At 61.2% G+C, this 57,473-nt stretch carries 50 protein-coding genes, 1 pseudogene and 1 riboswitch (1 of these 52 only partly in view); of the genes and pseudogenes, 30 read left to right on the top strand and 21 right to left on the bottom strand.

What is annotated here, in order from left to right:
• Positions 1-611: 611 nt before the first annotated feature.
• Positions 612-1,076 (top strand): annotated as a pseudogene (locus tag FFM81_RS29375) (IS630 family transposase); the annotation flags it as partial.
• 258 nt (positions 1,077-1,334) lie between these two features.
• Here the strand turns inward: FFM81_RS29375 and FFM81_RS29370 are convergent.
• Positions 1,335-1,709 carry a hypothetical protein gene (locus FFM81_RS29370; protein ID WP_138385926.1) on the bottom strand — a complete coding sequence of 125 codons (375 nt, stop codon included), beginning with the start codon at positions 1,707-1,709 and terminating at the stop codon, positions 1,335-1,337.
• A 543-nt stretch (positions 1,710-2,252) separates the two neighbouring features.
• Between FFM81_RS29370 and FFM81_RS29365 the strand changes: the two genes are divergently transcribed.
• Positions 2,253-2,603: a hypothetical protein gene (locus FFM81_RS29365; protein ID WP_128398709.1), complete on the top strand. Its 351-nt coding sequence runs from the start codon at positions 2,253-2,255 to the stop codon at positions 2,601-2,603.
• 249 nt (positions 2,604-2,852) lie between these two features.
• Here the strand turns inward: FFM81_RS29365 and FFM81_RS29360 are convergent, their stop codons facing one another.
• The 6 genes from FFM81_RS29360 to FFM81_RS29335 form a co-directional block, all read right to left on the bottom strand.
• Complete coding sequence (locus FFM81_RS29360; protein WP_246401428.1) at positions 2,853-11,117, bottom strand: hemagglutinin repeat-containing protein; 8,265 nt, start codon at positions 11,115-11,117, stop codon at positions 2,853-2,855.
• A 176-nt stretch (positions 11,118-11,293) separates the two neighbouring features.
• Positions 11,294-11,980: a hypothetical protein gene (locus FFM81_RS29355; protein ID WP_138385925.1), complete on the bottom strand. Its 687-nt coding sequence runs from the start codon at positions 11,978-11,980 to the stop codon at positions 11,294-11,296.
• 93 nt (positions 11,981-12,073) lie between these two features.
• Positions 12,074-12,628: a hypothetical protein gene (locus FFM81_RS29350; protein WP_097536641.1), complete on the bottom strand. Its 555-nt coding sequence runs from the start codon at positions 12,626-12,628 to the stop codon at positions 12,074-12,076.
• 40 nt (positions 12,629-12,668) lie between these two features.
• Positions 12,669-13,136 (bottom strand): hypothetical protein, encoded by a 468-nt coding sequence (locus FFM81_RS29345; protein ID WP_138385924.1) that lies wholly within the window; start codon positions 13,134-13,136, stop codon positions 12,669-12,671.
• Positions 13,137-13,149: 13 nt separating this feature from the next.
• Entirely contained in the window at positions 13,150-14,871 is a 1,722-nt protein-coding gene (locus tag FFM81_RS29340; protein ID WP_138385923.1) for a ShlB/FhaC/HecB family hemolysin secretion/activation protein, read from the bottom strand.
• A 13-nt stretch (positions 14,872-14,884) separates the two neighbouring features.
• Positions 14,885-15,502, bottom strand: a complete 618-nt coding sequence (locus tag FFM81_RS29335; RefSeq protein ID WP_138385922.1) for an invasion associated locus B family protein — start codon at positions 15,500-15,502, stop codon at positions 14,885-14,887.
• 682 nt (positions 15,503-16,184) lie between these two features.
• Positions 16,185-16,281, top strand: a riboswitch (TPP riboswitch).
• Between the two features lie 50 nt (positions 16,282-16,331).
• Between FFM81_RS29335 and thiM the strand changes: the two genes are divergently transcribed.
• The 10 genes from thiM to FFM81_RS29285 all read left to right on the top strand — a co-directional run bounded on the left by thiM (position 16,332) and on the right by FFM81_RS29285 (position 25,617).
• Positions 16,332-17,135, top strand: coding sequence for a hydroxyethylthiazole kinase (gene thiM, locus FFM81_RS29330; RefSeq protein ID WP_138385921.1), 804 nt, complete (start codon positions 16,332-16,334; stop codon positions 17,133-17,135).
• Complete coding sequence (gene thiE, locus FFM81_RS29325; RefSeq protein ID WP_128398699.1) at positions 17,132-17,767, top strand: thiamine phosphate synthase; 636 nt, start codon at positions 17,132-17,134, stop codon at positions 17,765-17,767. The genes thiM and thiE overlap by 4 nt, the downstream gene beginning before the upstream one ends.
• Positions 17,764-18,597, top strand: coding sequence for a bifunctional hydroxymethylpyrimidine kinase/phosphomethylpyrimidine kinase (thiD, locus tag FFM81_RS29320; protein WP_128399679.1), 834 nt, complete (start codon positions 17,764-17,766; stop codon positions 18,595-18,597). Before thiE ends, thiD begins: the two co-directional genes overlap by 4 nt.
• 199 nt (positions 18,598-18,796) lie before the next feature.
• On the top strand, positions 18,797-19,279 hold the full coding sequence (locus tag FFM81_RS29315) for a GNAT family N-acetyltransferase (protein WP_003563936.1): 483 nt from the start codon (positions 18,797-18,799) through the stop codon (positions 19,277-19,279).
• Between the two features lie 16 nt (positions 19,280-19,295).
• Positions 19,296-20,318, top strand: coding sequence for a glycoside hydrolase family 3 N-terminal domain-containing protein (locus FFM81_RS29310; RefSeq protein WP_003563938.1), 1,023 nt, complete (start codon positions 19,296-19,298; stop codon positions 20,316-20,318).
• 43 nt (positions 20,319-20,361) lie between these two features.
• Positions 20,362-22,008, top strand: coding sequence for an ABC transporter substrate-binding protein (locus FFM81_RS29305; RefSeq protein WP_138385920.1), 1,647 nt, complete (start codon positions 20,362-20,364; stop codon positions 22,006-22,008).
• Positions 22,009-22,063: 55 nt separating this feature from the next.
• Positions 22,064-23,041: an ABC transporter permease gene (locus FFM81_RS29300; protein WP_138385919.1), complete on the top strand. Its 978-nt coding sequence runs from the start codon at positions 22,064-22,066 to the stop codon at positions 23,039-23,041.
• 1 nt (position 23,042) lies between these two features.
• On the top strand, positions 23,043-23,921 hold the full coding sequence (locus tag FFM81_RS29295) for an ABC transporter permease (RefSeq protein WP_128399681.1): 879 nt from the start codon (positions 23,043-23,045) through the stop codon (positions 23,919-23,921).
• Entirely contained in the window at positions 23,918-24,721 is an 804-nt protein-coding gene (locus FFM81_RS29290) for an ABC transporter ATP-binding protein (protein WP_138385918.1), read from the top strand. Before FFM81_RS29295 ends, FFM81_RS29290 begins: the two co-directional genes overlap by 4 nt.
• Positions 24,718-25,617 (top strand): ABC transporter ATP-binding protein, encoded by a 900-nt coding sequence (locus FFM81_RS29285; protein WP_138385917.1) that lies wholly within the window; start codon positions 24,718-24,720, stop codon positions 25,615-25,617. The genes FFM81_RS29290 and FFM81_RS29285 overlap by 4 nt, the downstream gene beginning before the upstream one ends.
• A 19-nt stretch (positions 25,618-25,636) precedes the next feature.
• Here the strand turns inward: FFM81_RS29285 and FFM81_RS29280 are convergent, their stop codons facing one another.
• Complete coding sequence (locus FFM81_RS29280; protein ID WP_138385974.1) at positions 25,637-26,074, bottom strand: VOC family protein; 438 nt, start codon at positions 26,072-26,074, stop codon at positions 25,637-25,639.
• A gap of 240 nt (positions 26,075-26,314) precedes the next feature.
• Here FFM81_RS29280 and FFM81_RS29275 point away from each other — a divergent pair, with 240 nt between their 5' ends.
• The gene (locus tag FFM81_RS29275) at positions 26,315-26,995 is read left to right on the top strand and encodes a spermidine synthase (protein ID WP_025418911.1); all 681 of its coding nucleotides are present in this window, start codon (positions 26,315-26,317) and stop codon (positions 26,993-26,995) included.
• A gap of 3 nt (positions 26,996-26,998) precedes the next feature.
• Here FFM81_RS29275 and FFM81_RS29270 read toward each other — a convergent pair whose 3' ends face one another.
• Both FFM81_RS29270 and FFM81_RS29265 read right to left on the bottom strand, forming a co-directional pair.
• On the bottom strand, positions 26,999-27,793 hold the full coding sequence (locus tag FFM81_RS29270) for an HpcH/HpaI aldolase family protein (RefSeq protein ID WP_138385916.1): 795 nt from the start codon (positions 27,791-27,793) through the stop codon (positions 26,999-27,001).
• Between the two features lie 45 nt (positions 27,794-27,838).
• Complete coding sequence (locus FFM81_RS29265) at positions 27,839-28,042, bottom strand: hypothetical protein (protein ID WP_003563952.1); 204 nt, start codon at positions 28,040-28,042, stop codon at positions 27,839-27,841.
• Positions 28,043-28,412: 370 nt separating this feature from the next.
• Here FFM81_RS29265 and FFM81_RS29260 point away from each other — a divergent pair, with 370 nt between their 5' ends.
• On the top strand, positions 28,413-29,345 hold the full coding sequence (locus tag FFM81_RS29260; RefSeq protein WP_003563953.1) for a hypothetical protein: 933 nt from the start codon (positions 28,413-28,415) through the stop codon (positions 29,343-29,345).
• Between the two features lie 123 nt (positions 29,346-29,468).
• Here the strand turns inward: FFM81_RS29260 and FFM81_RS29255 are convergent, their stop codons facing one another.
• Positions 29,469-30,374 carry a choline sulfate utilization transcriptional regulator gene (locus FFM81_RS29255; RefSeq protein WP_025418912.1) on the bottom strand — a complete coding sequence of 302 codons (906 nt, stop codon included), beginning with the start codon at positions 30,372-30,374 and terminating at the stop codon, positions 29,469-29,471.
• Between the two features lie 95 nt (positions 30,375-30,469).
• On the opposite strand from FFM81_RS29255, the gene betC reads away from it, so the two are divergent.
• On the top strand, positions 30,470-31,984 hold the full coding sequence (betC, locus tag FFM81_RS29250) for a choline-sulfatase (RefSeq protein WP_025418913.1): 1,515 nt from the start codon (positions 30,470-30,472) through the stop codon (positions 31,982-31,984).
• Positions 31,985-32,002: 18 nt separating this feature from the next.
• Here the strand turns inward: betC and FFM81_RS29245 are convergent, their stop codons facing one another.
• A complete protein-coding gene (locus tag FFM81_RS29245) occupies positions 32,003-32,863 on the bottom strand; it encodes a sugar phosphate isomerase/epimerase family protein (RefSeq protein ID WP_025418914.1) in 861 nt (286 codons plus the stop codon).
• Positions 32,864-32,928: 65 nt separating this feature from the next.
• A complete protein-coding gene (locus FFM81_RS29240; protein WP_138385915.1) occupies positions 32,929-34,299 on the bottom strand; it encodes an amidase in 1,371 nt (456 codons plus the stop codon).
• A 275-nt stretch (positions 34,300-34,574) separates the two neighbouring features.
• On the opposite strand from FFM81_RS29240, the gene FFM81_RS29235 reads away from it, so the two are divergent.
• Positions 34,575-34,853 carry a hypothetical protein gene (locus FFM81_RS29235; RefSeq protein ID WP_172643003.1) on the top strand — a complete coding sequence of 93 codons (279 nt, stop codon included), beginning with the start codon at positions 34,575-34,577 and terminating at the stop codon, positions 34,851-34,853.
• 102 nt (positions 34,854-34,955) lie between these two features.
• Positions 34,956-35,396, top strand: coding sequence for a DUF1810 domain-containing protein (locus tag FFM81_RS29230; protein WP_138385914.1), 441 nt, complete (start codon positions 34,956-34,958; stop codon positions 35,394-35,396).
• Here the strand turns inward: FFM81_RS29230 and FFM81_RS29225 are convergent.
• Together FFM81_RS29225 and FFM81_RS29220 are read right to left on the bottom strand one after the other, a co-directional pair.
• Positions 35,393-35,581 (bottom strand): hypothetical protein, encoded by a 189-nt coding sequence (locus FFM81_RS29225; protein WP_003563960.1) that lies wholly within the window; start codon positions 35,579-35,581, stop codon positions 35,393-35,395. The two genes, FFM81_RS29230 and FFM81_RS29225, sit on opposite strands and share 4 nt — an antisense overlap.
• Positions 35,582-35,651: 70 nt before the next feature.
• On the bottom strand, positions 35,652-36,275 hold the full coding sequence (locus tag FFM81_RS29220; protein ID WP_097536655.1) for a TetR/AcrR family transcriptional regulator: 624 nt from the start codon (positions 36,273-36,275) through the stop codon (positions 35,652-35,654).
• Positions 36,276-36,399: 124 nt separating this feature from the next.
• Here FFM81_RS29220 and FFM81_RS29215 point away from each other — a divergent pair, with 124 nt between their 5' ends.
• A complete protein-coding gene (locus FFM81_RS29215) occupies positions 36,400-36,615 on the top strand; it encodes a hypothetical protein (RefSeq protein WP_097536656.1) in 216 nt (71 codons plus the stop codon).
• Positions 36,616-36,671: 56 nt separating this feature from the next.
• Here FFM81_RS29215 and FFM81_RS29210 read toward each other — a convergent pair whose 3' ends face one another.
• Positions 36,672-37,202, bottom strand: coding sequence for a winged helix DNA-binding protein (locus FFM81_RS29210; protein WP_025418918.1), 531 nt, complete (start codon positions 37,200-37,202; stop codon positions 36,672-36,674).
• An 85-nt stretch (positions 37,203-37,287) separates the two neighbouring features.
• Between FFM81_RS29210 and FFM81_RS29205 the strand changes: the two genes are divergently transcribed.
• Complete coding sequence (locus FFM81_RS29205) at positions 37,288-40,899, top strand: hydantoinase B/oxoprolinase family protein (protein ID WP_138385913.1); 3,612 nt, start codon at positions 37,288-37,290, stop codon at positions 40,897-40,899.
• 93 nt (positions 40,900-40,992) lie between these two features.
• Here the strand turns inward: FFM81_RS29205 and FFM81_RS29200 are convergent, their stop codons facing one another.
• Positions 40,993-41,850 (bottom strand): SDR family oxidoreductase, encoded by an 858-nt coding sequence (locus FFM81_RS29200; RefSeq protein ID WP_138385912.1) that lies wholly within the window; start codon positions 41,848-41,850, stop codon positions 40,993-40,995.
• 114 nt (positions 41,851-41,964) lie between these two features.
• Between FFM81_RS29200 and FFM81_RS29195 the strand changes: the two genes are divergently transcribed.
• The 3 genes from FFM81_RS29195 (at position 41,965) to FFM81_RS29185 (ending at position 43,633) form a co-directional block, all read left to right on the top strand.
• The gene (locus FFM81_RS29195) at positions 41,965-42,213 is read left to right on the top strand and encodes a type II toxin-antitoxin system Phd/YefM family antitoxin (RefSeq protein WP_138385911.1); all 249 of its coding nucleotides are present in this window, start codon (positions 41,965-41,967) and stop codon (positions 42,211-42,213) included.
• Entirely contained in the window at positions 42,213-42,635 is a 423-nt protein-coding gene (locus FFM81_RS29190; RefSeq protein ID WP_138385910.1) for a type II toxin-antitoxin system VapC family toxin, read from the top strand. Before FFM81_RS29195 ends, FFM81_RS29190 begins: the two co-directional genes overlap by 1 nt.
• A gap of 149 nt (positions 42,636-42,784) precedes the next feature.
• Positions 42,785-43,633, top strand: coding sequence for an IclR family transcriptional regulator (locus tag FFM81_RS29185; protein ID WP_037091210.1), 849 nt, complete (start codon positions 42,785-42,787; stop codon positions 43,631-43,633).
• 30 nt (positions 43,634-43,663) lie between these two features.
• Here FFM81_RS29185 and FFM81_RS29180 read toward each other — a convergent pair whose 3' ends face one another.
• On the bottom strand, positions 43,664-44,872 hold the full coding sequence (locus tag FFM81_RS29180) for an amidohydrolase/deacetylase family metallohydrolase (RefSeq protein WP_097536701.1): 1,209 nt from the start codon (positions 44,870-44,872) through the stop codon (positions 43,664-43,666).
• 258 nt (positions 44,873-45,130) lie between these two features.
• Positions 45,131-46,000, bottom strand: a complete 870-nt coding sequence (locus FFM81_RS29175) for a sigma-70 family RNA polymerase sigma factor (RefSeq protein WP_138385909.1) — start codon at positions 45,998-46,000, stop codon at positions 45,131-45,133.
• A 108-nt stretch (positions 46,001-46,108) separates the two neighbouring features.
• Here FFM81_RS29175 and FFM81_RS29170 point away from each other — a divergent pair, with 108 nt between their 5' ends.
• The gene (locus tag FFM81_RS29170; protein ID WP_138385908.1) at positions 46,109-46,567 is read left to right on the top strand and encodes a carboxymuconolactone decarboxylase family protein; all 459 of its coding nucleotides are present in this window, start codon (positions 46,109-46,111) and stop codon (positions 46,565-46,567) included.
• Between the two features lie 66 nt (positions 46,568-46,633).
• Here the strand turns inward: FFM81_RS29170 and rhaI are convergent, their stop codons facing one another.
• Positions 46,634-47,926, bottom strand: coding sequence for an L-rhamnose catabolism isomerase (rhaI, locus tag FFM81_RS29165; RefSeq protein WP_138385907.1), 1,293 nt, complete (start codon positions 47,924-47,926; stop codon positions 46,634-46,636).
• A gap of 206 nt (positions 47,927-48,132) precedes the next feature.
• Positions 48,133-50,229, bottom strand: a complete 2,097-nt coding sequence (locus FFM81_RS29160; protein WP_128399693.1) for a bifunctional rhamnulose-1-phosphate aldolase/short-chain dehydrogenase — start codon at positions 50,227-50,229, stop codon at positions 48,133-48,135.
• A 198-nt stretch (positions 50,230-50,427) separates the two neighbouring features.
• On the opposite strand from FFM81_RS29160, the gene FFM81_RS29155 reads away from it, so the two are divergent.
• The 7 genes from FFM81_RS29155 to FFM81_RS29125 all read left to right on the top strand — a co-directional run.
• Positions 50,428-51,240 carry a DeoR/GlpR family DNA-binding transcription regulator gene (locus FFM81_RS29155; RefSeq protein WP_003563982.1) on the top strand — a complete coding sequence of 271 codons (813 nt, stop codon included), beginning with the start codon at positions 50,428-50,430 and terminating at the stop codon, positions 51,238-51,240.
• Between the two features lie 48 nt (positions 51,241-51,288).
• Entirely contained in the window at positions 51,289-52,284 is a 996-nt protein-coding gene (gene rhaS, locus FFM81_RS29150) for a rhamnose ABC transporter substrate-binding protein (protein WP_138385906.1), read from the top strand.
• Positions 52,285-52,357: 73 nt separating this feature from the next.
• Positions 52,358-53,893 carry a sugar ABC transporter ATP-binding protein gene (locus FFM81_RS29145; RefSeq protein ID WP_138385905.1) on the top strand — a complete coding sequence of 512 codons (1,536 nt, stop codon included), beginning with the start codon at positions 52,358-52,360 and terminating at the stop codon, positions 53,891-53,893.
• 10 nt (positions 53,894-53,903) lie between these two features.
• The gene (locus FFM81_RS29140; protein ID WP_138385904.1) at positions 53,904-54,893 is read left to right on the top strand and encodes an ABC transporter permease; all 990 of its coding nucleotides are present in this window, start codon (positions 53,904-53,906) and stop codon (positions 54,891-54,893) included.
• Positions 54,890-55,900, top strand: a complete 1,011-nt coding sequence (locus FFM81_RS29135; RefSeq protein WP_003563988.1) for an ABC transporter permease — start codon at positions 54,890-54,892, stop codon at positions 55,898-55,900. Before FFM81_RS29140 ends, FFM81_RS29135 begins: the two co-directional genes overlap by 4 nt.
• The gene (gene rhaM, locus FFM81_RS29130; protein ID WP_003563991.1) at positions 55,897-56,217 is read left to right on the top strand and encodes an L-rhamnose mutarotase; all 321 of its coding nucleotides are present in this window, start codon (positions 55,897-55,899) and stop codon (positions 56,215-56,217) included. The genes FFM81_RS29135 and rhaM overlap by 4 nt, the downstream gene beginning before the upstream one ends.
• A protein-coding gene (locus tag FFM81_RS29125) for an FGGY-family carbohydrate kinase (protein ID WP_138385903.1) crosses the window boundary here: on the top strand, positions 56,214-57,473 show its 5' portion. 114 nt of this gene lie beyond the right edge of the window; only the first 1,260 of its 1,374 coding nucleotides appear in the window; its start codon is at positions 56,214-56,216; its stop codon lies off the right edge, out of view. Before rhaM ends, FFM81_RS29125 begins: the two co-directional genes overlap by 4 nt.

Raw genomic sequence — 57,473 nt, 5'->3', positions numbered from 1 at the left:
TCCCGCTACATTAGCTCCCCGGGCGACTTAGCCTCCACCTTTATTGGCCAGCGCCTTCAATGGGCCCGTAACGATACCTATTGAACGGCGCTACCCGGAGCAAAAAGAACTGGGTATGCCGCTTGGGGCCATGATTAAATTATCTATCCTCGTCGGTTTTTTGCACCGTAGGGCAACCAATATCCGCGGAGTAGACGCGGAAGATAAGCTTCACCGATTGGCACGCCTGAGCACACTCATTGTGCTCCGCCCGAGATATTTATTCGTCAGGTAGCCGCTCGCCGAATCACTGATCAATGTAATTAGTCGCTTCTCGATTTCTATCCCTCCACACCTCAAGAGTGTGGGTAACGAAGCGCCGGCCGAGAAAAAGAAGTTCCTGGGACTGCCAATCAGCTAATCTGCATCGACCACGGTCATTCTTCAACGCCGAAAGGGGCGACTTCGGCGCACACAGGCATGAGCCTTTACAGGTCGGGGTCGTCCTTGCAATCTCCAGTCATCACACAATTGGAGCCGATTGATGTTTTGTGTGGCAACCGGCTGAGGATTTCACATGTCCACATGTGTTGAGCGAAATCGGAATCCACGTCCGCGCTATCAATCATGAGCTGCGCGGACGTGCAATTCGAGGCGAGCGCTGCCGCGCTGGCGCGACACACGGACACTGGAAAACAACGACATTCACCGGCGCTCTGCGTCTGACCGGTATGACCGCGCCGTTTGTCTACGACGGAGCAATGAACGGCAGCGTCTTCCTGGCCTATATCGAGCAAGTGTTGCTGCCGACGCTTCAGCCTGGGGATATCGTCGTCATGGACAATTTGCCCGCACACAAAGCAGCCGGGGTGCGCGATGCCATCGAGCGCGTTGGTGCAAGGCTTATGTTCCTGCTGCCCTAGAGCCCCGACTTCAACCCCATTGAGAACGCATGCTCAAAGTTGAAGGCCATGTTGCGGGCTCGGGCAGAACGAAAGATCGATGCTCTGTGGGACGCAGTTGGCGTGCTGATGCCGCGCTTCACGCAGACAGAATGCGCAAACTACTTCAAGGCTGCAGGATATGACCCGGATTAAACACGATCTGCTCTAGATGCGTCAGCCCCTTCGCAGATAACTCGTCTTCTCCAAAATCTATTTCCGGAAATGACTTTTATAGCAGCTGTACATGAGGCTCCCCATTGAGCGCCGAGTAGAGAGGAAATTGCCTGGCTCTCCCGATCGAAGCGAACCATGAAAACTCATATGCCAATGTTGATAACTGGCTTTCTTTGCAACCTAAATGACCTGGCATTTTTCCAGGTAGTCACTTTGTGCTCGTCGCATCGGACATAATTATTCTCCCAAAAATCGCCTCCTCAAGAACTGTTGGTAAGATTCGGGAGCAGCAGCGATAATAGGCAGCACCTCATTGCCCATTGCGAACATCCTGTCGAGGAGAGCCTCAACAAAATAATACATAAAATCTTCATGCTGCATAATAAATTCTTTGTTCTCTTTCAAAAATATCAATACTTCCTGCGAAGATTTATTCATTGGTATCTCCCTCGCAATATATTCGCATGCTACAATATAATATCCTTCGGAAATCACCATTTGAATTCCACCCAATTCTTCTAGACAGGAATCCAACTCATTATTCGAAAGAAAACCAAGTGATATCAATTTCTCCGCAAGACTAGTGAAGAATTCAGCGTCCGAGAGCATCATCGAGATCCCTTACGAGTTCTTTAGCAAAGTCGACATCTCGCTTCGTGTACGGATACGATCCCGGCGGTTGATTGTCTGCGTTGCGAATGAAGTTCATCAGCACTCTTCTGGTCTGGATAGCTTTTGGCGTGTGTCCTCTAGGCGACAATGACACGCCCGTTGCCTTTTCATAGCGGACGGCGTCTGCCAAACCGCCGTTGCCGACTCTGGCTCCAGGCTTCAAACCGCAGGAATGTGCAAACTACTTCGCAGCTGCCGGATACGACCCCGATTAAAATGGACGTGCTCTAGCCTTCTTTTAGACATCGGTGGTCGGTGTGAACCGTTCACAACAGAAATGGACTCATGACAACGAGGAGCGCTTCGCTACAATTAAGCGATCGAGTTGATGCAATGATATCCCGGGGCACCCTGCAAGTTTCCACGCATGAAAGTATTCAGGATAGGGTGATATTACCCTTCCATCGACCGTCACCGGATCCTTCCTGCTCCCATACTCGATCAAGAACTGAAGGTGTTGAAGCGCCATTCCACGAAGTCTCTGTGAATATCTATCAAGGCGCTCGAAGGCAGCAAGGTCAGCGAATTCGCTTTCGCCAATCAGCATTTTTACGATATCAGCCGCGAAACCTTCGTCAACAAGCCATCGCGTTGCCCGACGAGACCATTACCCTGATGGAAGGCTCCTTGGCTGACGCAGACGGGCCGGTCGGTTTCAACGCAATGAAAGCCGATGCGGGCCGGGCGACTTTGGACAATATCCTGGAGGTCACCGAGCGTCTGGCGTTCATCCGGAAAAATTCTACCCCAAGGTTAAATAGATTTTTTAACGAAGATGCTTTTCCGCTTCCAAGAATATTTCCCGAAATATCTCCTGATACGCCAGAACGTTAGGGGTATCCTTCTCATGAAGAAACACGGTTTTTACATGCATATTTCCGTTAATTGGATGAATAGGTTCTTCTGCCTTTAAAGCTTCTCTTGCGCTATCAAGCCAGCGCCCATTTGGGACCGATTCACCACTTGCGATGAACCTAAATTCTGGATCCACAGGAATACGAGAGAACTCCAGAGCTGCAAAGTGATGTGTCGGCCCTGTAATGCGAGAACATTTGATAACATTGCCATCTATTCTGATAATCATTACTTCCACCAATCTGGCGCAGGGAAATTCACCGATGCGGCATCATGCGCTTCGCAATATCCGCAGTCTCGTTTTATCTCGATCCACCGTTCAGCTATTTCATGCCGTAAAAGCTGAATATCATCATCAGTAAATGTGCCGACCTGCAAGCGATGCCAAGATTCTGCGATTTTAATGTCACTATCAAATCTAGCCCTTTCAGCAGGAATCCCTAAATCTACATATCTGTCTAAGGTATGCTCGTCCAAGAATAGATGATCCTTAACCTTCTGGATATTCTCGGCTTTAAGTCCTGTATTGCGTGCAATGTCGCCCACATCAGTGGCATTTTCCCGAATGGCTTCATATGCTTCATCAGCAGATCCCGAGAAGCCTCCCGCACCTGTCTGTCCTCCATTTGTCGGTTGACCCGACTGAGTGAGTTCTTCCACTGCGCCCTTACCAAAGAAGCCAAATCTCGTGAGGAGCGCAACAGCCTGCAAAGCGGAGATTGGATTACCGTCAACCGCCTCCTTCACAGTGGCTGGGAGACTGTTCACGAAGAAGGGATCCGCCAATATATACGCTAGATCACCAGTCATCTCCTGTATCTGGGCATCTGTAAGACTATCGTAGTTTTCCGGCGCCCTGAGTTTCCACAACTGAGCGATGGAACCATCGGCAACCAATTTCTCAGCTGCTGCCTCTTTATCTTCTAGAGATACCCAATATGAGATTCCTCCAGAATAACTTGATACAGCAGCGAGAACATTTAGCGCTACACCGTAACATCCAGCGCCAGAATAATTGTTAGCTCTACAAGAAATAAACTCCGCTTGCTGCCGTTTATCTTTTTCTTCAAGTCGCGTTTTCTCACCACAGGCTTTCGAGTCCGCACCCTTTGAGGCAGCACACACTGCTTTTGCCGCATTCAGCGCATCATTGTCTGCATGATTCAGATAGTTGTATTGATAGTTTGCAGTACCATATCCAGCACCATCAGCGCCGCCCACAACTCCGCCCACGCCAGCAGCAAGGGTTGCACCAATCAGCTTAGCGAGCGCATCGCCTTCGGGTGTTCCTTCGTATTTTGTGCCTTTAAGCATGCCCTTGACGAGCTCGGCGATAGCCGGCGCCATCAAGGTCGTCGCGGCACCGCCCAGAGCGGCTTTAATCGCGCCTTCCCAGCCATTGACGCCACCAAGAATACCGCCTCCGATGGCGTGCAGCAGCGCACGGCCTGCACCGCCTTCCTTCCAGTAGTCCATCCCTGCCTGGTCTTGGTTCAGAGTAGCTTGCTTGTAGAGTTCGCTGGCAATATCACCGGCAAGCCCCGCCATAGTTTTCTGCGCTTCCTGCAGATCGGCCTGCGTCTTGTATTGGTCGCGCAGGATGTTCTGCAGATCTGGTAGGCCGGGTAGCGACGTGTTGGTGTTTTCCGTGTCGCGTCGGATCGTGCCGATGGCCTGCGTCTGGTGCTCGGGATCGGTAATCGTGATGTCGATGTTGCCGCCGATGGCCGAATAGGCCTTACCGGTTTCGCTCTCCCCGTCTTTGACCTTTGCGAGACTCAGGCCGCCGGAGCCGATCGAGGCGCCGTAGGTGTCGGCCTTCCAACGCGAATGGGTATCGACGTCGGAAACTTCGAGTGTACCGGTTTCGAAGTGGTTGTCGCCGGCCGGAGCCTCGCTGGTGAGCAAGCCGCCCACGAGCGTCGTCTTCTTGTCGACAGTCAGATCGAGGCCGCCGGTGCCGGCATGGATGCCGGATTGCTCGGAGACCAGGGCGGCATCGCCCGTCGCCTTCTGCGTCGAGCCGGAGGCACTGAAGCCGTCCGTGCCTATCGAGCCGGAGAGGTTGAGCTGGCGGGCCTCTGCGGTGGCCGTGTCAACCAGGCTCTCGACCGTCAGGTTACGGACAGCAGCGGTCACCGAATTTCCGGTGACGGTGGCGCCCCTCAAAGTGAGGTCGTTGGTCAAAATGGTGACGTCGCCGGTGCCGTTGACACGGGTGTTGTAGTTCGTCAGCCCCGTCGTGCCGTCATTACCCTTGCCGTAGGAACCGCTGACGCTGACCCCGGGCACGCATTTCGACTTCGTGCCGCACTCCCACTTGACGCCTACGCCAACACTATACGACGAGTTCTTGCTTGACGTATCCGACGAGCCGGTCGCCGCATTGAGGTTGATGTCGCCATTCTTCGCCGACAGGAGGATGTCTCCGGTTAGTGGATCGTCGGAGATGGTCGGCAGGCCGAACTTATCGTAGCCCGCGGCAATCTGAGCGCCGTCGCTGGTGATCGAGCCATTCTCAGCCTCCAGCGCGATCGAGCGGCCGGCGCGGATGTCGGTAACGACGGGCGTCGAGGATGACGAGGACGAGCTGTTTTCCTGATGGTTGACGCCGGCCGACAGCGACACCGAGAAGCTGAGGCCTTCCGCTGTGGGAGAGGTGTCCGTTAGTTGCTTATAGGCTTCCTTCAGGCCCTTGTAGCCCTGATAGAAGCCGAGACCGGCAATGGCGGTGTTGGTCACGGCGTTGACGCGGGTATCGCCGGCAAGGCGCTCAGCCGAGTTCATGATGCTGCTGGCTGCTTGGCTGACCTGGCTGGAGACGCTGAGCGTCACGCCGGCGAAGGTCTTCTCATGCATCTCCTCATAGTTGGTCTTATCCGCGGCCGACAGAAGATTGATGTCATTTTTCGCAAACAGATTGACGTCCCGTTCGGCCGCGACCTGCGTGGCCTGCAGGTTGACGTTGTTGCCCGCCGAAATGTTGAGGTCGCGCCCCGCCGAGAGCGTCGACGCCGCATTGGTGTCTGACTGCTGCGCCGAGCTGTCCTTGCTTGTTTGCGCGCCGATGCCGACGGAGAAGCCACCATTGCCGGCGGAGAAGGACAGGCCGAAGCCGGACTTCTTCTCCTGCTCGGACTGCGAGAAGCTTTCCGCGCCGGGCGTCACGTTGACGTCGCGTGCCGCCGACAGGTTGATGTCGCGCTCGGCGTCGACGGACGAGCCCAGGATGTTCAAGTCGGTCGCCTTCGCAGTTAGCGTGACGTCCTCGCCAGCGGAAAGCGCCGAGCCGACATTCAGCTTCGAGGCCTGGGCGCCCTTGTTCTGCTGGCTCCCGTAGATCGAAATGAAACCGCCACCGCCGCCGACACCGAAGCCGGATTTTTTGCGCTGCTCCTCGAGCTCGTGCGTCTCCTGCGCCCCGATGACCGAGACGCTATCGGCCGTAACGGAAATCGATTTGTCGGCAGTGGCCTTCGAACCCGATATCACCGCCGCGCCGTCAGCACTCAGATTAATGTTGCCGGATGCGCCGAGTTCGGAGGCGACGGTGGTCTCGTCGTAGCTCTTGTAGCTGGATGAGCCCTTGGACAGGAAGCCGCTGCGCGAGCCCTTGTCGTCCTTGGCGCTGGTGTCTTTGCCGGAGGCGATGACGAGGTCGCCGCCGGTGGTGATGTTCAGGTCTGCCGCGGCGCCGCCCTCCTTGCCGGCCTCGATCTTCGAGGCGGAGATGACCGTGTCCTTGCCGGACGTGATATCGACGCCTGCGCCGCCGCTGATCGATGAACCGACGGCTGTCGTCGTCTCCAGATGGGTGGTGGTCTTCTCGCTCGTACCGAGGAAACCGCCCTTGCTGCTGAGCCTGGTGTCGAGGGTCGCGGTGTCGGTGGCTTCGGCGATCGTCACGTCGCCGTCGGCCTTGAGAACGAGCTTGCCGTCGGCTGCAAGCTTGCTGCCGACGATGTTGAGGTCGTGATCGCCGCTGCCGCTGCCTGCCGTCACCGAGAGATCGCCGCCGGCCGATATTTCCGAGCCGACATGGGTGATCGACGAGGCGGACTTCTTGCCGAAGGTGGATGCGGAATGCTCCTGCGCGGCCGTGACGTTGATATCGTCGCCGGCGCTGAGCGCGACATTGCCGCCGGCCTTGACGGAGGAGCCGGAGAGCAGGATGTCGTCGCCTGCCTTGACGGTCGCATTCGTGCCGGCGGAAAGCTGCGATTGCTGCTGGTCGGTGGAGAGGGTCCTGGTGTAGCCGGACTGGTTGTTGCGGGCGACATCGGTCGACACCACTGCCACCGAGCCGTTGTCGGCGGTCACATCGAGCGTCGTGCCCGCCTTGGCGGAGCTGCCGATGACGTTGACGTTATCGGTGGCCTTGATCGTCAGGGCCTTGCCGCTGGCAACCTGGCTGCCGGTGGCATTTACAGCGTGACCGCCTGCGGTCATCGCGGGCTGGCCGTCGTTTTCGACCTTGGCGGCATCCAGCGTTACATTTTTGCCGGAGAGCGTGGCGTCACCCGTGGCATTGACCTTGACGCCCTTGAGCGCGAGATCGCCGCTGCCGCCGGCAAGCTGCAGAGCGCCACCTGCCGTCACGCCTGCATTGGTATTGACGACGTTCTGGCCGCCGATCGTCAGCGTCTGGGCCGCCAGCGTAATGCCGTTGGTGGCATTGAGCGCCGTATCGCCGCGCGACAGGAACGTACCGCTGCCCTGGATGGAGCTGCCGGAGACTTTAAGGCCGCCGGCGGATGCGATCAGGCCGGAATTGTCGACATTACCGACATTCATATCGACCGAGCCGCCCGCCATGGCGGCGCCGGCGCCGGTCAGCTTCTGCCGGTCGGCGGCGGCGACATAAACGACGGGCGCGAGCACCTGCACGCCGTTGACGGTCTGCCACTGGTAGAGGACGATCGACTCGGTCAGCGCCGCCGCCTGCTCAGGCGTGAGGCCCTGGCCGACGGCCAGGCCATGATTATTCGCATAGGTGGCGCCCTTGTCGAGCAGCGTCTTCATCTGCTCGATGGCGTCTTTGCCGGCAAGGAAGGTGCTTCTGCCGAGCCCTTCGCCGACGAGCTGCCGCAACTGCGTGTCGATCAGTTGGTTTTCGAAATAGGCATCTCCGAGGAACGGCACCGTCGTCTCCGGCTGATAGCCGATTTTGTCCATGAAATAGCCGGAGCCATAGAAGGTGCCGACATCGAGGTAGGCTGCGCGGGTTTCGAACAGGAAGGTCTGGTGGGCTATCTTGCCGCCGAAGCCGCCGGAATTCGGTTTGGCGGGAGGCAGGAGGGCGCCGCCGCCGAGCCCCGAATTGACGTTGAACAGCGCGCCGCCGGCGGTCAGGCCGGTGAGTGCCGAAAGCGGATCGCCGGGATTGCTAGCGGCGGCGACGCTGGCGCCGCCGGCCATCGAGCCGGCCGCCGACGTATTGTTGACGCTGCTGTAGTCGACGGAAAGCGCGCCGCCGGCCTTGATATTGGCCGATACGCCGCCGATCGCCTGGACGGAACTGACGATGGTCGAGCCGTTGGCGATGTTTTTCGAGGGATTGGCGGTGCCGTTGGCATTATAGGCGGTGCAGGCGCCCTGGGCGTTGCAGGTCGTCGTCGTCGTGCGAAACAGGGTGACGCCGGTATTATCAAGCGTCGAGCCTTTCAGCGTCGCGCTGCCGCCGGCCTCGATCGAGCTGTAGGCATTGGTGAGATTCGTGGCGTCGATCGTAAGGTTGCGGCTCGCCCGGATCGTCGCTTCCGGGCTGAGCGTGCCGACCAACCGGTCTTCGTAGACCGACTGGCTGAGATGGGACGACCAATCCCAGCTGTAGGTGGTGCTTTCATCAGAGCCGCTGAAATTCACCTCGTCGACGATGAAATAGCGCGACGGATTGTTGGGATCGACAACGGGATTGCCGTTCGCATCCCTCGGTACGCGGGCCCTGATCCAGTCGATGATCGGCGTGACCTTCTCCGGCCCGTCGGCCGAGATCCAGGTCCATGCACGATAGGTCGTGCCGTCGGCAAGCGTCGCCTTCGACCAGAGCAGCGGCTGATAATCCTGCCACAACCCCGGATCGACGCCAGCATAGAGCTGGAACATGTTCTGATCCGCGGTCTCGAGATAGCCGAAAGGCAGGCCGGCGGCGACGGGGTTGAGCGTGAAGCCGCTGACGACGCCCGAGGAAACCAGCGTCCCGGTCGTCCATTGCGGAGTGGCGGCCCGCTGGTTGGTCAGATTGCTGGTCAGGATGGACATGTCGTTTCCGGCCTGGATCAGACCGGAAACATTGGTGACTTCAGCATTTCTCTGTAACGCCGTCACCCCGGCAATCGTAAGATCCTTGCCTGATATGATGGCGCCCTGGTCGTTCGTAAGGACCCCGCCGATGAACAGACGGGCATCATTGCGGGCATAGGCAAGGCCGGTGGCGTTGTTGGTCAGATCGCCGGAAATGTTGACGGTGAGATCGTGGCCGGCGGCCAATTGCCCGGCATTGGTCAGCGACGGCAGGGTCAGCGTCAGGTCGTGATCGGCGAGCAGCGCCGTGCTGGCCGAGGTGGAGAGGCTAGAGGCGTTGATGGCGATGTCGCCCGAACCGCCGGCATTGGTGACGGCATTGATCCTGGCACCGCTGAGATCGGCGGTGCCGGAGAGATTGAGGGCGAGGCCGCCGAGAGTGATGCTGCTGTTGGCGAGGTTGGCGCTGGCGGCATTGAGCGTCAGCGTACCGCCGGCGGCGAGGTTGCTCGCCCTGCCATTGGAGAGGTCGATATTGGTGGCGGTGAGCGTCAGGTTGCCGGCAGTGCTGGTGGGATTGCCGTAGCTGATCTGGCCGGAGGCGGAGAGATCGGCGTCGCCGAGGCTCCGCAGCTTGCTATAGGCGAGATTCTGGCTGGCATCGGCCGAAAGATCCCCGCTGCTCACCAGCGCATTGGAAACGGTGATCGAACCATTCGTGGCGGTAAGGCTCATATCGCCCGCCGGCTGCAGCACCAGTGCGGCATTGGCGGATTGGGCGGTGGCGGTGAGATCGACGCCGGAGGCGATCGTGGCGGCTGCAATCGAACGGCCTGAAGCCGTGACGTTGCCCTCAGCCAGGACATCACCCGATATGGCAACGTCGGCGCCGGCCGACAGCGTGAGATTGTTGCCGCTGACAAGCGAGGCGGCGGCGATCGCGCCTGAAGTCGCAGTAACGGAAAGAGAGCCTGTGCTCTTCACCGAACCTGCAATCTGGATACCGCCCAAGGTGGCGGACAGGATGAGCGCATTGCCCGCCACGACGCTGCCGGCGGCGATACCGGCAGACGACGTTATCTGGACGTTGGCGGCGCTGTTCACCTCGCCTGCGACACTCAAGAGGCCGCTGCTGCCGGACAACAGGATGTCATCATCGGCGGCGACCGTATCGAGGGTGATGCCCTGGTCCGCCTGAACGGTGACCTTTGCCTTCGACGTGACCTTGGCAGCCGTCACCTTCGCCTTCGAGGAGATCGAAACGCCCTGCTGGCCGGAGACATTGCCGAGCGAGATCTTGCCGTCGGCAGACAGGAACAGCTCGCCGGCATTGGCGGCCATGTCGCCGCGCATGCGCACGCCGGCGCCCTTTTCGGTGACGACGATCTTGATGCGGTCGGCCTGCATGGCGCCGAGCGCCGAACCGTCGATCGCATATTCCGGCGTGCCTGATGTGGCGGCAAGCGCCGTGGCGTTGCCGGTGGCATAGTCGAACTGATTGCGGCCGGCCGTGACGCGAAGATCCTTGCCGTAGACCGGGCCGTTGACGGTGACTGAACGCGAAACGATATCGAAGAGATCCACAGCGCCAGGGCCGGCGGCGAAGTTGCCGCCATTCGGTCCGATGGTGACATCGCCGCCGTTGACCGTGAATCCTTTCAGCGCGCCGTCCGCGCCGATATCGGGGACGCCTGTCGTCAGCGTCGCATGCGGCGTGTTGATGAAGCCGCAACCGTCACAGGTGATTCCGTTCGGATTCGCGATGACGACGTCGGCGCGCCCGCCGAACACCTCGATCGCGCCGTTCAATGCCGAGCGATTGCCGCTGGTCACTTCGTTGAGGATGACCGATGCCGGCCCCGATGTATTGAGATTGGCATTGCCGGGCGTGACGCCGCCAAGATTGGAGGTGCCGATCTCGCCCTTGAAGTTGTTGAGGATGAGGCCCGGCGTGCCGACGTTGAAGTTGTCGTATTTGTTATGCGACAGGCCCTGGCTGTTCGGCGTGACGATGTCGATGAGCGGCACGCCGTTCGGCGCCGTGCCGACGCCTGGCTGATTGGCCGCCGGCGCCGTGGTGCTTGCCGAGACTGACTGGGCATTGGCAAGCATCGGCTGAAACACGAGCAAACTGCTCAGCAGGAGTGCGAGCGATTGGCGGGCAAAATGCGTGAACCTGCGAACGGATCTTCCATCGGCCCCGGCGACGTCACGTTTTGTTGTCGTCGACTTGCCCAGTCTCTTGCTCATCGTATGTTTTCCGCCGCCCGCAGCCGCGCAGCGGATAAAATCACGCTGCAGTTGTACTTTTTCAAAATGACCGACACCATAACCCTTGGTCACGGTCAACTTCCGCCTGTGCTTGAGGTAAATGCAATCCGAACAAAATGGACGCGATTTGCCGCGTCCATTCATGTCCGGCTTGCCTATTCCCCGAACCTCTTGAACGTGATGGAGGAATAGGCTCCCGGAAGGACCTCCCTCATGACCTCGCGTTCGGCCGCGCTTGCTTCCTGACCGACCACGATGGGGTGGGTCCTCGTGCCGTGAACACGGAAGTAGCCGGCGTCGACGATCTGACCCTCGCCAATGGTGATCGTGCTCGCACCTTCCAGTGCGCTGATATAGCTGAACAGGCCGCCATGGTCGCCGCCCGCCTCGAGCGTCGTGGTCCCGTTCGGCGAAGACATCTGGCAGGAAGCATAGGTCACGACATAAGTACCGGGCGCGATCGGAGCGAAGACGCGTTCGTACTCTTTCGCATTGCCGACAGGGTTGAGGAGATTGCCTTTTATGTCCGCCGGCTTGCTTTGCTCGGGCAGAAGCCATTTGAAACCGCTGTAGACATCCTCAGGAGCAGCCACCTTGTCAGGTTCGCCGTCGACGAGCTTGCGAAGACGAATCTGGCCGTCGCATCGGATGGGACCGAACAAGCCGGGATAAAGAAAGCGTACGAGGATCAGCGCGCCTTTCTGTTTCCTTTTGTTGAGGATCTCGGTGGATTTTGCCACTCTTTCGCTAGCGACCATCCCGGGATCCGTTGTCCCGCCGCACGACGCCAGCAGCACGGCTATGATGCTCAATCCCGCAGCCGCAAAAGCTCTTTTGGTCATACGACATTTCTCCGTTTCGATTGGGACAGAGGGTTCAAACCGTGGCGCGGCCCCGCGCCATCCCTTCGACAATATGACTGCTCATCGCAGGCCTTATTTCTGGGTGAGCCAGGTTTTGACGTTGCGGGTGAAGGACTTGGACAGGCGCTGTGCCATGATGTCGGGCGCCCCCGAGGTCGTTGCCGCATTGATGGCGACAGCAACGATCACGCCGTAGCCACTCCCGCGCATGGAGAGGTCTTCGCCATGGATATTTTGCGCTTCGGCGATCAATTGCCCTGTCTTGGCGTCCTCCAGCCGGACGGTCCCATCGATCATGCTGTCATGGCCGCCGATGATCCGGGCCTGTTTGGTGGTGACATCGAAGACGTGCAGCGTGACGACCAACCTGCCGCGCGTGGGGCCGCCAGGCACGCCGATCAGTTCCTTCGCCATCGTGGCCTGAAGTGTGCGAACCGCCTCCTGGACCTGCTGGTCCGGCTTGTCGCCGAAACCGAATGTCTTGACGTCGGGGGCCAGCTCGATCCGAATCTCGCGCACCGATGTCCGCTGAAGGGCGGCGATCAGCCGGGGGTCTATCCTCGTGGTGACGCAGGAGGCCAACGTCGCCGCCAGCAGGAGAAGGGTTAGAAAACGCATGATACGCATAACAACTCCAGGATTCTCTAGTTCGATTGGTCTGCAGGGTTCAGTTCCGGCTGTCCGACGAGGAGGCAGGCTTCGGCTTGCTGTCGAGATGTTTGTAGAGCTCGGTCAGCTGCGACTTCGGCGCCCGGCATCCCTTCGATTTGGCGATGCTGGTCAGGACATTGTTCCTGTTGCGCAATGCATCGATCTCGACCTTCTCGGGCGATTTCGGGTCCATGAAAAACAGCGCCGGCAGGAACAGCAGCACACCGGTCGCCCCAAGGACGATGTTCTTGCCTTGCGCATCGGTCCGCTCCTTCACCGTCGACGAGATCTGCCGCTCGTTGGCCTCGAATTCACGGGTGATGCCGGCGCAATCGAAGGCGCTGTCGGACGGGTTGGTCGAAGCGACCGGACGTGCCTCTCGGCCGGCACAGCCGGCAAGAGCCAGAGAAAAGGCAAGGATCAGCGCCGTCGATCTTGGAAGGATTTTGGCGGGCTTGTTTGTCGAAATGCTGCGGGTGGTCATTGTCCTGCTTTCGTTACCAATGAGCGGATGCGCTGAAATAAAAGAGCCCGCCCTCGACATCGTCGAGGCTGCTTGCAACAATGTCGGAATAGCCGAGGTCGGCGCTGATATTGCCGCCGACGGTCCTGATGCCGGCCGTCCAGCTGGCGAGATCGCCGCCTGTCATGTCGAAGCGTTTTTGCGCATAGACATGGCCGTAGTCGAAGCCGAGATAGGGGCGCAGCTCACCGAATGCCTTCGCAGCCGCGCCGCCATTTTGGTTGGACCCCGTTCTCCAGACGATCTCGTTGTGGCTGAACGCGCCGTTATTGCCGAACAGCACGCTTTCGCGGGTGCCGCGGACATTGCCGTAACCGCCGAGCGAGATCTGTTCGGCGCCAAGGAGATTGTCGGGAGAATATTGACCTGTGATGAGCGAGGTCAGTTCAAACTGCCGGCCGCCGGCCTGGAACGGCTGCGTCACACTGATCGTGGCGTTGAATTTCGAAAATCGCGGATCGGCATTACCGGCGCCGGGATCCCCCGGGTCCACCGCATCGAACAGGCCGAGCCCCTTGTCATAGCTGGCGTCGAACATCCAGATGCCGCCGAACATGCGGCGGGAATGGGAAATGCCGATATCGCCGACCGTATAGCGGCGGCTGCCGACCTCGATCAGATTGCCGAGCAGGAAATTGTTGGTCTGTTTGTAGGTCAGGCCGCTGCGGACGGTGGTGATCGAATCCTTGTCGCGGAAGACGACGCGATCGATGCCGAGACCCGCCTGCCCCGAATTGCCCGAGGTTTCGAGCGTGCTGAAGTTTCCTTCGACGGCACTTTCATACTGGTACCAGGAGCCGTTCAGCGAAACGGTGGAGTAACCGTAGGGCACGCTGACGCTGCCGGAATAGCTGTTGCCAAAACCTTTTCCGTCGTCGCTCCACGGATAGTCCGGGCCGCTATGCTCGTAGGAGAAGTTCCACTGATCGTTGATATCGAGCAGATCGTCGAAGCCGAGCGATGCCGAACTCCGGGAAAAGCCGGTGCTTTCCTGCCCCATATTGTTGTTGCCGAAGGAAACGTGCCAGGGCCGCCCCTGACGGTTTTCGATGTTGAGGATGGAGGTTCCGTCCTTCGGACCGGGCAGCATGGCCGACTTGGCATCGTTGAACTGCAGCCGGTTCATCTGGTCGAGCCCCTGCTCGATATCGCGGATATTGACCACCCGGCCGATCAGACCTGGAAAGGCTGTCGCCAGCGAAGCGTTGCCGGCAACTTTCTGGCCATTGAGATAGATGTCGGAGAGCGTGCCTTCGACGACGAGAAGGCGGAGGATCCTGGTCTTGCGGATATCCTGCTGCGGCACATAGGCCCGCGAGGTGACGTAGCCGTGATCGATATAGAGATGGGTGACCTCTCTGAGGACCGCATTGATCTCGGCAAGACCGATGCAGCGGTTGCCGTAGGGCGCCGTCACCTTGCCGATTTCCTGCGCCGAGAGAAGGTGCGTCCCATCGATCTCGACCCGGGTGATGTCGAAACAGGCGCCGTTCCCGCCGCCGGCGGGCACAGCGCCGTGCTCCGTCTCCGCGCCGCCGCCCGGGGTGGCGCGGCGAAGCGCATCCAGCCGCTGCGTCTGCGACTGCTCGTCCTGACGGCGGTTGAAATCATCGGCCGGCGTTTGTGCGTAGGCGGGGGCGATCGCCACTGCGAGGGTAGCGCCAGCAACCAGAAGGCATCGAATTTCTGTGGTCATGGGTGAAATTCGGCTACTTCGCGGCGATGGACTGGAGTTCGTCGAGGGCCGGTTTCAGCCCTTTCAGCGAGAAACGGATATTGACGTCCTGGCCGTTCATCAGCCGCACCAGCCCTTCGGCACTCGCGCCCTTTTTCAGCGCCGCGGCCGTCTTGGTATCCAGCGCCAACTGCGCCCAGCATCCGGTCTGGTTGCAGTTTCGGTAATCGAGCCTGGCGACGGGCTTGCCGTCCGCCTTGATCGACAGGCCCGAGGGCAGGAAGACGTTGAGCGGCAGAAGGGCAGTCAGCACCAGCGGCGGCTTGCCCTTGTCGGCCTTGCCTTGGGAGCCGGCCGGCAATGCTGAAATCGCCAGCGTCAGGATATTGACCGGCTTGCCGTCCTTGGCGACTTGCGCGACCTGTGCGACCTCGCAGGCCTCGGTGCCTTCAGCACCGGTGCAGCGATAATACCAGTCGTCGAATTTCTGTGATCTTATTGTCGGCGCCGATTGGGCCGGCGCCTGCACCTGTTCTTGATCCGCTGGAACGGCAGACTGCGCAAAAGACGGATTGGCACAAACAATATATATCAAAGCCGGGGCGATCGTCCGGAGGCCCCGCTTCATGCCGCTTTTCGAAAAGTATCTCATTTAAAATGCAACTTCAGGAAGATTTTATTCACGTGGCCAGTCATATCGCTACAATCCGCACCTCGGTCAACCTTAACGTGTCAGCACGGTAAAGTTTGCGTTAGGTATTTACTTCGCGTTCTGGGAGATTCCGTCCAGTCTGCCCGAGACCCCACTCTCGACGACATCGCCCGCCGATTCCAAAATTAGAATGAAACCGAGTGGCGAGGCATAGGAGACGACACGCAACTTACGCGAAGCTGGCCATCAGCTCGTTCTCATTGAAAATCAGGCGCATAGGCGGACGGGATGAATAATTCCGCGCTATCGGAAATCCATAGGATTTTGCGGAAGATGAGCCGCACTCATTTTGAAGAAGAGACGTTCCCAGGCGCTGGGATCATTTCCAATACTGCGCGCAAATACAGAGATGTATTTTAGAAATTCATTGCACCACCGGTTGCTATTGTTGTTCTTTCGTAAAAAGAGAGCACAACCGAATGGCGAAACGGTAATGCCGGCGTTGCTCGGAATGGAATCCGCCGATAACATTCGGGAAAATCATGTTAGCCGCGAATCGGCGATGCTGATCCTTCCTCTCTCGTGAAAGGCCGAGTTGCAGGGAACGATTTCACGCGCGGCGCAGCCGCAGGACTGTCATTTTCGAGATGACATCCGCCCCGTTCTCTGCGAAAAAGAACGTGATGAGAGACAGGGGCGTTCGTCGGAAGACGGGCTGAGAAGCACCCTTCGAACCTGAACCGGATAATGCCGGCGGAGGGAGTCGCTCGGGGTCGCGGTTTTGCCCGCACGAATTGCCCCGTGCCCGCCCCCGCCTGAAAGGGGCCACATGCAGACCAGGACCACGCCAGGAGCCATGCTGAAGGCGATGCGCGACAAGCCGCCGCTCGTTCAGTGCATCACCAATTACGTCGCGATGAATGTCGCCGCCAATGTTCTCCTGGCCGCCGGCGCCTCGCCGGCGATGGTGCATGCGGCCGAGGAAGCCGGCGAATTCGCCGGTATCGCCAATGCGCTGACCATCAATATCGGCACGCTGTCGACGCAATGGATCGACGGCATGCGGGCGGCGGCGAAGGCGGCGACCTCCGCCGGCAAACCCTGGGTGCTCGATCCGGTCGCCCATTATGCCACGGCGTTCCGCCGCGATGCGGTCGCCAGTCTGCTGGCACTCAAGCCGTCGATCATCCGCGGCAATGCTTCGGAGATCATCGCCCTTGCCGGCGGCGAGAGCCGCGGCCAGGGCGTCGACAGCCGCGACCCGGTCGAGCAGGCCGAAGGTTCGGCGCGATGGCTGGCTGAGCGGCAGCAGGCAGTGGTTGCCGTGACCGGCGCTGTCGATTTCGTCACCGACGGTCAGCAGGCAGTGCGCATAACGGGCGGCTCGGCCCTGATGCCGCAGGTCACTGCGCTCGGCTGCTCGCTCACCTGCCTGGTCGGCGCCTTTGCTGCGACCGCACCGGACGATCTGTTCGGCGCGACGGTCGCAGCGCTTGCAACCTTCGCCATCGCCGGCGAGGAGGCAGCGCTCGGTGCCGCCGGGCCCGGCTCCTTCGCCTGGCGCTTCCTCGATGCGCTCAACGCGCTCGACGCCGAAACACTCGACGCCAGAGCAAGGATATCGGCCGCATGAAGCATTTCGATCTTTCGCTCTATCTCGTCCTCGATCCCGAACTCTGTGCCGGGATCGGCATGGTCGAGACCGCCCGCCTTGCCGTTGCCGGCGGCGCGACGATGGTGCAGTTGCGCGACAAACGGGCCGGTACCACCGCGATGGTTGAGACCGGCCGCGCCTTGAAACAGGCGCTCGATGGCACCGGCGCCCTGCTGATCGTCAACGACGATGTCGAGGCGGCAATCGCCATCGGTGCCGACGGGTTGCATATCGGCCAGGAGGATATGGATGCGTTGACGGCGCGGGGGATGATCGGCCCCGAGATGATCCTTGGCCTGTCGGTCGAGACCGAAGCGCTTGCCGCTGCCGTCGATCCCAGCCTGGTCGATTATACCGGCGTCGGACCGGTCTTTGCGACGCCGACCAAGGCCGACCACAAGCAGCCGATCGGTTTTGACGGTCTGGCGAGGCTGGTGACTGCCTCGCCGGTGCCGTCGGTGGCGATCGGCGGCCTCAAGGCGGAGCATGTGGCCGAAGTCTTTGCCGCCGGCGCCAAGGGGCTTGCCGTGGTCTCAGCGATCGCAGGCACGCCGGACCCAGAAGCGGCGACACGCCGCATCGCCGCAGAAGTCCGAAAGGCCCGCGCATGATCCGCAACGTCCTCTCCATCGCCGGCTCCGACCCCTCGGGCGGCGCCGGCATCCAGGCCGATCTCAAGGCCTTTTCCGCCCGCGGCGTCTACGGCATGGCGGTGCTGACGGCGCTGACGGCGCAGAACACCCAGGGTGTCAGCGGGGTGCATCTGGTGCCGCCGCAATTCGTCGCCGACCAGATCAATGCCGTCTTTGCCGATGTACGCGTCGATGCCGTCAAGATCGGCATGATCGCCAATGCCGGCATCGCCGAGGCCGTCGCCGCAGCCCTTTCCGCCTCTCTGGCTGCAGCACCGGCCGACCGGCGCGCCATCCCTGTCGTCATCGACCCGGTGATGATTGCCAAGGGCGGCGCCGCCCTGCTCGCGCCCGAAGCGGTCGACGTGCTGACCCGCCGGCTGCTGCCGCTTGCCACCCTTCTCACCCCGAACCTGCCTGAGGCCGCCGCCCTGCTGCATCAGCCGGTCGCAACCGACCGCGCCGAGATGGCGGCGCAGGCCGAGCAACTGCGTGCGCTCGGCCCCGCCGCGGTGCTGGTCAAGGGCGGCCATCTCGACAGCGACGAGAGTCCCGACGTGCTGGCCACCGCCGGCGGTCTGCACTGGTTCGAAGCTTTGCGCGTGCCGACCAAGAACACCCATGGCACCGGCTGCACTCTGTCGAGCGCGCTGGCCGCCGAACTCGCCAAGGGCGCCCCGGTGCAGGAGGCCGTCGCCATCGCCAAGGATTACCTCGCCGCCGCGGTCGCCGCCGCCGGAACCCTCACCGTCGGCTCCGGCCATGGCCCGGTGCAGCATTTTCATGCGCTTTGGAAAGACAGCGAGTGAGCCGACCTTCTTAACAGCTTCACAAATATCATGACTGCGCTCAAGAACGGCCCGGCCTCCCCGGGCCGTTTTGCGTTCCCCTATCGGCCCAGCAGCCCCATTCAAAAAATCCCTGTTGACAAGCCCGGCGAGATAGCCAAGTCTATCTCATTAAAAGGGTATACATTCCGCAATAACGGAATAAAAGGAGGGATGACAGGTGCCAGACCTGCTTGTGAGCCTATATTCCACGGAACTCGCCGACCTGAAACAGAAAGCCGCTGATGCCGGCATCTCTGTCCGCCCAGCCCTCCCCCCGGAACTGCATCTCGTCACCGGCTGGGTGCGCGAACGCTTCAGCCAGAATTGGGCAAGCGAGGTCACCGTCGCCTTCTCCCGTCAGCCCGTTGCCTGCCTGATATCAGTCGAAGGCGGCAGGCTGCTTGGTTTTGCCTGCTACGACACCACCGCACGGGGTTTCTTCGGCCCAACCGGCGTCGATCCCGAAATGCGCGGCAGGGGTATCGGGCTCGCGCTGTTTTCCGCCTGCCTGCAGACGATGAAGGCGCTCGGCCATGCCTATGCATTCATCGGTGATGCCGGCCCGGTCGATTTTTACGCCAAGACCGCAGGCGCAATCACCATCCCTGCCCCCGACAGGGGCATCTACGAAGGCATGCTGCGAAGCACGCCGATCATCTGATCCCGGAGTTACAGAATTGTCCTCGACCCCACTCGCCCTTTTCGTCGGCCTGCCGAACCCTGCCATTTCGGATGATGAATTCGCCCTGTTCCGCGAGACCAATCCGCTCGGCCTCTTCGTCGGCCGCCGCAATCAGCGCGAGCCGGAGCAGACGAAGCGGCTGATCGAACGTTTCCGCGAGGCCGTCGGCCGCGACGACGCGCCCGTCTTCACCGACCAGGAGGGCGGCCGCGTCCAGCATCTCGACGCCGGCCCCTGGCCGCTCTTCCGCAGCTTCGGCCAGTTTGCCGAACTTGCCCGCCGCGATTTCGATCTCGGCAAAAAGGCACTGCGCCTTTCCTCCCAGGCCATGGGCGCGATGATGACGGAACTCGGCCTTTCCAGTGGCTGCTCGCCCGTTCTCGACCTCGTCTTCGAGACGACGAGCGCGGTCATCGGCGCCCGCTCTTTCGGCCCTGATCCCGATTTCATCGCTGCCCTCGGCCGCGAGGTGGTCGACGGCCTGCTCGAGACCGGCAACATGCCCGTGATGAAACACATTCCCGGCCATGGCCGCGCGACACTCGACTCCCATAAGGAGCGGCCGGTCGTCGATGCCAGCCGCGAGACGCTCACCGCCACCGATTTCAAGCCCTTTGTCGCGCTGAAGGACACGCCCTGGGCGATGGTCGCCCACGTCGTCTACTCGGCCTATGACGCGGAACTGCCGGCGTCGATCTCGCCTGTCATGTACAACGTGATCCGCAACGACATGGGTTATGAGGGCGTGCTGATCTCCGACTGCATCTTCATGGAATCGCTGCAGGGCACGCTGCCGGAACGCGTCAGACAGGTGCTCGACGCCGGCTTCGATATCGCCCTCCACAGCCACGGCGACATCCCCGAAAGCGAAGCCGCCGCCAAGGCCGCCCGGCCGCTGACAGAAGCCGCGCTGAAGCGCATCGCCGCCGGTAAAGCCCGCCTCGGTAATCTCAAGATCGACATCCACACCGCCCACGCCGAGGTCGAAAGCATGTTTGCAAGCGCGCCGGTCTCCTGACCGGCAGATTATTTTTCACCGCATAAGAAAAGGGGAATAGAACATGAAAAAATATCTTCTTGCCGCCGCAGCCCTGACGCTGTTTTCGGGATCTGCCCTGGCGCAGACGGTCCTGACCGCGAATATCGAACCGGCGACCACCTGGGTCCGCAACTTCAACCCGTTCAACCAGACCTCGGCGCGCCAGTCGACGCTCGACTTCATCTACGAGCCGCTTGTTATTTTCAACCGCTTCGACAGCAACAAGCCGGTCTATCGCCTGGCGGAAAGCTTCAAGCTCTCCGACGACCTGAAGAGCATCGATTTCAAGCTGCGGCCGAACCTGAAATGGTCCGACGGCAAGCCGCTGACGGCAGCCGACGTCAAGTTCACCTATGATTACCTGAAGAAGTTCCCGGCGCTCGACTTCGTCAGCATCTGGAGCTTCATCACCGACGTCAAGGCCGTCGACGGCCAGACGGTGCGCTTCACGCTCGCCAATCCGAGCTCGCTCGCCGCCGAGCAGATCTCGCAACTGCCGATCGTACCGGAACATGCCTGGAAGGACGTCGCCGATCCCGTCACTTTCGCCAACGAGAACCCGGTCGGCAGCGGACCGCTGACGGAGGTGCCGCGCTTCACCGGCCAGACCTACGATCAGTGCCGCAACCCGAACTACTGGGATAATGAGCACCTGAAGGTCGACTGCATGCGCTTTCCGCAGCTTGCCGACAACAACCAGATGCTGACGGCAACGGCCGACGGCACGCTCGACTGGGGCGTCTCCTTCATTCCCGATATCGACAATGTCTATGTCTCCAAGGACCCGGCGCATTTCCACTATTGGTATTCGCCAAGCAGCATGGTCGCCTTCCTGTTCAACCTGGAAACAGCGAACGAGAACAACAAGAAGGCCTTCAACGACCTGAAGTTCCGCCGCGCCGTCTCAATGGCGCTCGACCGCAAGACGATGATCGACGTCGCCGGCTACGGCTATCCAACGCTGAACGAAGACCCCGGCCTGATGGGCGAGCTTTACAAGAGCTGGGCCGACCCATCTGTTAAGGCCGACTTCGGCAAGTTCGCAACCTACGACGCCGATGCCGCCAAGACTCTGCTCGACGAGGCCGGCTATAAGGACAAGGATGGCGACGGGTTCCGCGATAATCCCGACGGCAGCAAGATCTCCTTCTCGATCATCGTTCCGAGCGCCTGGACCGACTGGATCGATACCGTCAATCTTGCCGTCGAAGGCATGCAGGCGGTTGGCATCGACGCCAAGATCGAAACGCCTGAAGAAGCCGTCTGGACCGGCAACCTCATCAACGGCACCTTCGATGCGGCGATCAACAGCCTGCCGGCCTCGGCCTCGCCCTATTACCCCTATAAGCGCGCCTTCAGCGCTTCGGACAAGGGCAAGACCCGCTTCACCGCGCAGCGCTGGTTCAATCCTGATGTCGAGAAGCTTGTCACCGAGTTCACCCAGACCGCGGATCTTGCCAAGCAGAAGGATGCGATGAACAAGGCACAGCGCATCGTCGCCGAAAACATGCCGATGATGCCGGTGTTCAACAATCCGAATTGGTATCAGTACAACACCAAGCGCTTCACCGGCTGGTCGACCAAGGAAAACCCCTTCGTCAATCCGTCGATCTCGCGGACCAATCCGGCACGCCTCTTGAACCTGCTGGCTCTCGAGCCGGTCAAGTAAAGCATTTTGATACCGGGGGCGGTGCCAGCGCCGCTCCCGTTACGACGGAGTCCCCATGGCTTTCCTGCTTCGCCGCCTGGTCTTCTACATGGCAGCCTTCATCGCGGCAGCGACGATCAATTTCTTCCTGCCCCGCCTGATGCCGGGCGATCCGGTGCAGATCATGTTCTCGAGCGCCGGCACCGAATTGCCGCCGGAAAGCCTGCAGGCGCTGAAGCTCACTTTCGGTTTCGTCGATGGCCCGCTCTGGCAGCAATACTTCACCTATCTCGGCAGTATCTTCACCGGCGATCTTGGCCGCTCGATCAAGTATTTCCCGCTGCCGGTCGCCTCGGTTCTCGGCCATGCCCTCGTCTGGACCGTCGCCCTGATGGGAACCGCGACGATCGTCAGCTTCACGCTCGGCACCTTCCTCGGCATCGTCGCCGCCTGGCGGCGCGGCAGCCGGTTCGACGTCGTCGTCTCGGTCGGCGCGATCTTCGCAACCTCGGTGCCGGCTGTCGTCACCTCGCTGATCGTGCTCTTCATCTTCGGCTTCACGCTCGGCTGGTTCCCGAACGGTTATGCCGCCGATCCCTCGCTCGATCCGGCCTTCAGCCTGCAATATCTCGGCAGCGTCGCCTATCACGGCATCCTGCCGATGGTGACGCTCTGCACCGTGTTGATCGGCGGCTTCACCGTCACCATGCGCAACAACATGATCAACCTGCTCGGCGAGGACTATATCGTCATGGCCCGCGCCAAGGGCCTTTCCGACCGGCATGTGATGCTCCGGTATGCGGCGCGCAACGCCCTGCTGCCGACCGTCTCCAGCCTTGCCATCGCCATCGGCACCATCCTCGGCGGCTCGCTGGTGACCGAGGTCGTCTATAACTATCCCGGCCTCGGCAATATTCTCTACCAGGCGATCCTCGCCCGCGACTATCCCGTCATCCAGGGCCAACTGCTGATCATGACCGCCACCATGCTGATCGCCAATTTCATTGTCGACGTCAGTTATATCTTGCTCGACCCGCGGCTGAAGGGAGCATGAGATGAAGACCCTGCTTCGAAACCGCAAGGCGCTCACCGGCCTCGCCATCATCGCCGTCATCGTCATCGTCGCGATCGCAGCCCCGCTGCTGACGCAATATGATCCCGCCGCCCGCACCGGGCGGCCGCACCAGCCGCCGTCGCTCGATCACATCCTCGGCACCACGCGCATCGGCCAGGACGTCTTTGCCCGGCTGATCTACGGCGCGCGAACCTCGCTCGCCGTCGGCTTCGGCGCCGGCCTGCTGATTACGCTGGTCGGCACCGCGCTCGGCATCATCGCCGGCTACCGCGGCGGCAAGACCGACGAGATCATCAGCTTCTTCACCAATATGGTGCTGGTCGTTCCCAACCTGCCGCTGCTGCTCGTGCTCGCCGCCTTCATCGGCCAGGCAAGCCCCGTCGTCATTGCCCTCATCCTCGGCGCCACTTCCTGGGCCTGGGGCGCCCGCGTCACCCGCGCCGAGACGCTCTCGGTCAAGCACAAGGATTTCGTCAAATCAGCCGAGATGATGGGCGAGCCGCAATGGCGGATCATGACCTTCGAGATCTTCCCCAACGTGATTTCGATCGTCGGCATCAATTTCATCGGCAGTGTCATCTTCGCAATCATCACCGAGGCGACGCTTGAGTTTCTCGGCCTCGGCGATCCCCGGGCAATCTCCTGGGGCACCATGCTCTACAATGCGCAGAAGGCCTCGGCGCTTTCGGTCGGAGCCTGGTGGGATATCCTCACCCCCTGCTTCGCGCTCGCCTTCCTCGGCATCGGCATGTCGCTGTTGAATTTCGCCGTCGACGAGATCGCCAATCCGCGGCTGCGCACCGGCAATCATCTGAAGCGCTGGTCGCTGCTGGTCCGCTCCGGGGAGGGCCGCCTGTGACGCAGCCGTTGCTGTCGGTGAGGAACCTCACCATCGATTATATCGGCGAGGAGAAGGACTTCCGCGCCGTCGACGACGTCAGCTTCGATGTCGCGCCGGGCGAAATCTTCGGTCTTGCCGGCGAATCCGGCTGCGGCAAGAGCACCATCGCCTTCGCCATCAGCCGCCTGCACAAGCCGCCGGCGCTGATCCGCAAGGAGAGCCGCATCCTGCTCGACGGCCGTGATGTGCTCGGCCTCGACCGGCAGGCGCTTAGTGCCTTCCGCTGGCGCGAGGTCGCCATGGTCTTCCAGAGCGCCATGAACTCGCTGAACCCGGTGGCGCGCATCGAGACGCAGTTCCATGACATGTTGCGCACGCACAAGGGCATGACGAAAGTTGAGGCGCGCGAGCGTACGGCTGAGATGTTGCGGCTCGTCGATATTTCGCCGGACCGCATGCGCGACTATCCGCACCAGTTTTCCGGCGGCATGCGCCAGCGCATCGTCATCGCCATCTGCATGGCGCTCGATCCAAAACTCGTCGTCATGGACGAGCCGACGACAGCGCTCGATGTCGTCGTCCAGCGCGAGATCCTGCAACGCATCAACGAATTGCGCCGCAGCTTCGGCTTTTCCGTGCTGTTCATCACCCATGATCTCGGGCTGATGGTGCAGTTCTGCGATCGCATTGGCATCATGCTCGCAGGCAAACTCGTCGAGCAGAACAGTGCCGAGGCGATCTACAAGACGCCTCGGCACGACTACACGAAAAAGCTCTGGGCCTCCTTCCCCTCGCTTCATGGAGGCGTGCTGTTATGAGCAATGCCATCCTCGCCCTCGACAGGGTGACGAAAACCTTCGGCCATGGCCCATCCGCCGTCCATGCCGCCCGCGCCATCTCCTTCTCGCTGCAGGCCGGCCGGGCGCTGGCCCTCGTCGGCGAATCCGGCAGCGGCAAGACCACCTGCGCTCGCATGGCAATGCGCGAGTATCAGCCGACATCGGGGCAGATCCTCTATAAGGGGCGACCGGTCGAAGTAGCGAAATCGGCCGAGATCGCCCGCTACCGCCGATCGGTGCAGATGATCTTCCAGGATCCCTTCGCCTCGCTGAACCCTGCCCACACCATCGCCCACCACCTGCGGCGGCCGCTGCAACTGCATCGCCCGGAGATCAAGGGCGCCGCGATCGATGCGACGGTCCGCGAACTGCTGCAGCGCGTCAGGCTCGATCCCGATCTCGTCGCGCCGAAATATCCGCACGAGCTCTCCGGCGGCCAGCGCCAGCGCGTCAACATCGCCCGCGCCTTGGCCGTCAAGCCGGAGGTGATCGTGGCGGACGAGCCGACCTCGATGCTCGACGTCTCGGTGCGCCTCGGCGTGCTCAACCTGTTGAACGAGATGAAGCAGGAGATGAATCTCGGCCTGCTCTACATCACCCATGATATCGCCACCGCCCGTTATGTCGCCGAGGACATCGCCGTGATGTATGCGGGCCAGATCGTCGAGTGGGGCAGCGTCGCGGGGGTGATCGACAATCCGCAGCATCCCTATACCAGGCTGCTGCTCTCGGCCGTGCCCGATCCCGAAGTCCGTTTCGAAGATCCGAAGGCACGCCTCAGACCCGACGAGGTGGAAGATATCCGCCGCCGTTCGGCCGCGCCGCAGGACGAGATCGTCGAAGTGGAGCCGGATCACTTCATGCGGATGATCTGACAACTCGTTTGATTGCGCCTCAGCTGAGTTCTTGAGCGAGACCGAGGAGAAGCCCGTCGGGCCCGCGGATGTAGCAGAGCCGATATGTATCTCCATATTGGACGACTTCGCCTACGAGTTGCGCGCCACGCGCACGAAGCCTTCCAAGCGTATCGTCGATGTCGTCAACGGTGAACATGACGCGGAGATATCCCAGCGCGTTGACGGGAGCGTTGCGGTGATCTGCGACGACATCTGGCATGAGGAAGCGGGAGAGTTCGAGCCGGCTGTGGCCATCAGGCGTGCGCATCATGGCAATCTCGACACGCTGATCGCCCAGTCCGGTGATACGTCCGGCCCATCCTCCCTCGATCATGGCCCGTCCTTCGAGTTCGAGGCCGAGTTCGCCAAAGAAATCAATTGCGGCTGCAAGGTCTTCGACGACGATGCCTACATTGTCCATCCGCTTGAGCGCCATATTTCCAATCTCCAAAGTGTCGTTGCAATCACGAGGTGGCGCCTCGTTTAACAAAGGACGTTTGAGGAGCACGAACACCGACAGCCGTCCCAACCGAATTCGCTGCTAACCACATCAAGAGCTTGAAGATGGAACCGCCTCAAACCAGCGTCCCGTTTTCAAACGCTGGCGCCTGCTTACTGGCCCCGCTCATCACCCTATGCTAGGGGACGGTTCCTTTCCATGCGAGGCGAAACCGTCATGCTGCCCTGGATCCAGCTCGATTGCGCGACCATTCCCGGTGAAAACGGTGAACTCAGGCTGAAGCAGCGCGGCAACGAGTTCTCGATCATGCTGGGCGCCAACGAGTTGATGAACAGCCGCCTCAGCGGTTCGGAGGAGGCGTTGGCAACGCTTTCCTGGGAACGGATCAAAGCGCATCCGAAGCCCCGAATCTTGATCGGCGGGCTCGGCATGGGCTTTACGCTGCGCGCCGCTCTCGCCGTCCTTCCTGAAGATGCCGGGATCACCGTCGCCGAACTGGTGCCGGCCGTCGTCGCCTGGGCGCGCGGGCCGATGGCCGAGGTCTTCAAAGGCTGTCTAGACGATCGGCGCGTCACCATCCATCAGGGCGATGTCGGCGAGGCAATCCGCGCCGGCAAGGGCGCCTATGACACGATCCTGCTCGATGTCGACAACGGCCCGGATGGGCTGACCCGCAAATCCAACGATGGGCTCTACGATTTTAACGGCCTCCGCGCCGCTCGCGACGCGCTTCGCCCCGGCGGTGTGCTCGCCGTCTGGTCATCCGGTCCCGACCCCGATTTCACCCGCCGCCTCAAGGACAGCGGCTTCTCCGTCGAAGCCGTCAACACCCGCGCCAACGGCAAACGTGGCGGCGCCCGCCACGTCATCTGGCTGGCCGTCAAACCGGCTCGCTGAGATTTAACTGCCCGAAGCGATCCTGCGGGCGGCATTGATGGCGCGGCGGGCGCCGGAGCGCAATTGCGTCGTCTCCGCACCGGCAATGACCAAGTCGAAACCGAACTTCAAGAGTTCGCCGGCCCGCTCGCCATCGGCGGCATAGGCGCAGGCAAATTTGCCGTGGGCCCGGCAGCGCGCAACCGCATGCTGCATGGCGCTGTCGATCTCGGCGGCGTTCGGCGCCACCTGATCGCCATTCGACAATGCGATCGAAAGGTCGGACGGACCGATGAAGATGCCGTCGATGCCGGCAACGCCGAGGATAGCATCGATCGCCTCAAGTGCCGCCCGGGTCTCGACCATGGCGATGGCGACGGTCAGCGCGTTGGCGTTTTTCAGATAGTCGTCAGCGGACAGGCCGGTGTGGTTCAGCGCCAGCGACGGTCCCCAGCTGCGCTCGCCGAACGGCGGATATTTCGTGGTCCTGACGAAGGCTTGCGCGTCTTCGGCCGAATTGATCATTGGCGCGATGATGCCGGAGGCGCCGGCGTCGAGCAATCGCGAGGCGGAAGCGAAATCGCCGACCGGTATGCGCGCCAAGGCTGGTTTGCCGGCGAGGCGCACCTGGCCGACGGCGTTTGCTGCCGCCGGCATGTCCCACAGGCCGTGCTGCATATCCAGCACGACGGCGTCGAAAGCCTCCTGCGCCAGATGGTTGGCGAGCGTGGCGTCCGGAATACCCACCCAGGCGGAGATCATGCCGCCCTGGTGGTTCCTGATCCGTGCCGCGAAACCGTCGATTTCAGCTGCGCTCATGCCATTCTCCTCAGTTCATTGGCTCGATCAGAAGGGTTCACGGCCTCATCCTTTCCGGTGTAGCCGCGAAAGGACGATCATGACCACGACTCCCAGTCCCGCCAGGATGGCTCCCCAAAGGATCCAGATCGTTTGCCTGATCATGAAGCTGGACGACGGATAGGGAAAATAGCCACTTCCCTGGCCGATCCAGATCAGTCCGAAGATGATCATAAGCACTCCGAGAACATATCCGATCGTTCGCCACATGCTTCAGCCGCCTTCCCTATCGATTCGATCCCACAATGGCGACCGGCTTCGTTCATGACAAGGCTTCTCCTGGGCGCAAACGAAGGAATCACAACCCGCTGAAATCACTCAATTCTTTTTGAGGCAGCCTCTCATGCGCTTCAGCAACCCGGCCATGGTCATAGTGACTATTGCTGTACGTCCAATGAATGACTTTAGATTCGTGAAAATATCAATCACTATAGGACGGGTACAATCCCAACTAACGAGCCCAAGGCCGAACCATATTGCTTTGCCTTTCTTTGGTCTCTGATGATGTTGCACGCAAATTCTGCTGGGTAGAGCAGGCCGGACATTGCCGTTCTGGAGTTTCGATGAAAAAGGTGGCGCCATGACCCATATTGCACTTCGCTCCCTAGCCAAGGGACTGGGTTCCTTCGTCCTTCCGCAACTGCGAAATACGCACGTAGAAGGGGGCACTGCTTCTGCGCGCCACTGTTATGACCTTTTCTTCCGCCACTACGGTCACCTAGCGCCTTGGCTGAACGGCAAAAGGCCTGAAGTATTGGTCGAGGTCGGCCCCGGAAGTTCGCTTGGCGTTGGGCTTGCCGCACTGCTTGCGGGCGTCGACACGTACATCGGGCTGGATTTGCAAGACCACCGGAGCATCGAGCACGATCTTGAAGTCCTGAACGGTTTGATTGAACTCTTCGGCGAGCGGGCCGCATTTTGGGATAACACCGTATCGGGCGACATTTTTTTTCCGCCGTCACCGACAAACTTCGCCTGGGATCGGATAGATGGGATCGTGCAACAGCGCCTCAGTGCGGCGGCAATCGACGCGCTGAAGGCGGACCTCGTGAATGGCAGCGAACGATTAAAGTTCGTCGCACCATGGACCGATTTCAACGTACTGCAGGCGGGTGTGGCTGACTGGCTGATGACGCATTCAGTCATGGAGCACGTGGACAACCTCGTTGATACCTATATCGCTATTGCCCGGTGGCTGAAGCCAGGAGGGTTTGCGACGCACCTGATCGACTTTCAATCTCATGGTCTGTCAAGCGACTGGAATGGGCACTGGGTTTTGGGCGCCCCCACGTGGACGATGATGCGTGGACGACGACCCTACCTGATAAATCGGAAGTGGCGCAGCCATCACATCAATCTGATGCAGGAGAGCGGCTTCGAAATCCTTGCGGAACTCCAGTACATCCGTACGGACGGACTAGGACGGAAGGAATTTCGAGCGCCGTTCACGTCAATGCCAAATGGTGACGAAAAAGTTGCGATGAGTTTCTTTGTGACGAGAAAAATCGGCTAAGGATCGGACTCGAAAAGACTTCAACTATATCCATAACTTGCGAGGCGTCTGACTTGCGGATGTGGCGATGGTTATTCGGGATAACCGCCGTCAGAGCCTTTCCGTCACGCGGCGCGGCTCGAGCTAGCCGACCTTCCCCGCCTCGTTCATCAGCCAGGCGCTGAGCTCCTCGCTGTGGGCGCTTGCCGATCGCGGCGGTACCAGCCAGTAACCGCGGTCAGGCGCTTCCAGCGACGGGCCGGCTTCAACAAGCATATGCGCGAAAAGCAGCGTATCAACGAGCCCCATCCAGCCGATTGCCACGCCCTGCTCGCTGAGTGCGGCCTGAACCACCAGCGAATATGTATTGAAGCTGATGTCACCGCGGCCGGCATTGATGTCGCGGATAACCGAAAATTCCGTCAGATAGCTGCGCCAGTCGAACCAGGGCGATGGCATCGGCGTGTCGAGATGGATCAGAACCGCCTTGGCAAGCTGCGCCGGATCGTCGAATGGGCCGTTGCGATCGAGAAATCCCCGCGTGCAAACGGGCACGACCTTTTCCGGCAGCAGCAGCGTACCGATTGCGCCGAATTCCGCCCGCGTGCCAAAAACGACCGCGACATCCGCCTGGTCGCGAAAACCGGCGGCAAACCTCTGCGTCGCGACGATCTGTATATCCGTGTCCGGATGAAGAAGACGAAAGCCGTGCATGCGCGGGATCAGCCACAGCGCTGAAAAGGCATAGTCGGTTCTCAGCCGAACGACCGGCCTTTGCGCTTCGGCACGGAAACTGCGGGCGAGCGCATCAATGTCGCCGACCGCCTTGGCGGTGACCTCGAGAAGCCGCTCGCCTTCGGCAGTCAGCGTCACGCCGCGGTGCTGGCGGTGCAACAGGCTGACGCCGAATTGCTCTTCCAGCCGGCGGATCTGGTAGCTGACGGCCGGCTGGGTCAGCCCAAGCAGCGCGGCGGCCGCCGAAAAACTCCCGAGCCGCGCGACCTCGACGAAGATCCGCATCCATCCAAGCTCAGGCGGGTAGTCTGCCATAAAAATTCCTTTTGGCACCCATCGAAAAAAGCCAGCTTTACAGCAGCAATAATAGGGGCTTCAATAAAATCTTCAAATAGCATAGGAATAACCACATGGCGCGCCCCAATATTCTCATCCTGATGGTGGATCAGTTGAACGGGACCTTGTTTCCCGATGGGCCTGCCGATTTCCTGCATGCGCCGCATCTGAAAGCATTAGCGGAGCGTTCAGTGCGTTTCGCCAACACCTATACGGCAAGCCCGCTTTGCGCACCGGCGCGGGCGTCCTTCATGTCCGGACAATTGCCGAGCCGGACGCGTGTCTACGACAATGCCGCGGAATTCGCCTCTGATATTCCGACCTATGCCCATCATCTGCGCGCCGCCGGTTACCAGACGGCACTTTCCGGCAAGATGCATTTCGTCGGCCCCGACCAGTTGCACGGTTTCGAGGAACGGCTGACGACGGACATCTATCCGGCCGATTTCGGCTGGACGCCCGACTATACCAAGCCCGGCGAGCGCATCGACTGGTGGTATCACAATCTCGGTTCGGTGACCGGCGCTGGCGTCGCCGAGATCACCAACCAGATGGAATATGACGACGAGGTCGCCTACAACGCCACCCGCAAGCTGTTCGATCTATCACGCGGCCATGACGACCGCCCCTGGTGCCTGACCGTCAGCTTCACCCATCCGCACGACCCCTATGTCGCGCGTCGCAAATTCTGGGATCTCTACGAGGATTGCCCGGCCCTCGATCCGGCGGTTGCGCCGATTGCCTTCGAGCAGCAGGACCCGCATTCGCAGCGCCTGATGAAGGCTTGCGACCACGAGGCTTTCGACATCAGCCCCGAAGAAATCCGGCGGGCAAGGCGGGGCTACTTTGCCAATATCTCCTATGTCGACGACAAGATCGGCGACATTCTCGGCGTGCTGGAACGGACCCGCATGGCCGACAACACCATCATCCTCTTCGTGTCCGATCACGGCGACATGCTCGGCGATCGTGGCCTCTGGTTCAAGATGAACTTCTTCGAGGGATCGGCGCGCGTTCCGCTGATGATTGCGGCACCCGGCTGGAAGCCGAGGCGCATCGATCAGCCCGTCTCCACGCTCGACGTGACGCCGACGCTGGCTGCCCTTGCCGGGATCGACATCGCCTCGTTGAAACCATGGACCGAAGGTGAGGATCTTTCAGCACTTGCCGCAGGCACGGGCAGCCGCGGCCCGGTGCCGATGGAATATGCCGCCGAAGGTTCGGAAGCCCCACTCGTCTGCATCCGGGACGGGCGCTACAAGCTCTCGCTCAGCGAGAAAGATCCGCCGATGCTGTTCGACCTCGAAGCCGATCCACAGGAACTCGACAATCTGGCGGAAAAGCCGGCACATGCCGATACGCTGGCACGGCTTGTCGAACAGGCACGCCGTCGCTGGAACCTTGCCGATTTCGACGCAGCCGTGCGCGAAAGCCAGGCGCGCCGCTGGGTGGTCTACGCGGCGCTGCGCAACGGCGCATATTATCCTTGGGACCATCAGCCGCTGCAGAAGGCCTCGGAACGCTACATGCGCAACCACATGGATCTGAACGTGCTGGAGGAAAGCCAGAGATTCCCGCGCCAGGAATGAGCGGCAGGGGCTCGCGGTTTAAGCCGTCCGGCGCGCCGGCGCCTCGCGCAGGAAATCCTCGATGAAGGCCTTTTGCAGCAGGATGCCGTCCCATTCGTCGGAGAAAAAGGGCGAATCGTAGATCAGTGTGAAGGGACCGGCGTAACCGGCCCTTTCGCACATCTCCAGGCACTTGCGGTAATCGTCGGCATCGAGACCGGCAACGCCGTAATCGGCTTTGGCATGGCAGATTTCCGCCCGACGCATGATATCGGCAAGACCCTCGTATTTCGCCGGTGCGGCCCAGTTGCCGAGATCGCCGTTAAGGCCGACCTTGCCGTCCAGTCGATCCAACAGCCAATTCATCTCGACGGGTGACGGCAAAAGGTCGAACCAGTTCTCGACGACGACGCGCACGCCGCTGCCTTCGGCTCTTTCGGCGAGCCAGCCGAGGTGACCGGCGGAGCGGCTCAGATTTTCCTCGGTCGGTTTCTCCTTGCCGGCGATGACGCGCATCTTCTGTGCTCCGAGAGCCGCGGCGATATCAATCCACTCCGCCATCCATCTGACGTCGCGTCCGGCCGTTTCCGGATGGCTGGGATCGCCGTCTTCGACGAGCAGCGTCTGGAACAGCACGTCCGAAGCCGTCATCGCATCGTGCAGTTCGGAGAGGTAGGCAGCGTCAAGGCTCGGCAGATGGAAGGAACAGACCTCCAGCCGATGGATGCCGCGGGCTGCGAGCGCCGCCGGCATGTCGATCAATTCAGCAGCGCCCGGACCATAAGGTTCTTTCGGCGCGGCACTTTTATCAGGATCGGGGCTGTAGCCATAGACGGGGCCGAGCAGCCGATGCAGCGACCATGTCGAAACCGCGAAGCGTCCGTTCTGCAATATCTGCACGTGCCTTCCTCCAGGATCAAGTCGTGCCATCAATGGCAACAAAAGCCCGGTGGTTCAATCGCCAATCAGGCGAAATCGCCGCGAATGACCGGCTCGGCGGCAAGGGCGATCCCGAGCAGCGCCTCGTCGCGATTGGCTGTCGCCGATAGAAGCAGGCCGACCGGCATCCCCGCGTCACCCGTGCCGCAAGGAATGGAAACGCCGCACGAGTCGAGGAAATTGCCGAGCGCGGTGTTGCGCAGCGTCTTGTTGTTCGTCGCGAAAAATAGCTCGTCGTCCTCTTCCAGCGGTGCGATCGGCGGAGCGACATGAGCGACCGAGGGAAAGGCGATCAGCCGGTCGCCGACGAGACGCTCGACATCGGCGATCAGCCGGCCGCGCGCTTCGAGGATCGCCAGATAATCGGCCAAGGTGGTCTTGGCACCGAGACGGGTGCGCATCACGACGCGGTGGTCCATACGGTCGGCGTCCGGTCCTGCCAAACGTTGGTGGTGAAGCGCGAAAGCCTCCGCCGTCACCAGCGGACCATATCGCGTCATCAGATCGAAAATCTCGTTGAAGGCTGGAATGACGGCGCGGGAAACACGGGCGCCGGCCTGTTGAAGACGTTCCAAGGCTGCCTCGAACGCGGCGACGACACCGGGTTCGGCCCCGTCGAAGACGATATTTTCAGGCACCAGCAGTTCCAGCCCCTGCAGCGGACGCTCGACGATATCAGGCGCCGTCCGGCCGCGCATCGCGGCATCGATCCAGACCGCATCCCTGACGTTGCGGCAGAGCGGCCCCAGCGAATCCAGGCTCTTTGCCAGCGGATAGACACCGTCCATCGCATGACGGCCGCGGGTTGCCTTGTAGCCGACAATGCCGTTGAAGGCGGCGGGAATGCGCACCGAGCCACCGGTATCCGTGCCCATTGCGACGGGCACCAGCCCGGCTGCTACGGCGACACCGGCGCCCGATGACGAACCGCCGGGGATACGCGGGAGATCGCTGCCACGCGGATTGACCGGCGTGCCGTAATGCGGATTGATGCCGAGGCCGGAAAAGGCGAATTCGCTCATATTGGTCCGGCCGACGGCGATCATGCCCGCCTGCCGGAGAAGGTTGACGACGGCCGCATCGCGCTTGGCCGGCGCATCTGCGGCCAACACGACGGAACCAGCCGTCGTTACCAAACCTTCGATGTCGAAAAGATCCTTCCAGGCGATCGGAATCCCGTCCAGCAATCCGAGCGAGCGCCCTTCCCACAAACGCTTCGAAGAGGCGCGCGCCTCCTCCAGCGCCCGGCTTTTGGTGAGCACGGTGAAGACGGCCTTGTCGGCATAATTGCCGATCGTTTCGAAGACCGCCTCAGCCACGTCGACCGGATCGGCTGCGCCACTCTGAATGAGGACGGAAAGCTGGGCGACCGACATGGCGCCAAAGGATTTGCTCATGAGACGATCCAGACGAAAGTTGATCCCCTGGACTACCCCGGATCATTCCGGCGAGCCAGAGCTTCACGATATTTTGCATTTATTAGGACGATTTTTTGAACACTGAGTTTGCATATCGCCCCTTCAATTGCCGCGATTTAAGACACACATGCTGCACGCATGCGGGAGTCGGTTCGCCATGAGGGTTGAGAGTTTATTCTTGAGAGACCGACATCGCATGTGTTGCAGGAGTAATTAAAATGACAGATTGTGAAACTTTGACCCACCGCCAGGATATGGTGACCCTCCATGTGAAAGAGGACGAAACGGCCGGTTTGGGCGAGCGCGACTATGTGGAACATGTCAGCGCCCAGAAGCTGTCGGGCTTCGAACGTGTTGTCGTGGTCGCAGCGCTGGCTCTCTTGAGCTTTGTCGGTTTTGCCGCATATTCTTCCAGCGAGACGGACCCGGTGACGACATCGGCCATTGCCGCTCCATCAGGCGACAACACGCCGCACCATCAGCCTTACGGGCATTGCCGTGAGAGCAGCCCTTACGCTGAAAGGGTTTGCTGAGGGCGAGCGCGGCTCGCCCGGGGAGAACCCCGGGAAAAACGATCTCGCCGGGCATGGAGCCCTTGGCCCAGGCTGCATCGACAGCAAGAAAGGGAAAGGACCATGGCCGGTGGTGATATCAACTACAATCTCGACCGCTTTATCGACGCTCAGAACGGCGTCTACGAACGGGCGCTCGCCGAGCTGAAAGCCGGGCGCAAGACCTCACACTGGATGTGGTTCATCTTTCCGCAAATCGCCGGTCTCGGCAAATCGCCGATGGCCGAAAAATATGCGATCCGCTCGGCCGAAGAAGCCGCCGCCTATCTCGCCGATCCCATCCTCTCCAGCCGACTTTTACGCTGCGCCCAGACGATTCTGTCGCTCGACGGCCGATCCGCGCACCAGATCCTCGGCTCGCCCGATGACCTGAAGCTACGCTCGTCGATGACCTTGTTCGCGGCAATCAGCGACCACGGCTCACCCTTCCACCGGGTGATCGAACATTTCTATGACGGGAAGTTCGACGAACGGACGATGGAAATCCTCAGTGCTGGGGATTAGCGGCCCGGTCTGCTTTCCAGCGCGTCGATTTCGTCGGAAATTTCGCTCAGCCGCTGACGCAGATCGCTGTCGGTGCCGTCATCGACCTCTTCCTCGCCGAAACAATAGCGCGCATCATGAAGCTCCAGCTTCGCTTCGAGCTCGGCGCGTTTGGCATACAGGCGCTTGAGATAGACGTGGTTCATATGCCGGTCTCCACTTGTCCTCCGGTGATGGAAAAACGGTATGGAAGCGGTAAGGTTCCCGAAAGACCGGTCAGGCGAAAGATGCGATCGCCGCGTTGCATGCCTTGGCGAAATGACCGCAGCAGCTAGCAGCGCCCATGGTCTGGCGGCTGACGCGCGCACCTTCGAGCAGCAACGTCAGCGTATCGGCCAGCAGCTCGGCTTCGCGCGCGCCGGCCGCCGAACAGAGCGCGGCCAGGCGATCACGCTGTTCGGCCTTGTGCCGCTCGATCATTTCATGCGCGGGATGGCCCTCACCCTTCAGCTCGATGGCGGCATTGGCGAGATCGCAACCGGCGGGCTCGCCGTTCAGACATTGCGCCCGCATTTCCACCCAGGCGTAGAGCTGGGCGCGCGGATTGCCGGGATAGGCCACCTCCAGATCACGCCAGATGGCACCGGCCTTTTCGGAGGCGCGGCGCAGCGTCTCGCAGACGAGCTCGTCCTTCGAGCCGAAATGCCGGTAGAGCGTCATCTTGTTGGTCAGGGCCGCGTCGGCGATGGCATCGACGCCGATGCCGCGGATGCCGCGCTCGCGAAAAAGCTCCGACGCGGTCGAGACGATCCGTTCCCTGGGCGGGATGCGATCCTCTGAAACGGCTGCGGAGATTTCATTCGAAGTTTCTGATTTTTTTGCGGACGTCGTCCTTGACATCGATGTGACCGATCGGTAACAAATGCATTGTTACTTACCGGTAACACCACGAAACGCGAAAGTCAATGAGAACACGGCAGCGCAAAGTGGAACACGGGCGACCGCCCACGAAAGGAGGACAGCCATGAGAAAGACCAGCGACGACCTGACCATATCCGAAGCCCTTCGCGACCCCCTGATCGCCATGGTGTTGCGCGCCGATGGCGTGAAGCTTGAAGACTTCAAGCAACTCCTGGAGACGGCTGCCGGCAAACGCGAGCCACGCCCGACCTCGGTCGGTAACATGATCGGAGCGCTCGCAAGCCGCGCCAACCTGCCCGCCATGCCCTGCTTCGGCTGAACAGACCGCCTGAACATTTCGGGGGATCTCTCCCTGCCCCCGGTCAAGGGCTGCCGTCATAAAGAGGCGGCGGCCCTTGCCGCTTGATCGTAATGGCCGGAGAGCGCCCGCAGCATCGCGGCCAGCGCCGATGTCGCGGCAGGATCGAACCCGAGCCCCTTGACCGATTCCACCAGCAGCGCTTCGCGCACCGCCCGATATTTCAGGCAGATTTCCAAGCCCTTTTCGGTGGCGGCAATCAGTTTCTCCTTGCCCGCCCGTGTGCTCGTCACCAGGCCGCGCTTTTCCAGCTTCTTGATCGCGTAGATCACCAGATGCGCGTCCTCGACGCCGAGCACGCTGCAGAGATCGCCGAGCCGCTTCGGCCGCTGCCGGTGCGCCACCGAATGCAGCACCAGCACGTCGATCGCCGCACATCCGGGCTCGCCTGCCGCCGTCATGCAGCGTACCATCCAGCGATCGAAGGCATTGCCGGCGAGGATGAGGCCGAATTCCAACTCGGAAAGTGCAGGAAGTGCGCCATCGGCCAGATGGGCCGAAGAGACGATCGGCCCGATCTCTGGTTGTTTTCCGCGCCCATCTGCCATGCCCAGCCTCCACCATTCTAGAGACAAACGTTGACATTTTATCGATAAATCGTCAATAAATTTTCAGCTTAACAGGAGGTCGAACATGGGCGGTCAGTGGGATTTCTGGGTCGATCGCGGCGGGACCTTCACCGATATCGTCGCACGCCGTCCTGATGGTTCGCTCATCGCGCACAAGCTGCTTTCTGAAAATCCGGAGGCCTATCGCGACCCGGCCGTCCAGGGCATCCGTGAACTGCTTGGGCTCGAGCCGGGCAAGCCGATTCCTCCCGACCTCATCGGTGCGGTGAAGATGGGAACGACGGTCGCCACCAATGCGCTTCTCGAACGCAAGGGTGATCCGACTCTGCTGGTGACGACGAAGGGGTTCTGCGATGCGCTGGAGATTGGCTACCAGGCCCGCGCCGATATTTTCGCCAAGAAGATCGTCAAACCGGAACTGCTCTATGCCGACGTCATCGAGGCCGACGAGCGCGTGCTGGCAGACGGAACGGTGGAACGTGTGCTCGACGAGCATGGCCTGCGCCAAGCGCTGGAAGCTGCCTATGCCAGGGGCTTGCGCGCCGTCGCCATCGTCTTCATGCATGCCTATCGCTATCCCGAGCACGAACAGCGGGCCGCCGCCATCGCGCGCGCGCTCGGCTTCACGCAGATTTCGCCGTCGCACGCCGTTTCTCCGCTGATCAAGCTCGTCGGCCGCGGCGACACCGCCGTCGTCGATGCCTATCTGTCTCCGGTTCTCCGGCGCTATGTCGACCAGGTCGCCACCGAACTCGGTGCGGTCGAGGGAAAAGGCCCGAAGCTGATGTTCATGCAGTCCTCCGGCGGACTGACCGATGCGCATCTCTTCCAGGGCAAGGACGCGATTCTGTCGGGTCCCGCAGGCGGTGTGGTCGGCGCGGTCGAGGTGTCGCGCATCGCCGGCTTTGGCCAGATGATCGGCTTCGACATGGGCGGCACCTCGACCGACGTTTCGCATTACGACGGCGAACTGGAACGCGCCTTCGAGACGGAGGTCGCCGGCGTACGGATGCGCGCGCCGATGATGAAGATCCACACCGTCGCTGCCGGCGGCGGTTCGATCCTCAGCTATGACGGCTCACGCTTCCGCGTCGGCCCGGAATCGGCCGGCGCCACGCCCGGCCCGAAATCCTATCGTCGCGGCGGCCCGCTCACCGTTACCGACGCCAACATCATGACCGGCAAGTTGCTGCCGGAATTCTTTCCGGCAATCTTCGGCCCGGGACAGGACCAGCCGCTCGATGCCGAGGCGGTGCGCACCGCTTTTGCCGAGATGGCGCAGACGATAGGCGGCGGCCGGACGGCGGAAGACGCCGCCGACGGCTTCCTCGCCATCGCCGTCGAGAACATGGCCAATGCCATCAAGAAGATCTCGGTCCAGCGCGGTTATGATGTTTCCGGCTACGCACTCACCTGCTTCGGCGGCGCCGGCGGCCAGCATGCCTGTCTCGTCGCCGACAGCCTCGGCATGAAAACGGTGCTGCTCCACCCCTTCTCCGGCATCCTTTCGGCCTATGGCATGGGGCTTGCCGATATTCGCGCCACGCGCCAGCGCGCGGTGCTGACGGAACTCGCCGCGGCACTGACGACGATCGGCGACATCAAATCCGAGCTTGAGGCGGAGGTGCACCGGGAACTGACGCTTCAAGGTGTCGAGAGCGGCGAGATGGAGCTCATCACCCGCCTGCACCTGCAATATAAGGGCACCGACACGGCGCTGCCCGTCGCCTTCGGGCCGCAGCAAGAGATGGTGCAAGCCTTCGCCGCCGCCCACAAGAAGCAGTTCGGCTTCATCTTCGAAGACCGCCCTGTTGTCGTCGATTCTATCGAGGTCGAAGGCATCGGCGGCGGCGCCGACATCGAAGAGGCGGACATGGAGGCGACAAGCTTCGAGCCGGAAGCACTCCGTTCGACGCGCTTCTATTCCGGCGGAACATGGCGCGAGGCCGGCATTTTCAGGCGTGAGACGCTGAAACCGGGCGCCGTCCTCAACGGGCCTGCCCTCATCATCGAAGCGCATCAGACGATTGTCGTCGAAGCCGGCTGGCAGGTGCGGCTCACCGGCCACGATCATATCGTCCTCACCCGCGAGATCCCGCCTGCCCGCAATGCCGCGATCGGCACCAGCGCCGACCCGGTGATGCTCGAAGTCTTCAACAACCTGTTCATGGCGATCGCCGAGCAGATGGGCGTGACGCTGCAGAACACCGCCCATTCGGTCAATATCAAGGAGCGACTCGATTTCTCCTGCGCCGTCTTCGACCGCACCGGCGCGCTCGTCGCCAATGCGCCGCATATGCCGGTGCATCTCGGCTCCATGGACCGTTCGGTCGAAACCATCATCCGTCTCAATGAAGGCCGCATCCGCCCGGGCGATGTCTTCGCGCTCAACGCGCCCTATAATGGCGGCACGCATCTGCCCGACATCACCGTCGTCACACCGGTTTTCGACGATGCGGGAGAGGTGATCCTGTTTTACGTCGCCTCGCGCGGCCATCATGCCGATATCGGCGGCAAGGCGCCGGGCTCGATGACGCCGCGGGCAACGAAGGTCGACGAAGAAGGCGTGCTGATCGACAATTTCCGGCTGGTCGACAAGGGCCGCTTCCGTGAGGCCGAATTCGCCGCGATGCTGCGCGACCACCCCTACCCCGCCCGCAATCCGGCCCAAAACCTCGCCGACGTGAAGGCGCAGATCGCCGCCAATGAAAAGGGCGTGCAGGAATTGCGCAAGATGGTCGCCCATTTCGGCCTTGATGTCGTCGAAGCCTATATGGGCCATGTGCAGGACAATGCCGAGGAAAGTGTTCGCCGGGTGATCGCCCGCCTCAGCGACAGCGAATTCACCTATCCCACCGATCAGGGCGCCGTCATCAAGGTGAAGATCACCGTCGACAGGCAAGCGCGCGAGGCGACGGTCGATTTCACCGGCACGAGCGCGCAGCAGCCGACCAATTTCAATGCGCCGGAACCAGTGACGCGCGCCGCCGTCCTCTATGTCTTCCGCGTCATGGTCGAACAGCCGATCCCGATGAATGCCGGCTGCCTGCGGCCAATCCGGATCATCGTGCCGGACGGTTCGATGCTGCGCCCGGCCTATCCGGCTGCCGTCGTCGCCGGGAATGTCGAGACCAGCCAGCATGTGACGAATGCGCTGTTCGGAGCGCTCAGAACGCTGGCGGCGGCCCAGGGTTCGATGAACAACCTGACCTTCGGCAATGCCACCTATCAATATTACGAGACGATCTGCGCCGGCGGCCCTGCCGGCCTGCTCAACGACGGCACCGGCTTCAACGGCGCCGATGGCGTGCACAGCCACATGACTAATTCGCGGCTGACCGATCCCGAAGTCCTGGAATTCCGCTTTCCCGTCGTGCTCGAAGATTTCCATATCCGCCGCGGCTCCGGCGGCAGGGGACAATATCATTCCGGCGGCGGCACCGAGCGCACCATCCGCTTCCTGGAAACGATGGATTGCAGCATCCTCTCCTCGCATCGCACGATCCGGCCTTTCGGCCTCTACGGCGGGGAAGACGGGCAATTGGGGAAAACCGATATCCGCCGCGGCGACGGTACGGTCGAAAGGCTGGATGGCTGCGACCAGGCAATGCTCGCCGCCGGCGACGCCGTGATCGTCACGACGCCGACCGGCGGTGGCTACGGCAAACCGAACTGAAGCGCGTTACGTCAGACTTCATCGACGCGCTTCAGTTCCTTCCTTTTTCTTGCATGTGCTTTTCCCGAAACCGCCAATTCCGGGCGACATGCATCAAAGGATCGGCTTGCCGCCGGTGACCGCGATTGTCGCGCCGGAGACATAGCTCGACAAGGGATCGGCCAGCATCACATAGGCGGTTGCAAGCTCGGCCGGCTGGCCCGGCCGCTTCATCGGCACCTGCTTGCCGAAATTGCTGACGCTGTCTTCAGGCAGCGTCGACGGAATGAGCGGTGTCCAGATCGGTCCCGGCGCCACCGCATTGGCGCGAATGCCTTTTTCCGCCAGAAGCTGGGCCAGGCCGGCGGTGAAATTCTGGATTGCGCCCTTGGTCGTCGCATAGGCAAGCAGCGTCGGGTTCGGATTGTCCGAATTGATCGACGCGGTGTTGATGATTGAACTGCCGGGTTTCATGTGGGCGACGGCTGCCTTGGTCAGGTAGAACATCGCATGGATGTTGACCTTGAAGGTCAGTTCCCACTCCTCGTCACTGATCTCGTCAATGCTTTTGAAGCTTGCCTGATGGGCGGCATTGTTGACGAGAATGTCGATGCCGCCGAGTTCCTTGACCGCCGTCTCGACGATCTGCCGGCACTGAGCCGGATCCTGGATATCGCCGCTAACGAGGACCGCCTTGCGCCCGGCCTGCTCGACAAGCCGCTTCGTCTCGTCGGCATCCTCATCCTCGTCGAGATAGGAAATTACGATATCGGCGCCTTCCCGGGCATAGGCGATCGCCACCGCCCGGCCGATGCCGCTATCGCCGCCGGTAATGATCGCCCGCTTGCCTTTCAACCGGTCGGAACCGCGATAACTCTCCTCGCCATGATCGGGGACGGGATCCATCTGCGCGGTAAAACCGGGCATCGGCTGTTTCTGAGACGGGAAAGGGGGCGTCGGATATTTCGTCATCTTGTCCTCCTGGGTTGAGGAGCAAACTCGGGCTACGGCCTGTTGTTCCGGCGGCATTGCAGTAAACCCATTTTCCGATTAAAATGACCAAAAAATTGGTCATCAGGACGTGTTATGGCAAGTGTCAACCTCGCGGAAGCCAAGGCCCATCTCAGCGAATTGCTCAATCGCGTTGAAGCCGGCGAGACCGTCGAGATATTGCGGCACGGCAAACCGGTAGCGCAACTCGTTCCCGTGAAGACGCCGAAAAAGCCAATCGATGTCGAGCGGCTAAGAAACTTGACGGCCTCAATGAAGCCGCCGGCCGAACCGGTCGATTCCGCAACTTTCGTCCGCGATATGCGCGACACAGATCGATATTGATGTTTTACATCGACACATCAGTTCTTGTCGCCGCCTGGACCATCGAAAGCCGCACCGAGGACGCGCAAAAGTGGCTGGCAGAGTTTGCCGCCGAAGAGATGGCCGTCAGCGGCTGGACAATCACCGAATTTTCAAGCGCCATCGCACTCAAAACAAGAAACGGGCAGATTGATCCGGCAGACGGCGGCAAGGCCTTGATCATGTTCAAGGAACTATGCTCGACAACATTCGAGCTTCTGTCGATTTCGCGTGCGTATTTCATGGATGCGGCCCGCATGACCGATCAGTTCGAGATTGGTTTTCGCGCCGGCGATGCTCTTCACCTTGCTATCGCGATCAGCAGCGACGCCACGCTTATCACGCTGGATAAGGGGCTGGCGAAAGCCTGCGGCATCGTCGGAGCGCGTCACCGGTTGTTATGAAGCCGAAGGTATCGTGACGAATGGATGCCGGCAATCACATAGCCCCAGATTCCGCCGCTGCCGCATCCGCCCAACGATCAACCTACAAAATATTGCGATTTGCCACGGCGACCGCTATGCCATAGTAATGTAACACAATCGCAGTTTTCATGAGGTGCGTGGAATTGGACGGAAAGACATCACCCGCAGTTTACACCGAAGATGAGGCCCATGCCGACGAAGCCGCCGGCAAGGGTGCGCGCCGTGCGCGCGTCAGCGGCATCGACCGCGCGCTCCAGGTGATCGATCACCTTTATGAGACCGGCTCGCCGGCCGGTGTCTATGCTATCGCCAAGGCGGTGAAGGCGCCGTTGTCGACCGTTTACGTCATCGTCGACGATCTGGTCGAAAAGAACATGCTGACGCGCCAGGCTGATGGTTCGATCTGGCTCGGCGCCCGGCTCTATCATTACGGCCTCGCCTATGCCCGGTCGCTGGATTTCATGAGCATCGCCACCCACGAAATGCACGATCTCTGTCGCCAGGCCGGCGAAACCGTGCAGGTCTGCGGCCGCGACGGCGATTACATGCTGGTGCTTGCCATGGCCGACGGCCCGAGCCACTTCCAGGTGGCATCCCGCGTCGGCACCCGGGTGCCGCTGAACTGGACGGCGTCGGGGCGCCTGCTCGTCGGCCACCTGGCCGAGGACGAGCGCATCGAACTGTTCAAACGCTGCGCCCGCTCGTCACCGACCGGCCGCGCCGAGATCGATCCGGGCACGCTGTCGGAATCGGCCGGCAAGGCGTTTGAGGCACGTCTGTCGATCCAGGCGGGAGAATCGGATTATGCGGTTGCCTGCATCGCCTCGCCGATCTGCGACCGCGACGGCCAGTGCGTCGCCACCATTTCCATCGTGCTGCCTGAACAGAAGGCTTTTTCCGACGAGAACCACTATACGGCGCATGTGCGCAGTTCGGCGGAGCGGATCGAAAAGCTGATGGGCTGGCGCAACCGCTGAGCGCCCAACGGCTGAGCCAAACGCTGCACCCTACCTGTAGGAATAGCCGTGGCTGTGGCGCACGAGCTTGCGCGCCCGCGGCACATAGCGGCTGGCGGCGAAGGCATCGGCGCCGATCACCGCATAGCGCGGCTCGAACAGCTTCGTGAGGACCGAGACGTCGCCGTTAGAATCCGTCGCCTCGAGCTCGGAATCGACGAGGTCGAAAATCGTGAATTCGGCCTGTGCGCCGATCGAAAGCCGGTTTTCCATCGACAACTTGATGACGGATGCCGGCGCATGGGTGACGGCTTCCACCACCTTGTCGAAGGGCATGCCGACGCTGAGCAGCTTCGACATCGTCGTCGCCAGGTCCCAGACCGGGAAGTTCATCGAATGGCCGTGCAGGTCGGTCGAAATCGAGAACGGCAGCAACCCGCGCGCAATCGCCGCTTCGGCGACCTTGAAGGAGAAGGAGGCGCCGCCATGGCCGATGTCGAGACGAATACCCTCGGAGGCGCAGCGCTCGGCGAGAGAGAAGAGATCCTCGTCCTCCATGATGCTCGACCCCGCCTTGCCGTTGAAGCAATGGGTGACGACGTCGCCGGGGCCGAGAATCTCCAGTACTTCGTCATAGAGTGCCGGCGGCTCGCCGACATGCACCATCATCGGCACTTTCAGGATCTTGGCGATCTTCTTGCCGAGCTTGACGGGGGTGACGCCCCAGGAGCCGGTGATGACATGGCTGGCGCGCACCTTGATGCCGACGATATGGTCGCTGTTTTCGGCATAGACTTCGAGGATACGGTCAAGATCGATATCTCTGATATCCCTGAGTTCGGCGACGCGGTTGCAGGCGACGAGGCCGATCGAGCCGAGGTTCAGGAAGGCCTTGATGCGCTCGCGCGAAGGCTCGATGATATATTCGCGGAAACCGTGGAAATTCGCTTCGCCGGCCGATCCGGCATCGACCAGCGTGGTCACGCCGCGCTCGACGCCGCATTCGGACGGGCGGATGGAAATATCGGTACCGCCATGCCAGATATGCACATGCAGGTCGACCCAGCCGGGCGAGACGAAGGCGCCCTTGCCGGCGATGCGCGTCACATCCTGCGAGATGTCCAGCGACGGACCGATCTCCGCAATCCGGCCGTCGCCATCGACGAGAATGTCGACCGCCCCGGCCGGCGCGCCGGCGCCGAAAGCCATGGGTCTGACATTGGTGAGCAGGAGCGGTTTCTTCGCCGGGTCGCCGAACATGGTATGCATTCCTTTCGAAGTCTGGATCGTCCCGCGCCGGCGGCGATCCCTCTGCTGGTCATTATGGAAGGACGGACGGAAAGCGCATCGCATTCCGATAATTCCATAATTATGATATATAAATCTTTATAATAGAATATCGGTAGCAATGTCCCTGTCAAGGAAAATGACACTGCAGTTCCTGTCGCAAAACGCCGGCAGACGAGCCCTTTTCACAGCGCCCCAAATTTCGAATAGCCAACCAAACTCTGTTTGTTTTCAGTTGGAAAGAACTGAATACTCAACCTTTTCGAGATGGTCCGGATCGGCAAAGGCGTCGATCGCGACGATCACGCCGTCGGCAATGGTGAAAGCCACGAGGACGCGAACCTCGCCATCGATGCGGACGACGAATCCGACATCGCCGTCGACGATGGCGGCTTCCGCCGCCTGGGCCCGGCCCTTGAATAGCTCGGCGACAGCTGGAGCGCCGCGCACTTCGCCGACGGCTCCGAACCGGGCCGCCGTCGCGTCCGGCCGGAAGGCGACATCGGGGGCGAGCACGGCAATCAGCGCCGCCAGATCGCCCTTGCGCGATGCGGCAAGAAAGGCCTCGGCGATCGTTCGTTTGCGGCCGAGGTCGACGGCCGTCGTCTCATCGATGCCCTGCACCCGGCGGCGGGCGCGGCTTGCAAGCTGCCTCGTGGCGGCAGAAGAACGACCGATAATCGAGGCGATCTCATCGAAGGGCAGATCGAACATGTCGTGCAGCACGAAGGCGACACGTTCGGCCGGCGCCAGCGTCTGCAGCACGACCAGCAACGCCAGGCCGACCGATTCGGCGAAGGCGGCATCGCGCTCCGGATCGTTTGCCGGATCGGCGATCACAGCATGGATTGGCATCTCCAGCGGCTCCTCGCGCCGGGTCTTGCGGGTTCGCAGCATATCAAGGCAAATGCGCGCCACCACGGTCGTCAACCAGCCGCCGAGATTGCCGACATCGCTGGTGTCGGTCCGGTTCAGCCGCAGCCAAGCCTCCTGAACGGCATCATCCGCTTCACTGCGCGAGCCGAGCATACGATAGGCAGCCGCCTTCAGATGCGCCCTGTTTGCCTCAAATTCAGCGGCCAGCCATTTTTTCTCGTCCATCCGTCACATTCCTCCGCTGCGTTCCGTCAAGACCATGACGAACGAAACCCGCCCGATGTGACACCGCCGGCGGATCGTCAAATCGTAAACCCATGAAGGAGACATACCATGCAGGAGAGAATGGGAAATCCCGCCCTCGTCCTTCCCGAGGCGATGCAGGCACTGGCTGCCCTCAGCAAGGTCCCGACCGAGACCGGCCTTTCGCCGAAGCTGCTCGAACTCGTCAATCTGCGCGCCAGCCAGATCAACGGCTGCAGCGTCTGCGTCGACGGTCATCCCCGCATTGCCAAGAAACTCGGCGAGACCGATGAAAGGCTCTTTGCCGTCAGCGCCTGGCGCGACTCGCCCTATTTCAACGACGCCGAGCGGGCGGCCCTTGCGCTGACCGAGGCAGTGACGCGCGTCAGCGACCGCGCCGATCCCGTGCCCGACGAGATCTGGGACGAGGCGACGCGGCACTATGACGGCAGGAGCGTTGCGGCCCTCGTCATCGCCATTGCCAATATCAATGTCTGGAACCGGCTGAACATCGCCACCCGGCAGATCGCCGGCGCCTGGAAGCCGTAAACGGCGATTGCCGGCAGCGCGTCGCCCCAACGCTGCCGGCAATCATATCTAATTCAGATCAGAAGCTCAGATGATGCCGCCGCCGCCGGCAGCCGAGGCCGGCCGTTCGGCCGCCACCTTGTTGCGGTAGCCGCTGGCGCGGTAGGCGGCGATCGGGTCGATCGCACCGCCGGCCCTGCGCCGGGCTTCGGCCAGGATCGGCTCGACATCGGCGCGATAGGCGCGCTTCAGCGTTTCCGATGCCATCAGCGCATCATTGTCCTGCTGGTAACCGTCGAGCGCCTTGCGGTCGACGAGGAGCGCCTGCGCATAAGCGCGGCGGATTTCGTTGGCACTGTTGATCAGGCTTTCGATCGGGTCGGTGACATTGTGCGACTGGTCGATCATATGGGCCGGGTTGAAGTCATTGACGCCACGCTGTTCGGCATCGACCAGTTCGTTGAACACCAGGAACAGCCGGTAGGGATCGATCGCGCCGGCATCGAGATCGTCATCGCCATACTTCGAATCGTTGAAGTGGAAGCCGCCGAGTTTGCCGAACTGGATCAGCCGGGCGACGATCATCTCGATATTGGTGTTCGGCGCATGATGGCCGAGATCGACGAGGCAATGGGCCTTGGGGCCGAGCGTCTGGGCGATAAGGTAGTTGGTGCCCCAATCCTGAACGATCGTCGAATAGAAGGCCGGCTCGTACATCTTGTGCTCGGAGAACAGCTTCCAGTCGTCGGGCAGCGCCTTGTAAATGTCCGCCATCGAGGCGAGGTAACGCTCGAATGCCCTGGTGAAATTGCTCTGGCCGGGGAAATTCGAGCCGTCGCCGATCCAGACGGTGAGGGCCTTCGAGCCGATCGCCTTGCCGATCTCGATGCATTCGAGATTGTGTTCGACCGCCTGGGCGCGTGTTGCCGCGTCGGTATGGCTGAGCGAGCCGTATTTGTAGGAATGCGCTTGTCCCGGCGCGTCGGAAAAGGTGTTGGAATTCATCGCGTCGAAGCCGAGGCCGAGCGCATCGCCCTTGGCCTTCAATTCCTTGGCATCCGTTTTGTCCCAGGGAATATGCAGCGAAACATTCGGCGTCGCCTGCGTCAGCTGGTTGATGACGGCGCAATCGTCGAGCTTGTCGAAGATGCCGCGCGGCTCACCGGTGCCAGGGAAACGGGCAAAGCGCGTGCCGCCGGTGCCGACGCCCCAGGAGGGAACGGCGACGAAGAATTCGGCGACCCTGCGGGTGATTGCTTCGATATCGACGCCGCGACGGTCAAGGGTGGCGCCCAGCGCCTCGTAATCGGCTTTCAGTGCGGTCGCCCGCTTGTTGTTTTCGCTCGCGACCAGATCCTGCGCGATCCTGAACTCGGCCATGTCTTCCTCCCGGTTCTGCAATTTCTACATTGGAACTGCCGTGGGGCCGCCCCTCATCCGCCTGCCGGCACCTTCTCCCCATTCACGGGGGAGAAGGGAATATGCCGCTCCGGCTCAGTCCCACTCCAACATTTCGTTGGGCAAGTCCCCTCTCGCCATCTAACGGGGAGAGGGTGAGGGCAGACGAATCCGCCCCGGTCAAAAAATTACCGCGTAAAGCTCTGCACGTTGCCGGCGTCGACGTTGATGATGTTGCCGGTCGATTTGGCCGAAAGGTCCGATGCGAGGAAGTAGATCGCCTCGGCGATATCCTCCGGAAACACATTGAGTTTCAGCATCGAACGCTTGCGGTAATGTTCCTCGAGATCATCCACCTCGATCTTCGAGGAGGCGGCGCGCTGCTCGCGCCATTCGCCGCTCCAGATCTTCGAACCTCGCAGCACCGCGTCCGGGTTGACGGTGTTGACCCGGATGCCGGCATCCGCGCCTTCCAGCGCCAAGCAGCGGGCGAGATGGATTTCGGCGGCCTTTGCCGTGCAATAGGCCGACGCATTCGGCGAAGCGGCAAGGCCGTTCTTCGAGGCGACGAAGACGATGTTGCCGCCGAGAGCCTGGCGGCGGAACAGACGGAAGGCTTCGCGCGAAACCAGGAAATAGCCTGTCGCCAGAATATCGATATTGCGGTTCCAGGTCGAAAGCTCGGTTGCTTCGATCGGCGCGGAGGAGGCAATGCCGGCATTCGAGACGAGGATATCGACGCCGCCGAATTCGACCGAGGCTTCCGTGAAGGAGGCGATCACCGCATCTTCCTTGGTGACGTCGAGCAGGACGCTGCGCACGGCGTCAGTGCCGTATTTCTTGACGAAATCGGCTTCGGTGGCCTCAAGTGCCGCCTGGTCGATATCGGCAAGCACCACGCAGGCGCCCTCGCCGACGAGGCGGGCAGCCGTCGCCCGGCCAATGCCGCCGGCGCCGCCGGTAACAAAGGCGACGCGGCCGGCAAGGCTCTTCGGCTTCGGCATGCGCTGCAGCTTGGCCTCTTCGAGCAGCCAGTATTCGATATCGAAGGCTTCCTGCTCCGGCAGGCCCTGATATTCCGAGACCGTCGAGGCGCCGCGCATGACGTTGATGGCGTTGACGTAGAATTCGCTGGCGATGCGGGCGGTTGCCTTGTCGCGGGCAAAGGACAGCATGCCGACGCCGGGAACGAGGAAGATGACGGGATTGGCGTCGCGCATGGCGGGCGAATTGTCATGCTTGCAGTCGTTGTAATAGCGGGCGTAATCGGCGCGGTAATCCTCCAGCGCCTGGTCGAGACCGGCGACGATCGCGTCGACATCCGGCTTGGCCGGGTCGAAATCGACGATCAGCGGGCGGATCTTGGTGCGCAGGAAATGATCCGGGCAGCTGGTGCCGAGCGCGCCGAGCGGGCGCAGATCCTTGGAATTGACGAATTCGAGCACGGCGTCCTGATCGTCGAAATGGCCGAGCTTGCGCTCCTGCTTGCCGATACGGCCGCGGATCTCCGGCATCAGCCGGGCAGCGATGGCGCGGCGCTCGGTAACGGGTAGGCTCTGGGTCAGCGCACCACCGAAAATCGTCTTGCCTTCGGTCTTTTCCGCAAACCAGACAATCGCCTTGTTGATGATGTCGAGCGTCAGCTCGTAGCAGGCCTTGGCGTCGTTTGCCCAGGTGAAGAGACCATGGCTTTCGAGCACGACGCCCTTGGCGCTCGGGTTCGCCTTGACGAAGGCTTCGAGATCGAGGCCGAGCTGGAAGCCTGGACGGCGCCAGGGCAGCCAACCGATCTCGTTACCGAAGATCTGCTGCGTCAGCTCCCTAGAGTTTTTCGAGGCGGCGATCGCGATGATCGCGTCGGGATGCATATGATCGACATGGGTGAACGGCACGAAACCGTGCAGCGGCGTGTCGATCGAGGCAGCGCGGCCATTCAGGTTGAAGGTGCAGTGCGGCAGGAAACCGACCATGCGGTCCTCGTCCTCGACACCCCTGTAGATGCCTTTCAGCGATTCCAGCTTGTCCTGGTAGAGTGTGGCGAAACCGTCGAGCTTGATGGTGCCGACGTCGCCGCCCGAACCCTTGACCCAGAGCACCTTGACCTTGCCGCCATCAAGCGGATCGGTTTCCATTACCTTCGCCGAGGTGTTGCCGCCGCCGTAATTGGTGATGCGCTTGTCGGCGCCGAGCAGATTGGAGCGATAGAGCAGCTTGCCGGGCTCATCGAGGCCTGCCGCGTAACCATCATCCCACCGGTTTTCCAGAAGCCGGACGTTCGCCGCCATGTCATCCTCCCATATAGGCTTGCAAGGCGCAAACGATCAGCGCGCCCTTTCGCTGACGGTATCGCGCATCAAAACTACGCTTGTCAATCGAAAACGATCAAATTCGATTATTGTGCAGCGCAATATGAAATTTTATGATCGTTTGTGATTGACAGGCTTTAATGGATACGAAATAAATATGAGAAGAGGAGGAGCCCAATGCACGAACGCGAACGTCATCGTATTATCTTAAGCGCCGTCCAGGAAAAGTCCGTCGTCACGATCCAGGACATTGCCGAGTTGACGGAAGCTTCTGAAGCGACAATCAGGCGCGACATTGCGGCTCTTCATGTGCAGGGCAAGATCCGTCGCGTCCGCGGCGGCGCGGAGGCGGTGCATCCGCCGCAGCTCGGCAATCTCGCCGGCCGGCCTTTCCGGGTTTCAGAATCAGTCAACATCGATAAAAAGCGTGCAATTGCGCGCGCCGCCGTCGAACTTTGCGAGGCCGGCGACGCCATCATCATCAATGGCGGCACGACGACCTTCCAGATGGTGCATTATATGGCCGGCCACCGCCTGCAGGTAATGACCAACTCTTTTGCCATTGCCGAACATCTGGTGAAGCACTCGAAAAACACCGTGACGGTGCCGGGCGGCGCGATCTATCGCGAACAGAGCCTGATCCTGTCGCCTTTCGACAATGACGCGATCCGCAATTTTTATGCGCGGCGCATGTTCATCGGCGCGCAGGGCGTCGGCCCGCTCGGGATCATGGAGGCGGACGCCCTCATTATCCAGAGCGAGCAGAAGCTGATGCACCAGGCCGACGAACTCGTCGTCATGGCCGATTCAAGCAAATTCAATCGCCGGTCGAGCCTCATTCTCTGCGCGCTCGACCGCGTTTCTGCGATCATCACCGATGACGGGATTTCGGAAGAGGCAGCTCGCATGGTCGAGAATGCCGGCGTCCGGCTCATTGTCGCGAACCCGGTGGCGCAGCTGGCGAAGGAGGATTCCTCGTCGGTCGCGTGAGGCGCCGCCGAGGTGTGGAAGTCTAAATCTTAATGGGAGGAAAGTGACATGAAATTCGCAAAGACACTTGCGCTCGGCGCAGCGCTCGCCGTCGCTATGATGGCCGGTGCTGCCAGCGCCAAGGACATCAAGATCGGCCTCGTCGTGAAGTCGCTCGGCAACGGCTTCTTCGACGCCGCCAATAAGGGCGCCCAGGAAGCCGCCAAGGAACTGGGCGGCGTAGAAGTGATCTACACCGGCCCGACCTCGACGACGGCCGAAGGCCAGATCGAAGTGATCAACTCGCTGATCGCCCAGGGCGTCGATGCCATCGCCGTTTCGGCGAACGATCCCGACGCGCTCGTTCCGGCGCTGAAGAAGGCTGCCCAGCGCGGCATCAAGGTGATCTCCTGGGATTCCGGCGTCGCACCTGAAGGCCGCATCCTGCAGCTCAACCCATCTTCCAACGAGTTGATCGGCAAGATGTGCCTGACGCTCGTCAAGGACCACCTTGAAGGTGGCAAGGGTGACTTCGCCATCCTGTCGGCAACGACCACCTCGACCAACCAGAACATCTGGATCGACCAGATGAAAAAGCAGCTCAAGGATTTCGCCGGCCTCAACCTCGTCACCACAGTCTATGGCGACGACCTCTCCGACAAGTCCTATCGTGAAGCCGAAGGCCTCTTGAAGTCCAACCCGAACGTCAAGGTCATCGTCGCTCCGACGACGGTCGGCGTTCTCGCCGCTTCCAAGGTCGTCGAAGACAAGGGTCTCGTCGGCAAGGTCTACGTCACCGGTCTTGGGCTGCCGTCCGAAATGGCCGGCGCGATCAAGTCGGGCGCCACGAAGGAATTCGCCATCTGGAATCCGATCGATCTCGGCTATTCCGCCACCCAGATCGCCTATCACCTGGCAAAGGGTGATACCGACGGCAAGCCGGGCAGCGAAATCGAAGCAGGCCGCATGGGCAAGATCAAGATTGGCGACAATGGCGAAGCCGCCATGGCCGATCCCTTCGTCTACAACGCTTCCAACATCGACCAGTTCTCCAAGGTCTTCTGATCCGAAGCAGCTCTATAAAAGCCCGGCGGCCTGATAGCCGCCGGGATTTCTCATTCGACACTGGTATAAGCCGATGAACGCCGCCTTTCAACAATCCGTCACGGACAGCAAAACCGGCGATGCCCCCGCCATTCTGGAAATGCGCGGCATCTCGCAGATCTTTCCAGGCGTGAAAGCGCTCGACAATGTCAGCATCGCGCTTCACCCCGGCACGGTCACCGCGCTGATCGGCGAAAACGGCGCCGGCAAATCGACGCTCGTCAAGATCCTGACCGGCATCTACAGGCCGAACGAAGGCGAGATCCTGGTCGACGGCCGAACGGTGACCTTCTCCAACGCCCAGGCGGCGATCGATGCCGGCGTCACCGCCATCCATCAGGAAACCGTGCTGTTCGACGAGCTGACGGTTGCCGAAAACATCTTCCTCGGCCATGCGCCGCGCACGCGCTTTCGCACCATCGACTGGCAGGTGATGAACAGCCGCTCGAAGACGCTGCTGACCGCGCTTGAAAGCAATATCGATCCGACGATCCGGCTGAAGGACCTCTCGATCGCGCAGCGCCACCTAGTGGCGATTGCCCGCGCTTTGTCGATCGAGGCCCGCATCGTCATCATGGACGAGCCGACGGCCGCCCTTTCCCGCAAGGAGATCGACGATCTCTTCCGCATCATCAAGGGCCTGAAGGAACAGGGCAAGGCGATCCTGTTCATCAGCCACAAGTTCGACGAGGTCTACGAGATCGCCGACGATTTCGTCGTCTTCCGCGACGGCCGCGCTATCGGTCAGGGCCGGCTCAAGGAAACGCCACAGGACGAAATCGTCCGTATGATGGTCGGCCGCGACGTCGAAAACGCCTTCCCGAAGATCGACGTGGCAATCGGCGCTCCGGTGCTCGACGTCGAAAAATACAGCCACCGCACCGAATTCCGCGATATTTCGCTGACACTGCGCAAGGGCGAGATTCTCGGCATCTACGGCCTGATCGGCGCCGGACGGTCGGAACTCGCACAGTCGCTCTTCGGCATCACCCGGCCGCTCTCCGGCAGGCTGACGCTCGAGGGCCGGGAAATTTCGATCCATTCGCCGCATGATGCGATCAGGGCCGGCATCGTCTATGTGCCGGAAGAGCGTGGCCGCCACGGCCTGGCGCTGCCGATGCCGATCTATCAGAACATGACGCTGCCATCGCTCGCACGCACCTCGCGCAAGGGCTTCCTGCAGGCGGCGGAAGAATTCGCGCTCGCCCGCAAATATGCCGAGCGGCTGGATCTGCGCGCCGCCGCCCTCTCCGTGCCGGTCGGCACGTTGTCGGGGGGCAATCAGCAGAAGGTCGTCATCGGCAAGTGGCTCGCCACCACGCCCAAGGTCATCATCCTCGATGAACCCACAAAGGGCATCGACATCGGCTCGAAGGCTGCCGTCCACGGCTTCATCAGCGAGCTTGCCGCAGAGGGCCTCTCGATCATCATGATCTCTTCCGAACTGCCCGAAATCATCGGCATGTCGGACCGGGTACTGGTGATGAAGGAAGGTCTGTCGGCCGGGCTCTTCGAGCGCGATCAGCTTTCGCCGGAAGCGCTGGTGCGCGCGGCGACCGGAAATGCATGAGGTGATGGGCATGGCCAAACTGATCAGAAAACGCGAAACCCTGCTCTTTGCCATCATCGTGCTGATGATCGGCATCTTCTCGACGCGGGCCGCCGATTTCGCCACACCGGACAATCTCGCCGGTATCTTCAACGATACAGCGATCCTGATCATTCTGGCGCTTGCCCAGATGACGGTCATCCTGACGAAATCGATCGATCTCTCGGTTGCCGCCAATCTCGCCTTTACCGGCATGGCGATCGCGATGATGAATGCCGCCTTTCCCGGCCTGCCGCTGATCTTGCTGATTCTTGCCGCGGTCGTGATCGGTGCTGCGCTCGGCTCCATCAACGGCTTCCTCGTCTGGCGCCTCGAAATCCCGCCGATCGTCGTCACCCTCGGCACGCTTACCATCTATCGCGGCATGGCTTTTGTGCTCTCCGGCGGCGCCTGGGTGAACGCGCACCAGATGACACCGACCTTCCTCGCCGTCCCCCGCACGCCGATTCTCGGCCTGCCGGTGTTGGCCTGGGTCGCGATCATCATCGTCGCGCTGATGTACATGCTGCTGCGCTACAGCCAGTTCGGCCGCTCGGCCTATGCGACCGGCGGCAATCCGACGGCTGCCGTCTATGCCGGCATCGATACCGGCCGCACGAAATTCCTGACCTTCGTGCTTTCGGGGGCGCTTGCCGGCCTTTCCAGCTATCTCTGGGTGTCGCGTTATGCCGTCGCCTATGTCGATATCGCCAACGGCTTCGAACTCGACAGCGTCGCCGCCTGCGTTATCGGCGGCATCTCGATTGCCGGAGGCGTCGGCTCTGTCGCCGGCACCGTGCTCGGCGCGCTCTTCCTCGGCGTCATCAAGAACGCCCTGCCGGTCATCGGCATTTCGCCCTTCACGCAGATGGCGATCTCCGGAACCGTCATCATCCTTGCCGTCGTCTTCAACGCAAGGCGCGAGCGCAATCGAGGCCGCATCATCCTGCGTGACCGCGCAGCAGCGGAGGTCGCAGCATGAGCACCGTTTCTTCGACACCCGGAAAACGGGTCATTCCCGATCGGCTCGGCACACCTTTCAAGCGCGTCATTTCGAGCTGGGAAGTGCTGCTCTTCGGTGTCGCAGTCCTGATCTTCATCTTCAATTCCGTGGCCTCTCCCTATTTCCTCGATGCCTGGAACCTCTCGGACGCGACATTCAACTTCACCGAAAAGGCGATGATCGCCTTCGCCATGGCGCTGCTCGTCATCTCGGGCGAAATCGACCTCTCGGTCGCCGCGATCATCGCGCTTGCCTCGACGGCGATGGGGGCGGCGGCGCAGCTTGGCGTCGGCACGCCCGGACTGGTGCTGATCGGCATCGGCACCGGCCTTGCATGCGGCATCTTCAACGGCGTGCTGGTCTCGGTGCTGAAACTGCCGTCGATCGTCGTCACCATCGGCACGATGAGCCTATTCCGCGGCATTTCCTATATCGTGCTCGGCGACCAGGCTTACGGCAAGTATCCCGCCGACTTCGCCTATTTCGGTCAGGGTTATGTGTTCTGGGTGTTTTCCTTCGAATTCGTGCTGTTCATCGTACTGGCGGCCCTCTTCGCCATCCTGCTGCATGCGACGAATTTCGGCCGGCAGGTCTATGCGATCGGCAATAATGATTTTGCCGCCCGCTTCTCCGGTATCCCGGTCGAGCGCGTGAAATTCATTCTCTTCCTGCTGACCGGCGTCATGAGCGGCATTGCCGCCGTCTGCCTGACCTCGCGCCTCGGTTCGACCCGGCCGTCGATCGCCCAAGGCTGGGAGCTCGAAGTCGTCACCATGGTCGTGCTCGGCGGCATCTCGATCCTCGGCGGCTCCGGCAGGATCGGCGGCGTCGTCATCGCTGCCTTCGTCATGGGCCTCGTCACCTTCGGCCTCGGCCTGTTGAACGTGCCCGGCATCGTCATGTCGATTTTCATCGGCCTGCTCCTGATTATCACTATTGCGATCCCGATCATTGCCCGCCGCATCAAGCTCATGAGCTCCCGATGACCCTGGAAAAACACGCCTTCAAGATGCAGCTCAACCCCGGCATGGAAGCCGAATACCGCAAGCGGCATGACGAGATCTGGCCGGAACTGGTCGATCTCCTGCACCAATCGGGCGCCAGCGACTATTCCATCCATCTCGACCGCGAGACCAACACGCTGTTTGGCGTGCTGACGCGGCCGGCCGACCACACGATGGCAAGCCTGCCGGAGCATCCGGTCATGAAGAAATGGTGGGCTCATATGGCCGATATCATGGCAAGCAATCCGGATAACTCGCCCGTTCAGAGCGACCTCGTCACCCTCTTCCATATGCCATGAGCACCCTCTCCTATCGCCGCATCGCCGTTCTCGACATCGGCAAGACCAATGCCAAGGTCGTCGTCCTCGACAGCGAAACCGGCACCGAGATCGCCGTGCTGAAACGGCCGAACATCACGATCAAAACTGGCCCCTATCCGCACTACGACATAGAGGCCCTGTGGTCCTTCGCACTCGACGCGCTGAAGCGCCTTGCGCGAGAACCCGGCTTCGATGCCATTTCGATCACCACCCATGGCGCGGCGGCCGCGCTGCTCGACCGGGACGGTGCGCTGGCAATGCCCGTGATCGACTACGAGCATGAATATCCTGAGGCGATCCGCGATGCCTATACCGCCTTGCGTCCCGCCTTCGACGAAACATTCTCGCCGCGCCTTGCGATGGGCCTCAATGTCGGCGCGCAGTTGCACTACCAGAAGAGCGCCTTTCCGGCAGACTTCGCTGAGGTCGCCACCATCCTCACCTATGCGCAATATTGGGCGGCGCGGCTGACCGGCGTCTCCGCCAACGAACTGACTTCCCTCGGCTGCCACACCGACCTCTGGAATCCGAAAACATCAGACTATTCCTCCCTCGTCGACCGGCTCGGCATCCGCGATCTGATGGCGCCGATCCGCTCCGCCTTCGATGCGCTCGGCCCTGTCCTGCCCGAGATCGCCGACGAAATCGGCATTTCCGTCCCGGTCTATTGCGGCATCCACGATTCCAATGCCTCGCTGCTGCCGCACCTCGTCCATCGGGAAGCCCCCTTCGCCGTCGTCTCGACAGGCACATGGGTCATCAGTTTCGGCGTCGGCGGCGATCTCGACCACCTCGATCCGAGCCGCGATGCACTCGCCAATGTCGACGCCTATGGCCGAGCCGTCCCAGCCTCGCGTTTCATGGGCGGGCGGGAATTCGAGATGCTTTCGGCCGAGATCGGCCCAGTGAACGACGACGACGCCTGGGCGGCGATCGGTGCTGTGATCGGCAAGGGCATGATGCTGCTGCCCAATATCGCCCCCGCCTCCGAACCCTTCCCGGGAAAAATAGGCCGTTGGATCGGCGCGGAGGAAGTAAGCCGCGAGGCGCGTCATGCCGCCGCCTGCCTCTATCTGGCGCTGATGACCGACGCCTGCCTCGGGCTGATCGGCGCCAAGGGCCCCGTCGTCGTCGAAGGACCTTTTGCCCTCAACGAGACCTATCTGAAGCTGCTTGCGGCACTTGCCGGCCGCGAGGTTATGGCCCTTCCCGGCACAACCGGCACCAGCCAGGGC

Source organism: Rhizobium hidalgonense (assembly GCF_005862185.2).
Classification (GTDB): domain Bacteria; phylum Pseudomonadota; class Alphaproteobacteria; order Rhizobiales; family Rhizobiaceae; genus Rhizobium; species Rhizobium hidalgonense.
Note: the sequence above shows the minus strand (reverse complement) of the source record. Positions and strands in the feature narration are given on the sequence as shown.

What these genes read in the sequence shown, in the direction of transcription:
- FFM81_RS29170 (WP_138385908.1), top strand. Translation starts at nt 46,109, where the DNA reads ATGCAGGAGAGAATGGGAAATCCCGCCCTCGTCCTTCCCGAGGCGATG.
- FFM81_RS29300 (WP_138385919.1), top strand. Translation starts at nt 22,064, where the DNA reads ATGGCTTTCCTGCTTCGCCGCCTGGTCTTCTACATGGCAGCCTTCATC.
- FFM81_RS29195 (WP_138385911.1), top strand. Translation starts at nt 41,965, where the DNA reads ATGGCAAGTGTCAACCTCGCGGAAGCCAAGGCCCATCTCAGCGAATTG.
- rhaM (WP_003563991.1), top strand. Translation starts at nt 55,897, where the DNA reads ATGACCCTGGAAAAACACGCCTTCAAGATGCAGCTCAACCCCGGCATG.
- FFM81_RS29160 (WP_128399693.1), bottom strand. Translation starts at nt 50,229, where the DNA reads ATGGCGGCGAACGTCCGGCTTCTGGAAAACCGGTGGGATGATGGTTAC.
- thiM (WP_138385921.1), top strand. Translation starts at nt 16,332, where the DNA reads ATGCAGACCAGGACCACGCCAGGAGCCATGCTGAAGGCGATGCGCGAC.
- FFM81_RS29145 (WP_138385905.1), top strand. Translation starts at nt 52,358, where the DNA reads ATGAACGCCGCCTTTCAACAATCCGTCACGGACAGCAAAACCGGCGAT.
- rhaI (WP_138385907.1), bottom strand. Translation starts at nt 47,926, where the DNA reads ATGGCCGAGTTCAGGATCGCGCAGGATCTGGTCGCGAGCGAAAACAAC.
- FFM81_RS29155 (WP_003563982.1), top strand. Translation starts at nt 50,428, where the DNA reads ATGCACGAACGCGAACGTCATCGTATTATCTTAAGCGCCGTCCAGGAA.
- betC (WP_025418913.1), top strand. Translation starts at nt 30,470, where the DNA reads ATGGCGCGCCCCAATATTCTCATCCTGATGGTGGATCAGTTGAACGGG.
- FFM81_RS29175 (WP_138385909.1), bottom strand. Translation starts at nt 46,000, where the DNA reads ATGGACGAGAAAAAATGGCTGGCCGCTGAATTTGAGGCAAACAGGGCG.
- FFM81_RS29240 (WP_138385915.1), bottom strand. Translation starts at nt 34,299, where the DNA reads ATGAGCAAATCCTTTGGCGCCATGTCGGTCGCCCAGCTTTCCGTCCTC.
- FFM81_RS29305 (WP_138385920.1), top strand. Translation starts at nt 20,362, where the DNA reads ATGAAAAAATATCTTCTTGCCGCCGCAGCCCTGACGCTGTTTTCGGGA.
- FFM81_RS29220 (WP_097536655.1), bottom strand. Translation starts at nt 36,275, where the DNA reads ATGTCAAGGACGACGTCCGCAAAAAAATCAGAAACTTCGAATGAAATC.
- FFM81_RS29335 (WP_138385922.1), bottom strand. Translation starts at nt 15,502, where the DNA reads ATGAGATACTTTTCGAAAAGCGGCATGAAGCGGGGCCTCCGGACGATC.
- FFM81_RS29210 (WP_025418918.1), bottom strand. Translation starts at nt 37,202, where the DNA reads ATGGCAGATGGGCGCGGAAAACAACCAGAGATCGGGCCGATCGTCTCT.
- FFM81_RS29360 (WP_246401428.1), bottom strand. Translation starts at nt 11,117, where the DNA reads ATGAGCAAGAGACTGGGCAAGTCGACGACAACAAAACGTGACGTCGCC.
- FFM81_RS29350 (WP_097536641.1), bottom strand. Translation starts at nt 12,628, where the DNA reads ATGCGTATCATGCGTTTTCTAACCCTTCTCCTGCTGGCGGCGACGTTG.
- FFM81_RS29265 (WP_003563952.1), bottom strand. Translation starts at nt 28,042, where the DNA reads ATGTGGCGAACGATCGGATATGTTCTCGGAGTGCTTATGATCATCTTC.
- FFM81_RS29345 (WP_138385924.1), bottom strand. Translation starts at nt 13,136, where the DNA reads ATGACCACCCGCAGCATTTCGACAAACAAGCCCGCCAAAATCCTTCCA.
- FFM81_RS29355 (WP_138385925.1), bottom strand. Translation starts at nt 11,980, where the DNA reads ATGACCAAAAGAGCTTTTGCGGCTGCGGGATTGAGCATCATAGCCGTG.
- FFM81_RS29295 (WP_128399681.1), top strand. Translation starts at nt 23,043, where the DNA reads ATGAAGACCCTGCTTCGAAACCGCAAGGCGCTCACCGGCCTCGCCATC.
- FFM81_RS29270 (WP_138385916.1), bottom strand. Translation starts at nt 27,793, where the DNA reads ATGAGCGCAGCTGAAATCGACGGTTTCGCGGCACGGATCAGGAACCAC.
- FFM81_RS29255 (WP_025418912.1), bottom strand. Translation starts at nt 30,374, where the DNA reads ATGGCAGACTACCCGCCTGAGCTTGGATGGATGCGGATCTTCGTCGAG.
- thiE (WP_128398699.1), top strand. Translation starts at nt 17,132, where the DNA reads ATGAAGCATTTCGATCTTTCGCTCTATCTCGTCCTCGATCCCGAACTC.
- rhaS (WP_138385906.1), top strand. Translation starts at nt 51,289, where the DNA reads ATGAAATTCGCAAAGACACTTGCGCTCGGCGCAGCGCTCGCCGTCGCT.
- FFM81_RS29260 (WP_003563953.1), top strand. Translation starts at nt 28,413, where the DNA reads ATGACCCATATTGCACTTCGCTCCCTAGCCAAGGGACTGGGTTCCTTC.
- FFM81_RS29275 (WP_025418911.1), top strand. Translation starts at nt 26,315, where the DNA reads ATGCTGCCCTGGATCCAGCTCGATTGCGCGACCATTCCCGGTGAAAAC.
- FFM81_RS29280 (WP_138385974.1), bottom strand. Translation starts at nt 26,074, where the DNA reads ATGGCGCTCAAGCGGATGGACAATGTAGGCATCGTCGTCGAAGACCTT.
- FFM81_RS29205 (WP_138385913.1), top strand. Translation starts at nt 37,288, where the DNA reads ATGGGCGGTCAGTGGGATTTCTGGGTCGATCGCGGCGGGACCTTCACC.
- FFM81_RS29225 (WP_003563960.1), bottom strand. Translation starts at nt 35,581, where the DNA reads ATGAACCACGTCTATCTCAAGCGCCTGTATGCCAAACGCGCCGAGCTC.
- FFM81_RS29340 (WP_138385923.1), bottom strand. Translation starts at nt 14,871, where the DNA reads ATGACCACAGAAATTCGATGCCTTCTGGTTGCTGGCGCTACCCTCGCA.
- FFM81_RS29215 (WP_097536656.1), top strand. Translation starts at nt 36,400, where the DNA reads ATGAGAAAGACCAGCGACGACCTGACCATATCCGAAGCCCTTCGCGAC.
- FFM81_RS29135 (WP_003563988.1), top strand. Translation starts at nt 54,890, where the DNA reads ATGAGCACCGTTTCTTCGACACCCGGAAAACGGGTCATTCCCGATCGG.
- FFM81_RS29185 (WP_037091210.1), top strand. Translation starts at nt 42,785, where the DNA reads ATGAGGTGCGTGGAATTGGACGGAAAGACATCACCCGCAGTTTACACC.
- FFM81_RS29190 (WP_138385910.1), top strand. Translation starts at nt 42,213, where the DNA reads ATGTTTTACATCGACACATCAGTTCTTGTCGCCGCCTGGACCATCGAA.
- FFM81_RS29140 (WP_138385904.1), top strand. Translation starts at nt 53,904, where the DNA reads ATGGCCAAACTGATCAGAAAACGCGAAACCCTGCTCTTTGCCATCATC.
- FFM81_RS29370 (WP_138385926.1), bottom strand. Translation starts at nt 1,709, where the DNA reads ATGATGCTCTCGGACGCTGAATTCTTCACTAGTCTTGCGGAGAAATTG.
- FFM81_RS29200 (WP_138385912.1), bottom strand. Translation starts at nt 41,850, where the DNA reads ATGACGAAATATCCGACGCCCCCTTTCCCGTCTCAGAAACAGCCGATG.
- FFM81_RS29180 (WP_097536701.1), bottom strand. Translation starts at nt 44,872, where the DNA reads ATGTTCGGCGACCCGGCGAAGAAACCGCTCCTGCTCACCAATGTCAGA.
- thiD (WP_128399679.1), top strand. Translation starts at nt 17,764, where the DNA reads ATGATCCGCAACGTCCTCTCCATCGCCGGCTCCGACCCCTCGGGCGGC.
- FFM81_RS29230 (WP_138385914.1), top strand. Translation starts at nt 34,956, where the DNA reads ATGGCCGGTGGTGATATCAACTACAATCTCGACCGCTTTATCGACGCT.
- FFM81_RS29285 (WP_138385917.1), top strand. Translation starts at nt 24,718, where the DNA reads ATGAGCAATGCCATCCTCGCCCTCGACAGGGTGACGAAAACCTTCGGC.
- FFM81_RS29235 (WP_172643003.1), top strand. Translation starts at nt 34,575, where the DNA reads ATGGTGACCCTCCATGTGAAAGAGGACGAAACGGCCGGTTTGGGCGAG.